General features: G+C 42.8%; 50 protein-coding genes and 7 tRNA genes (2 of these 57 only partly in view). 48 read left to right on the top strand and 9 right to left on the bottom strand.

Annotated features, from left to right (window positions below; genetic code table 11):
- From MHI37_RS23390 to MHI37_RS23380, 3 genes are all read left to right on the top strand, one after another.
- On the top strand, positions 1–1,286 hold the 3' portion of the coding sequence (locus MHI37_RS23390) for a sugar phosphate nucleotidyltransferase (protein WP_076337501.1). The gene continues 97 nt to the left of window position 1, outside the view; 1,286 of the gene's 1,383 nt are visible here — the last part of the coding sequence; its start codon lies beyond the left edge, outside the window; it ends in the stop codon at positions 1,284–1,286.
- A 595-nt stretch (positions 1,287–1,881) separates the two neighbouring features.
- Entirely contained in the window at positions 1,882–2,802 is a 921-nt protein-coding gene (locus MHI37_RS23385; RefSeq protein WP_076337499.1) for an ABC transporter ATP-binding protein, read from the top strand.
- Complete coding sequence (locus MHI37_RS23380; protein WP_076337498.1) at positions 2,795–3,589, top strand: DUF2705 family protein; 795 nt, start codon at positions 2,795–2,797, stop codon at positions 3,587–3,589. The genes MHI37_RS23385 and MHI37_RS23380 overlap by 8 nt, the downstream gene beginning before the upstream one ends.
- 177 nt (positions 3,590–3,766) lie before the next feature.
- On the opposite strand, the gene MHI37_RS23375 is transcribed toward MHI37_RS23380, so the two are convergent.
- The 3 genes from MHI37_RS23375 to MHI37_RS23365 all read right to left on the bottom strand — a co-directional run bounded on the left by MHI37_RS23375 (position 3,767) and on the right by MHI37_RS23365 (position 7,668).
- Positions 3,767–4,210, bottom strand: a complete 444-nt coding sequence (locus tag MHI37_RS23375) for a polymer-forming cytoskeletal protein (RefSeq protein WP_076337497.1) — start codon at positions 4,208–4,210, stop codon at positions 3,767–3,769.
- Positions 4,211–4,216: 6 nt separating this feature from the next.
- Positions 4,217–5,230: a M23 family metallopeptidase gene (locus MHI37_RS23370; protein ID WP_179090234.1), complete on the bottom strand. Its 1,014-nt coding sequence runs from the start codon at positions 5,228–5,230 to the stop codon at positions 4,217–4,219.
- Between the two features lie 176 nt (positions 5,231–5,406).
- Positions 5,407–7,668, bottom strand: coding sequence for an O-antigen ligase family protein (locus MHI37_RS23365; protein WP_076337495.1), 2,262 nt, complete (start codon positions 7,666–7,668; stop codon positions 5,407–5,409).
- A gap of 558 nt (positions 7,669–8,226) precedes the next feature.
- On the opposite strand from MHI37_RS23365, the gene MHI37_RS23360 reads away from it, so the two are divergent.
- From MHI37_RS23360 to MHI37_RS23285, 16 genes are all read left to right on the top strand, one after another.
- On the top strand, positions 8,227–9,051 hold the full coding sequence (locus MHI37_RS23360) for an ABC transporter permease (RefSeq protein ID WP_076337494.1): 825 nt from the start codon (positions 8,227–8,229) through the stop codon (positions 9,049–9,051).
- Entirely contained in the window at positions 9,041–10,318 is a 1,278-nt protein-coding gene (locus MHI37_RS23355; protein WP_076337493.1) for an ABC transporter ATP-binding protein, read from the top strand. Before MHI37_RS23360 ends, MHI37_RS23355 begins: the two co-directional genes overlap by 11 nt.
- Positions 10,319–10,331: 13 nt before the next feature.
- The gene (locus tag MHI37_RS23350; RefSeq protein WP_076337492.1) at positions 10,332–12,494 is read left to right on the top strand and encodes a methyltransferase domain-containing protein; all 2,163 of its coding nucleotides are present in this window, start codon (positions 10,332–10,334) and stop codon (positions 12,492–12,494) included.
- Between the two features lie 3 nt (positions 12,495–12,497).
- A complete protein-coding gene (locus MHI37_RS23345) occupies positions 12,498–14,531 on the top strand; it encodes a glycosyltransferase family 4 protein (protein ID WP_076337491.1) in 2,034 nt (677 codons plus the stop codon).
- Between the two features lie 31 nt (positions 14,532–14,562).
- A complete protein-coding gene (locus tag MHI37_RS23340) occupies positions 14,563–16,149 on the top strand; it encodes a glycosyltransferase family A protein (protein WP_076337490.1) in 1,587 nt (528 codons plus the stop codon).
- Positions 16,150–16,282: 133 nt separating this feature from the next.
- Entirely contained in the window at positions 16,283–18,328 is a 2,046-nt protein-coding gene (locus tag MHI37_RS23335; RefSeq protein WP_144023706.1) for a DUF6020 family protein, read from the top strand.
- A gap of 106 nt (positions 18,329–18,434) precedes the next feature.
- Entirely contained in the window at positions 18,435–19,178 is a 744-nt protein-coding gene (locus MHI37_RS23330) for a sugar phosphate nucleotidyltransferase (protein WP_076337488.1), read from the top strand.
- Positions 19,179–19,194: 16 nt separating this feature from the next.
- The gene (gene rfbC / locus MHI37_RS23325) at positions 19,195–19,752 is read left to right on the top strand and encodes a dTDP-4-dehydrorhamnose 3,5-epimerase (RefSeq protein ID WP_076337487.1); all 558 of its coding nucleotides are present in this window, start codon (positions 19,195–19,197) and stop codon (positions 19,750–19,752) included.
- Positions 19,753–19,761: 9 nt separating this feature from the next.
- Positions 19,762–20,784: a dTDP-glucose 4,6-dehydratase gene (gene rfbB / locus MHI37_RS23320; protein WP_076337486.1), complete on the top strand. Its 1,023-nt coding sequence runs from the start codon at positions 19,762–19,764 to the stop codon at positions 20,782–20,784.
- Position 20,785: 1 nt separating this feature from the next.
- On the top strand, positions 20,786–21,634 hold the full coding sequence (gene rfbD / locus MHI37_RS23315; RefSeq protein ID WP_076337485.1) for a dTDP-4-dehydrorhamnose reductase: 849 nt from the start codon (positions 20,786–20,788) through the stop codon (positions 21,632–21,634).
- 7 nt (positions 21,635–21,641) lie between these two features.
- Positions 21,642–22,574 carry a glycosyltransferase family 2 protein gene (locus MHI37_RS23310; RefSeq protein ID WP_076337484.1) on the top strand — a complete coding sequence of 311 codons (933 nt, stop codon included), beginning with the start codon at positions 21,642–21,644 and terminating at the stop codon, positions 22,572–22,574.
- A 109-nt stretch (positions 22,575–22,683) separates the two neighbouring features.
- Positions 22,684–24,090, top strand: coding sequence for an undecaprenyl-phosphate glucose phosphotransferase (locus MHI37_RS23305; RefSeq protein WP_076337483.1), 1,407 nt, complete (start codon positions 22,684–22,686; stop codon positions 24,088–24,090).
- Positions 24,080–25,057 carry a glycosyltransferase gene (locus MHI37_RS23300; RefSeq protein WP_076337482.1) on the top strand — a complete coding sequence of 326 codons (978 nt, stop codon included), beginning with the start codon at positions 24,080–24,082 and terminating at the stop codon, positions 25,055–25,057. Before MHI37_RS23305 ends, MHI37_RS23300 begins: the two co-directional genes overlap by 11 nt.
- Before the next feature lie 147 nt (positions 25,058–25,204).
- Positions 25,205–26,635 (top strand): cardiolipin synthase, encoded by a 1,431-nt coding sequence (gene cls, locus MHI37_RS23295; RefSeq protein ID WP_076337481.1) that lies wholly within the window; start codon positions 25,205–25,207, stop codon positions 26,633–26,635.
- A gap of 132 nt (positions 26,636–26,767) precedes the next feature.
- A complete protein-coding gene (locus tag MHI37_RS23290; protein ID WP_076337480.1) occupies positions 26,768–26,950 on the top strand; it encodes a hypothetical protein in 183 nt (60 codons plus the stop codon).
- 61 nt (positions 26,951–27,011) lie between these two features.
- On the top strand, positions 27,012–27,197 hold the full coding sequence (locus tag MHI37_RS23285) for an H-type small acid-soluble spore protein (RefSeq protein WP_076337479.1): 186 nt from the start codon (positions 27,012–27,014) through the stop codon (positions 27,195–27,197).
- 64 nt (positions 27,198–27,261) lie between these two features.
- Here MHI37_RS23285 and MHI37_RS23280 read toward each other — a convergent pair whose 3' ends face one another.
- The gene (locus MHI37_RS23280; protein ID WP_076337478.1) at positions 27,262–27,573 is read right to left on the bottom strand and encodes a dehydrogenase; all 312 of its coding nucleotides are present in this window, start codon (positions 27,571–27,573) and stop codon (positions 27,262–27,264) included.
- 82 nt (positions 27,574–27,655) lie between these two features.
- On the bottom strand, positions 27,656–28,102 hold the full coding sequence (locus MHI37_RS23275) for a cupredoxin domain-containing protein (RefSeq protein WP_076337477.1): 447 nt from the start codon (positions 28,100–28,102) through the stop codon (positions 27,656–27,658).
- Between the two features lie 166 nt (positions 28,103–28,268).
- Here MHI37_RS23275 and MHI37_RS23270 point away from each other — a divergent pair, with 166 nt between their 5' ends.
- The 6 genes from MHI37_RS23270 (at position 28,269) to MHI37_RS23245 (ending at position 33,851) form a co-directional block, all read left to right on the top strand.
- On the top strand, positions 28,269–28,877 hold the full coding sequence (locus tag MHI37_RS23270) for a DedA family protein (protein WP_076337524.1): 609 nt from the start codon (positions 28,269–28,271) through the stop codon (positions 28,875–28,877).
- Between the two features lie 62 nt (positions 28,878–28,939).
- Positions 28,940–29,506 carry a thioredoxin family protein gene (locus MHI37_RS23265; protein ID WP_076337476.1) on the top strand — a complete coding sequence of 189 codons (567 nt, stop codon included), beginning with the start codon at positions 28,940–28,942 and terminating at the stop codon, positions 29,504–29,506.
- A 12-nt stretch (positions 29,507–29,518) separates the two neighbouring features.
- Complete coding sequence (locus tag MHI37_RS23260) at positions 29,519–30,172, top strand: MBL fold metallo-hydrolase (protein WP_076337475.1); 654 nt, start codon at positions 29,519–29,521, stop codon at positions 30,170–30,172.
- 125 nt (positions 30,173–30,297) lie between these two features.
- On the top strand, positions 30,298–32,454 hold the full coding sequence (locus MHI37_RS23255; protein ID WP_144023708.1) for a Tex family protein: 2,157 nt from the start codon (positions 30,298–30,300) through the stop codon (positions 32,452–32,454).
- A gap of 99 nt (positions 32,455–32,553) precedes the next feature.
- On the top strand, positions 32,554–32,997 hold the full coding sequence (locus tag MHI37_RS23250; RefSeq protein ID WP_076337473.1) for an Rrf2 family transcriptional regulator: 444 nt from the start codon (positions 32,554–32,556) through the stop codon (positions 32,995–32,997).
- 215 nt (positions 32,998–33,212) lie between these two features.
- A complete protein-coding gene (locus tag MHI37_RS23245; protein ID WP_076337523.1) occupies positions 33,213–33,851 on the top strand; it encodes a nitroreductase family protein in 639 nt (212 codons plus the stop codon).
- A gap of 448 nt (positions 33,852–34,299) precedes the next feature.
- Here the strand turns inward: MHI37_RS23245 and cmpA are convergent, their stop codons facing one another.
- Together cmpA and MHI37_RS23235 are read right to left on the bottom strand one after the other, a co-directional pair.
- Positions 34,300–34,443, bottom strand: coding sequence for a cortex morphogenetic protein CmpA (gene cmpA / locus MHI37_RS23240; protein ID WP_144023705.1), 144 nt, complete (start codon positions 34,441–34,443; stop codon positions 34,300–34,302).
- 79 nt (positions 34,444–34,522) lie between these two features.
- Entirely contained in the window at positions 34,523–34,885 is a 363-nt protein-coding gene (locus MHI37_RS23235; protein WP_076337472.1) for a hydrolase/acyltransferase, read from the bottom strand.
- A 119-nt stretch (positions 34,886–35,004) separates the two neighbouring features.
- Here MHI37_RS23235 and MHI37_RS23230 point away from each other — a divergent pair, with 119 nt between their 5' ends.
- The 10 genes from MHI37_RS23230 to MHI37_RS23185 all read left to right on the top strand — a co-directional run bounded on the left by MHI37_RS23230 (position 35,005) and on the right by MHI37_RS23185 (position 37,275).
- Positions 35,005–35,484: a SprT family protein gene (locus tag MHI37_RS23230; protein WP_076337471.1), complete on the top strand. Its 480-nt coding sequence runs from the start codon at positions 35,005–35,007 to the stop codon at positions 35,482–35,484.
- Positions 35,485–35,511: 27 nt separating this feature from the next.
- A tRNA-Asn gene (locus MHI37_RS23225) sits at positions 35,512–35,587 on the top strand.
- Positions 35,588–35,592: 5 nt separating this feature from the next.
- Positions 35,593–35,683 (top strand) — tRNA-Ser (locus tag MHI37_RS23220).
- A gap of 105 nt (positions 35,684–35,788) precedes the next feature.
- A tRNA-Glu gene (locus MHI37_RS23215) sits at positions 35,789–35,863 on the top strand.
- Between the two features lie 50 nt (positions 35,864–35,913).
- Positions 35,914–35,989, top strand: a tRNA-Lys gene (locus tag MHI37_RS23210).
- A gap of 54 nt (positions 35,990–36,043) precedes the next feature.
- Positions 36,044–36,128, top strand: a tRNA-Leu gene (locus tag MHI37_RS23205).
- A 180-nt stretch (positions 36,129–36,308) separates the two neighbouring features.
- Positions 36,309–36,623, top strand: a complete 315-nt coding sequence (locus MHI37_RS23200) for a hypothetical protein (RefSeq protein ID WP_076337470.1) — start codon at positions 36,309–36,311, stop codon at positions 36,621–36,623.
- Between the two features lie 112 nt (positions 36,624–36,735).
- Positions 36,736–36,810: transfer RNA gene (locus MHI37_RS23195), tRNA-Glu, on the top strand.
- 33 nt (positions 36,811–36,843) lie between these two features.
- Positions 36,844–36,928 (top strand) — tRNA-Leu (locus tag MHI37_RS23190).
- A gap of 107 nt (positions 36,929–37,035) precedes the next feature.
- Positions 37,036–37,275, top strand: coding sequence for a helix-turn-helix transcriptional regulator (locus MHI37_RS23185; protein WP_076337469.1), 240 nt, complete (start codon positions 37,036–37,038; stop codon positions 37,273–37,275).
- Positions 37,276–37,329: 54 nt separating this feature from the next.
- On the opposite strand, the gene MHI37_RS23180 is transcribed toward MHI37_RS23185, so the two are convergent.
- Complete coding sequence (locus MHI37_RS23180; protein WP_083676318.1) at positions 37,330–37,905, bottom strand: 50S ribosomal protein L25; 576 nt, start codon at positions 37,903–37,905, stop codon at positions 37,330–37,332.
- A 366-nt stretch (positions 37,906–38,271) separates the two neighbouring features.
- Here MHI37_RS23180 and MHI37_RS23175 point away from each other — a divergent pair, with 366 nt between their 5' ends.
- Genes MHI37_RS23175 through MHI37_RS23160 form a run of 4 tightly spaced genes read left to right on the top strand, consistent with a single transcriptional unit; the run spans position 38,272 to position 42,574 of the window.
- Positions 38,272–39,453, top strand: coding sequence for a glycosyltransferase family 4 protein (locus MHI37_RS23175; protein WP_256710555.1), 1,182 nt, complete (start codon positions 38,272–38,274; stop codon positions 39,451–39,453).
- Positions 39,453–40,550 carry a glycosyltransferase gene (locus tag MHI37_RS23170; protein WP_083676317.1) on the top strand — a complete coding sequence of 366 codons (1,098 nt, stop codon included), beginning with the start codon at positions 39,453–39,455 and terminating at the stop codon, positions 40,548–40,550. Before MHI37_RS23175 ends, MHI37_RS23170 begins: the two co-directional genes overlap by 1 nt.
- Positions 40,543–41,622, top strand: a complete 1,080-nt coding sequence (locus MHI37_RS23165; protein WP_076337466.1) for a mannose-1-phosphate guanylyltransferase — start codon at positions 40,543–40,545, stop codon at positions 41,620–41,622. Before MHI37_RS23170 ends, MHI37_RS23165 begins: the two co-directional genes overlap by 8 nt.
- Positions 41,623–41,638: 16 nt before the next feature.
- Complete coding sequence (locus tag MHI37_RS23160; RefSeq protein ID WP_076337465.1) at positions 41,639–42,574, top strand: DUF1861 family protein; 936 nt, start codon at positions 41,639–41,641, stop codon at positions 42,572–42,574.
- Between the two features lie 1,270 nt (positions 42,575–43,844).
- On the opposite strand, the gene MHI37_RS23155 is transcribed toward MHI37_RS23160, so the two are convergent.
- Positions 43,845–44,885 (bottom strand): LacI family DNA-binding transcriptional regulator, encoded by a 1,041-nt coding sequence (locus tag MHI37_RS23155; protein ID WP_179090233.1) that lies wholly within the window; start codon positions 44,883–44,885, stop codon positions 43,845–43,847.
- A gap of 305 nt (positions 44,886–45,190) precedes the next feature.
- On the opposite strand from MHI37_RS23155, the gene MHI37_RS23150 reads away from it, so the two are divergent.
- From MHI37_RS23150 to MHI37_RS23110, 9 genes are all read left to right on the top strand, one after another.
- Complete coding sequence (locus MHI37_RS23150) at positions 45,191–46,621, top strand: L-fucose/L-arabinose isomerase family protein (RefSeq protein ID WP_076337463.1); 1,431 nt, start codon at positions 45,191–45,193, stop codon at positions 46,619–46,621.
- Between the two features lies 1 nt (position 46,622).
- Complete coding sequence (locus MHI37_RS23145) at positions 46,623–47,483, top strand: transketolase (RefSeq protein ID WP_076337462.1); 861 nt, start codon at positions 46,623–46,625, stop codon at positions 47,481–47,483.
- The gene (locus tag MHI37_RS23140) at positions 47,476–48,429 is read left to right on the top strand and encodes a transketolase C-terminal domain-containing protein (RefSeq protein WP_076337461.1); all 954 of its coding nucleotides are present in this window, start codon (positions 47,476–47,478) and stop codon (positions 48,427–48,429) included. Before MHI37_RS23145 ends, MHI37_RS23140 begins: the two co-directional genes overlap by 8 nt.
- Positions 48,426–49,970 (top strand): glycerol kinase GlpK, encoded by a 1,545-nt coding sequence (gene glpK / locus MHI37_RS23135; protein ID WP_256710552.1) that lies wholly within the window; start codon positions 48,426–48,428, stop codon positions 49,968–49,970. Before MHI37_RS23140 ends, glpK begins: the two co-directional genes overlap by 4 nt.
- 4 nt (positions 49,971–49,974) lie before the next feature.
- Positions 49,975–50,886 (top strand): nucleoside hydrolase, encoded by a 912-nt coding sequence (locus MHI37_RS23130; RefSeq protein WP_076337460.1) that lies wholly within the window; start codon positions 49,975–49,977, stop codon positions 50,884–50,886.
- A gap of 5 nt (positions 50,887–50,891) precedes the next feature.
- A complete protein-coding gene (locus MHI37_RS23125) occupies positions 50,892–53,573 on the top strand; it encodes a glycoside hydrolase family 78 protein (protein ID WP_076337459.1) in 2,682 nt (893 codons plus the stop codon).
- A 66-nt stretch (positions 53,574–53,639) separates the two neighbouring features.
- Positions 53,640–55,445 (top strand): sensor histidine kinase, encoded by a 1,806-nt coding sequence (locus MHI37_RS23120; protein ID WP_144023704.1) that lies wholly within the window; start codon positions 53,640–53,642, stop codon positions 55,443–55,445.
- Positions 55,446–55,548: 103 nt separating this feature from the next.
- Complete coding sequence (locus MHI37_RS23115) at positions 55,549–56,913, top strand: extracellular solute-binding protein (protein WP_076337457.1); 1,365 nt, start codon at positions 55,549–55,551, stop codon at positions 56,911–56,913.
- A gap of 96 nt (positions 56,914–57,009) precedes the next feature.
- Positions 57,010–57,671, top strand: partial view of a sugar ABC transporter permease gene (locus MHI37_RS23110; protein WP_076337520.1) — the 5' portion only. It continues 208 nt past the right edge of the window; only the first 662 of its 870 coding nucleotides appear in the window; its start codon is at positions 57,010–57,012; its stop codon lies beyond the right edge, outside the window.

Raw genomic sequence — 57,671 nt, 5'->3', positions numbered from 1 at the left:
CGAGCGGTGAGAAGGAATCGATGCTGCAGCGAATGTGGCGCCAGCTGGATGAAGCCGATTTACAGGAGCATACGCGAATTGCAACCTGCCGTCAGCAGGTAGAGCTCTTGCAGAGGCAAATAGGTGATAAAGCTCCTCTCATTATTGAGCCTGAGCAAAAAGACACCTTTCCGGCAGTAGCACTAGCTGCTGCTTATTTGTATTCTATCGCAGGAGCTTCTCTAAGTGAAACGGTCATTGTTATGCCGGTAGATGCATATGTTGAGAGCGATTTCTTCTCTTGCATACGAGGACTTCCGAAGCTCTCCAGAGAGAGCAGGTCAGAGCTGTTAATGGTTGGGACAAGACCGAGCTGCCCCTCTGAGCAGTATGGATATATTGTTCCTAAAGCGAGCTTGCTGCAGGATGATGAAGGGCTGTACGAACGTAAGGTGAATACATTTAAGGAAAAGCCATATGAAGCAGAAGCTAATAAGCTAATTCAGCAGGGTGGACTTTGGAACCTTGGCATTTATGCTTTTCAGCTTGATTTTATGATTACAATGCTTTTGGAACGCAGTCTTCCTATCCATTACGATGAGTTATATAAGCAGTACTCGAAACTGCCCAAAGCTAGTTTTGAAGCTGAGGTTACACAGAAAACAGCCTCTCGATCAGTCGTAGGTTACAATGGGGCATGGAAGGACCTTGGTACTTGGAAATCATTATCAGAGAATATTATTTTTGATCAGCTAGGAAAAGGTGAAGTTTCCGAGGATAGCGAGGAGTCTAAGCTAATAAATGAGCTGGATATTCCGATTTCCATAATCGGTCTAAGCAACATTATCGTAGCAGCAAGCCCAGATGGTATTTTGGTAACTAGTAAGAATGGAGGGGCTGCACTCGATGCAAAGCTGCAATCGATGAATGAGCAGCCAAAATATGAGGAACGGCGCTGGGGCCACTCAAAGATCATTGATTCAGTAGTATTGGCATCAGGCTTGCATAGTGTCACAAGAAGAGTTTTTATAGCGGAGGGGCAAAATCTGAGCTATCAGCTGCATTTTAAACGAAATGAGACGTGGACTATTTTAAGCGGAGAAGGAGTACTCATACTAGATGAGGTATATCGTGCCATAGGAGCAGGCGACGCCATAATGATACCTGAGCGCTCTCGGCATAGTATACGTGCAATTACAGATATAGAGCTTATTGAAGTGCAGACGGGAAAAATAATAAGCGAGGATGATATCATTCGATTAGCTGTAACTTGGGATGAAATAACGAATCAATCCAATATGGTGTAAGAGCAGCATAGTTTGCTAATAAAGGGATACAATCATTACGAAAGAGAGAGGAAGCGATCTATCGGATGATATGTTCTAAGGACCGTTTTTATTGTGTTAGTTGCGGAGAGTTGGTTTCTAATCCTGAGGCGGATATCGTGTTCAGAACAGGCTTTTTCCGAGTGGTACATCCAATGGGGTATTGCTTAACATGCAGCGAGGAGCAGGACAGGCTGGATGCTATAGTAGATTCACCGGGTAAGACCAGTAACTATGACTATAAAATGTTCCTTCGTGCAGATGCGAAAGTTGCTGAACATGCTGCGCGCCCATATCGAACGAATGATAATGAGAGCCTCTACCCTACAGTTTAGCTGTAGAGTAGAGGTGTCTTTTTTTGCGAAACATCTTCTCCTTAGAAAAGGGCGGCAACAGCCGTTTCACCTTGAAATATAGGAAAGTATATCCTCTCGCCATACTATCTCTATATTTCTCCGGAATGAAACGCGCAGCGCCGCCATAGGGCGGCAACAGCCGTTTCACCTTGCAACTACCAATTGTTTCCTGAATCGTTTATAATGAATAAGGTTTGGATTTTTGGAGGAGGGAAATAGACATGGAGCAACCTATAGTTAAATTGCAAAATGTTACGAAGAAAATCGGCAAAAGAACGATTATCGATCAGTTATCGTTAGATTTGCCGCTTGGAGAAGTATTTGGTTTTCTTGGCCCGAACGGTTCGGGAAAAACGACTACCATTCGGATGATGGTGGGCTTAATGTCGCTGACAGCAGGAGAAATAACGATAGGCGGATACAGCATCACAAAGCAGTACGAGAAGGCTATCCGTCAAGTAGGCGCTATTGTAGAAAACCCTGAAATGTATAAATATTTGAGCGGCTACGATAATTTAATTCATTATGCACGTATGATTTCAGGAATTACAGAGCACCGTGTGCATGAGGTAGTGAAGCTTGTTGGTCTTGAAGGCCGTATTCACGATAAGGTCAAAACCTACTCTCTCGGCATGCGTCAGCGCCTGGGTGTTGCACAGGCGATCTTACATAAGCCGCAGTTGTTGATTTTGGATGAGCCTACAAATGGTCTAGATCCAGCTGGCATACGTGAGCTTCGTGATTACTTGCGTTTGCTATCCAAGGAGGAAGGTATTGCGGTCTTTGTATCCAGTCACCTTTTATCTGAAATGGAGCTTATGTGCGACCGTGTTGCCATTATTCAAAACGGCAAGCTGATTGATGTCCGAAATATTCGTGGCGAGCATGCAGACAAAGTAAATAATCGTGTACTCATAGAGGTTGATCGCACGCACAATGCGCTGGATATATTATTCGCTGCGGGCGTTTCAGGAGTGCTTGCGGGTGAGAATTCGATCGCTGTAGACGCCGACAAGGAGAGCATAGCTGCTATTAATGCTTCTCTAGTAGCTGCAGGGATCAAAGTGTATGGTATTCGTGCACAGGTGAAAACGTTGGAAGATCAGTTTTTAGAAGTGACAGGAGGGGAACGAATTGGTTAATTTTTTACCGCTTATACAAAATGAGAATATGAAAATTTACCGTCGTCCTCGTACTTGGGTAATGTCGGGAATTTTATTGCTGCTCGTATTGGCGATATCGATTATGTGGCTTATCTTCGGAGGCAGAGATTCCTCTATGTGGGATGTCGCGTTTTTGGAATCCTCGATATTGTTTCTATTAGTTACGATATTTACAGTGGTCATCGCGGCTGGCGGTGTCGCAGAGGAATTCACAAGCGGGACGATCAAGCTGCTGCTTATACGTCCATGGTCGCGTTCGAAAATACTATTGTCCAAATATATTTCCATTATGCTGTTTGCAATTCTGCTCGCGATTTTATTATTTGGAAGTACAATTCTCGTCAACTGGATATGCTTTGGAATTAATGCAGATCCCGAGATAAAGCCAAGCTTCATTAGCGAGGAAATAACGAGTCCGGTCATGTATATGCTCAAATATTATGGCTTAACGTTAATTTCACTCGTAGTCACAGTTACACTGGCGTTTATGCTGTCTACCATTTTCCGCAGCAGTGGACTTGCCATTGGGATGGCACTGTTTCTCTTGCTTGGCGTTAACAGCTTTGTCGCTTTAATCGCGATGCTTGATTACAAGTGGATTGATTATTTATTGTTTATTCATTTGAATCTTACGCAATATTTAGATGGCTTCCCAATGCGGGAAGGGATGACTTTAGGCTTCTCTCTTGGTGTGTTAGCCGTTTATTATGTCATCTTCATCGCTTTGACGTGGTATATATTCAATAAACGCGACGTCGCTTCTTAAATAGCAATTTGCAGTAGAAAGCCGTTCGGGCTGCTGCTTCTTCGGAAGCTGGTCAGCAGCTGAACGGCTTTTTTATGAAAATATAGGAAAGTATATCATTTCGCCATACTTTCTCTATATTTCTGGAAATGAAACGCGCAGGCGCCGCCAAAGGACGGCGACAGCCGTTTCACCTTGTTACCCGGCTTGACGCGACTTCTCTTTCGTTTCCTTGTGGTTGATCTCCTTGCCTTGTAGACTAGGCTTATCTGTCTCTGTAAGCGTATGTTTTGCGATATCGGTTTGCTCCATATGACACATGCCATTAAAGGAGCCCCCATCTTGAATGATTAGAGAGCACGCTGTGAGAGTGCCTGTCAATTGCCCAGAGGAGGTAATGATGAGGCGGCCGCTCGTTACAATATCTCCAAATACTTTACCAGCCACAGTGACATTCCTTGCTTTAATATTTGAGAGCGCTATGCCGCATTCCCCGATAACAACATCTGACTTGCAATCAATATCGCCACGGTATTCTCCTTCAATTCGAAGACTTGCATCGCAGCTCATTTTTCCCTCGAAAACCGTGTCTTTTCCAATTAAGCTGTCCGTTACTGAGTGCCGTTTGTTTTCTTTAAACATTATGACTTAATCCTCCTTTATAAGCGCCAAAAATTTTAATGGCTGAGTAGGCTCGTTCTTTTGCATAATTTGAAAATGTAAATGTGGACCGGTGCTTCTACCGCTGGAGCCGAGTAGTCCTAATTTCTCTCCTCGGACAACAGTATCACCTTCTATAGCTTCTATCTGGCTCAAATGCATGTAGGCGCTCTGTAGGTCATTAGGGTGGTCTATGATGATATAGTTGCCATGTGAACGATTATAGCCAGTTTCAGCTACTAGCCCGTCGGCAGCGCTGAATACGGGGTCGTTGAGCTTGCCTGTGATGTCGATGCCGGCATGAAAGGTGGAGCGCCCGGTAAAGGGATCACTTCGATAGCCAAATCCAGAGGTGAGCATTCTGGAGCGTGTAGGCCAGAAAGACGGATAGCCATCTACAGAGGAACGAGTTGCTTTGGCCAGCTCCAGCGTAACCGTCATTGATTCCTCCATAGTCCGGATCATTCGCTGAAGAGAAGCTAGACTGAGGTTTGTTTTTTGTGCCATTTGAGCATACTGCTTGGAATCTATCTTGGCAGCGGTTAAGAAGCTTGGTATAGGTGCGATGTTTGGGAGTGCAGGCAGGGAAGGCTCCTTTTTCTGTCCCTCTATCTGATAGGCAGAGGGAGCTATTCTGCTTCCGTAGCTTTCAATAAATTGCTGGAGTTTTTGCTCGAGCTGCTGCAGGTCATTCACTCTTTGCTCCACATCGGCAGCCTGCTCAATGAGCTCAATGATTTCTTCCTGCAAGGAGAGGATTGCTTCATTTTTTGCAGCTACGGTTTGGGTGAACTGAGCGTCCTGTCTCGTTAATTGTTCTTCCAATTGGTGAAGCTCATAAGTGGACTTCAAGTGGAGTCCACCGAAACATCCCGTAACCGCAAGCAACGCTGCTGTAGGTGCTGCGAATACCGAGCGTTTTGAGACGTGAAACTGTTTTACGGTTTTGTCTGCGCCACGCAGCACGACAAAGGACCATTTTGGCTTCCGCTCTCGTTTCAATAGTCTACTCCTTCCGGCTATATTAGACATGATCGTTCAGAACGTTCTTATGCTATTTATTCCTGCAAACCATAAAACATGCCATAAAACGGAATGAAAAAAAGAAAGACTGCACGCTGGGCACGAAAAAAGTGCCTGCGAGCAGTCAATTGAAAATGGTAGTGAAATTAATATAATTATTTGGTCATTGCCAGCTCGAATTGAGCAATGGCTTCCTCTATATCTGGGGTGAAAGCAAAGTCACGCCCTTGCAGCTGCTCAGCCGGTAAGGCAGCAAGCTGCTCGATTCTTCTTGTAATCTCATCTGTCAGCTCATTAACACGCTGCTCATACTCATTTGCTTTTGCGACATTTTGTTCCGTAAGAGCCGTCTGATGAGCCTTAACATAGGACGTTACGGCAGCCTGATAAAGGTTGATATCCCAAGGGAATTTCTCAACGCCTTCATCAATAACGGAAAGAGATTCCTCAAAAAGTCCTGTTTCCTGTAAAAGGCGATATTGCGACATGAGAAGGCCTCGATTATAGGAATCAAATTTTCTAGCTTCGTTGACTGTGCTTATGGCTTGCTCAAGCCAATCGGCTGATGATGTTTGTGTATAGGCTTGCTCGAGCCAATTGGCCTTCGTTAAAGTGAAGGTGGAATTTTTAGGTGACACTTTGATCGCATCATCGAGTAAAGGAAGAAGCTTATCGAGTGATGTTTGCTGCTGTACGGCTAAATCATACACCTTATCGTATTTTTGAACTCCGCTGTTTCCTCGGATGGCAATGACGATTAGAACTAAAGATAGAAGTCCAAGAATAGCTGGGAATGCAGCCTTATCCCAGGTTAATTTGTTCTTATCTTTGAAGCGCTCAATGACAAGCTTGCTGCTGTAAGGAGCTAGCATGCAGCCAAGCGATATAAATAAGAGAGAGATAATATAAATGTAGCTCATATCGAAATCGATTGTGCTATGAAGCAGCAGTGACAAGGATAGTATAAAAAAGATGAAATGACTGCCTCTTAGTTCAGGGTGACGAATGTATAATCGAATGTACAATGCATATACAAAAGCAAGTAGAGCAATCAATGTAATTAATCCAATCCAGCCGCTTTCTACCAAAGTCTGAACAATGAAGCTATGAGCTTGCCTGCTCCAATAAGGATTGTTCTGATATTGCTCAAACATAGCCTGCCAAGCGCCGCCGCCGCCGCCAAGCAGAGGATAATCTGCAGCTACGTGAAGACCGTCTTTGTAAAAGGTTAATCGCTCTTGCACGCTGTGCTGTTGTAAATTAATATTTTCGAAGCGTACAGCAATCTTATCTGGGAGCAAGCCGCGAATAGCGCTGCTGCCAAGCAGGCTGCCTGCTGCTGCAGCTGCTAGAATAATAGCAATTACAGGTACGGCTGCGAAAGACCATTTGTTAGCAGAGAGCTTTGCAAGTTTACGCTCTAGAAACCCATCTGCCTTGGCATGATAGAGTAGAATCAGTCCAGTAGTGATCAACATACCGAGGAGCAGGAGGCCCCAGCCTTGCAGCGGCAAAGAGCTGAATAAGGAGATCGGTGTTTGAGCTTTCAATTCAGTCGGTTGTACCAGGGCGGCAATAGCATCAGCAATAGTTGTGAGCTTTCCTAAAATAGCCATGGATACGATGATGGATAACACCATAAATACCAGATATGCAATTTGTTTCGATAAGCGTAAAAAAGGCAGAATAATGAGTACAATAACAGGAATAAAGACAATAGCTCCGCGTGAGTAAGTAAACATAAATGAAATCCAAATTGGCACTAGCATAGCGGCATGGACAATTTTTGCAGATGGACGCACGCAATGGACCGCATAATAAAGGCTGACTAGAAAGATTCCGACTAAAAAGCCAGCATACGTATTTGAATATTGAAAGACAGAGGCAAGGCGATAACCATCATGGGCAAGCCATAGCGCGTCTCTGTAATACAGTTGTCCAAACAGATTAAGCAGGCCAAAAATAACGATTAAATAAGAGGAGAGCATAAGCGCGTATTCAATCGTTTTTCTGGAAAGCTTGGATTCAGCAAAATAAAGGCCACTGATAAAGAGAGTGGCGAGCAGGAAGAAGACAAGAACCATAAACTTGGCGTAGTAGCTCGATACGGCTTGAAAGGAAGAAAGCCAATAAATGAAAGGAAGGAGCATGACGAAAACTGTCAAAATACCACGATAGCTATGAAGCTGTGGGCCGCGAAAAATGTAGACAGCAGTTATGAGCAGCAAAAAAAGCCCAAAGATGACAGCACCATAAATGGGCCCTTCAAAGCTCAATTCAAAACCATTGAACAAGCCTCTCTCATAAGGGAAAATAACCAAAAATAGGGCGATACCGATCGTCCCTAGCCACCTCCAAAGCGATAAATCAGCGGAAACAGCCGTTGTACTGCTTTTTGATTTGTTTCTTGCACTCATTCGTATGTACCCCTTATCCATAGTTATGTATATATGAAACTTATTGCTTCTTTTTGTATTTTAGCAAATGAGAGAGTAGATTACTATATAAGAGAGGCGCGAATTGTATGTTGTTTACAAATTTGTCGGATATGCGGATTTGTCGAAATGGAGATAAAATCGGAATGATTCTACAAATTATTTGGTGGTAGGGTAGAATAAGGTATGAATATGGGAGGAATTTTGGTAATATAACTAGGGGCGACTACAGCTATGTTAAGTGATTCTCTGGTCATTTTCATCGGATAAGATCTATTTTAATATTTTAATATATATTAAAAACCATCATGAAGAAATGTGTGATTGAAACGAGGATTTTACATATGTGAATAAGCTTTTTTGTGGTCAGTAGTGCTAAAAAACATAACTAATGAATCATTCTAATTGAAAGAAGGGAAATTTAATTGCATAACTAAAATAGTTAACATATAAAAAGCTAAGTATTAAACGATTATAAATAGGAGTATATAGTTCATATGAATGTATTTTTAAAATCTATTTTAACACATGAGGTAGTATATGAAAACAAATCTAATTAATAAAGTAGTAAGATATTTATCTTCATTGTATAGTTCGAAAAACCTGCTTTTCGAGTTTACAAAAAGAGACTTTCAGCAAAGATATAAAGGATCTCTTTTAGGAGTGGTTTGGGCGTTTATTGCACCTTTACTAATGCTTGCTGTTTATAGTTTCATTTTTGTGATCGTGTTTAAGTCGAGATGGGGAAATGTAACAGAGAGTAGCGATATGCTATATACATTTATGATTTTTGCTGGATTAATTCCCTTTAATTTATTTGCAGAATCAGTAAATAGGTCAGTAGGTATATTAACTCAAAGCTCTAACTATATAAAGAAGGTAGTCATTAAATTAGAAATTTTACCAACGAGCATTGTATTGTCGACTGCTATAAACAGTTTGTTTTCCTTATTATTATTAGTGTTAGGGAAATTTTTGTTTCTAGACACGCCAAATGGAGTGTTGATCTTTGCTCCATTAGTATTAGTGCCAATTGTTATTTTATCTTTAGGGGTCTCATTATTAGTTGCAGCATTAGGGATTTATTTAAGGGATCTTGTATACATAGTAGGATTATTAGTAAACATACTATTCTATATGTCACCAATTTTTTACTCTGCTTCTGTTATTCCGGAGAAATTTAGGTTTATATTAGCATTTAATCCAATTAGCCCAATAATCACTTTATATAGAGATATATTTATTAATGGTCAGTTGTTTTCACTATCTTTATATTTCCAAACATGTTTTACTGCTCTAATTGTTTTAGTTATAGGTTTATTTGTTTTTAATTTTTTAAAGAAGGGATTTGCCGATGTCATCTAATAACATTGCTATAAATATAAAACAGATATGTAAATCTTATAAGATGTATAACTCACCGACTGATAGGCTAAGGGATTTTTTTGAGAGATCGAATAAAGGAAGATATCAAGAGTTTCATGCGTTGGATTCCATTTCATTTGAGGTAAAAAAAGGGGATACTGTTGGAATTGTAGGCAAAAATGGTTCAGGAAAATCGACGCTTTTGCAAATTATTGCGGGTACTGTTACTCCTACTTCAGGTTCTATAGAGATAAACGGAAAAGTTGTTGCGTTACTTGAATTGGGTTCTGGTTTTAATCCTGAATTTACAGGTAGAGAGAATGTTTATTTAAACGCAGCTATGTATAGTATAAGTAAAGCCGCCGTAGAGAAGAAATTCGCTGAAATCGAGTCTTTTGCTGACATAGGGGATCACATTGATCAACCCGTAAAGACTTATTCAAGTGGAATGTTTGCAAGACTTGCTTTTTCTGTAGCAATTAATATGGAACCTGACATATTAATAATTGATGAAATATTAGCTGTAGGTGATGTTGCATTTCAAGCTAAATGTGTTTCGAAAATGAGACAACTAAAAGATAAGGGAGTTACGTTGTTGTTTGTTAGTCATTCTGTTGATGCAATAAAATCAATGTGTAACTCTGCAGTTCTAATGAAGAATGGTAAATTGATAGAGCAAGATACAGCTGAAAAAATTACAAACTACTATTTAGCTATGGTAAGAGAAGAAATGAACGAAAGTGTGATAGAAGAAGATTCTCAAAATAATGACTCTTCGGATGATGTTATTAGTAAGAAAGAAAAAATAGGTTCTGATAGTTTTAGATATGGTGTAGGAGATGTTCGGTTTACTAACGTATACATGGAAAATGAAGACTCTGAACTAACTAGAGTTTACGAATTTGGAGAAATGGGAACATTAGTCTGCGAGATATCGTCTAATATCGATGTACAGAACATTAATATCTCTTTTTTAGTGAGAGATATTACTGGAGTTGATTTATTTGGTACTACGATGTTTGATGAGAAGATTCCTTTGATTACTATAAAAGCAAACGAAAAAAAATATGTTCGATTTACTTTTCCAATATCATTACGGCAGGGTAGTTATTCTATATCTGTAGCGGTAAATAAAGTTACAAGTCGAGATTATTCTGATGTATATCTATACGAACAAATTGATGGTGTAACTGCATTTGAAGTTTTTCGTAAACTTGATCGACCAGTCCATTATAAGGTTCATTATCCAATCGAAATAAAATTATAAGGGTGAAATAATAATGTCTTCTCACATATTTGAAAATGAAGCATGGTGGCAAGAAAATGGTTCGGTCTGGGTAGATGAAGTAGATAAAAGAAGAGCAATGCAACCACTATATGGCATTCAAGAAGTGGTGCTCTCAAGCATGTTTTCAAATATTGGTGAAAAAATAAAAATTCTTGAGTTCGGTGTTGGATTTGGAAGGCATGCTGAGTACTTGGATCAGATACCTAATGTTGAGTTTTATGGTGTCGATCAAAGCCCAACTATGTTGGAAAATTTAAAGGAAAGAATATCTAACGATAATGATATTCATAATAGAATAACACTTATTGAACCAAGGACGAAACTACCATTTCCTGACGATTTTTTTGATTTTGTTTATACTGTTTCAGTTTTAATTCATATACAACCAACACATTTAAGTGGAATTTTATCTGAATTGGTTCGTGTATCCAAGCACGGTGTGATTCATTTTGAGAATAATTACACCTTAAGTTCAGAATTACAATTTCCAGATCATAATGGTTGTTGGCAACATTCAATAATTAAAGAATATGAAAATATAGGTTTTTCTTGCGAGCTCATGGAAAAGGTGGCGGATGAGCAGGATCTGTATTACACAAAAATCTCTAATAGATGGAATAAAAGTGATTTAGAAAATAAGATAGTCTTTTCTAGGCTTCGTTTATTAGATCAGCGAATTCGGCCAAACATCTTGAAATTTGAAGGAGAGGTAGGTTGGCGAACTCAAGAATTAAAAGATCGGATAGAAAGAGAATTCCAAGCGAAAGAAGAAATAGATAGATTACAACAAAGTAATAAGAAACACTCTTTGGAAAAGAATTATATGAAAGAGAGATTGAATATTTACGAAGACAAGCATGATAAGTTAATAATAGAAATTAACGAAGAACGTGTACAAAAGGAACAATATATAAATGATTGCACTATGCTAAGATCCCAAGTTATTTATCTTGAATCCCGATTAAATGAAATTGAAACTTCACTTGCATGGAGAATAATTACAAAGATTAGAAACATGGAACTTTTGTATAATATGATGCAGCCAGCAAGAAAAATAGTAAATAGATTTCGTAAGATGAGACAACGCAAAGAAGTTTTATATTCTCATAGTCCAACCCCTCAAGCTAATCATGGGAATAATAATGAGAAAAAATTCAATGAATTATTTCAAAAGTTAAGCGAGATTCCGGAAAAATCACATATTTCAATTCATCAGCCAGAATGGTTAGGAGTAACATATTCTACTAAGGAATTGTTTGCATTCATAATATCTATAAAAGAATTGCATGACAATGCAGACATTAAATATATTGCTTCTCAGATTTCTAAGAAGAAAGTAAAAAGTATTACATTTAGCGGATTTGCTATTGGGTATTATCAACTAGCGAAATACTTAAAAGAATTAAATCCTGAATTATCACTTAAAGTTTTTTGGCATGGAAATACTACCCATATGTATGAGGATTATTCTTGGAATAGGTACCAGGAAATAATACATTTGATAAATGAAGGAACTTTAGACGGCTGGGGATTCGCTAAGGAAAGTATGGCTAAGTTATACTCAAAAAAAGGATATCCAAGCTTTTTCGTTCGAAATAAAGTGAATATAGGAAGAGATAGCATAGAAAAACAGAAATTCATAACAGGAAGTAGGATGAAAATTGGAGTATATGCATCCGGAGTGACGTGGAATAAAAATGCATTCACGCAAATAGCGGCTGTAGGTTTGATTGAAAATGCAGAAGTTAATGCAGTTCCCTATACAGCAAGGATGAAATTGTTTGCAGAACAATTAAATATTGAATTTAATGGAATAGAATCGGCAGTAAGCCGAGATGAACTACTTGAATTAATGGAGTGTAACGATATTAACCTATATGTAACTTTCTCTGAGTGTGCTCCAATCTTATTACTTGAAAGTTTAGAGATGGGCGTTCCATGTCTCTCAGGGCCAAACCATCATTATTTTGAGGGTACAAAACTTGCAGAGTATCTTGTCATTAACCAGCCGGATAACCCTGTCGAAATTGCTGAAAAAGCAGAGAATGCTCTTCGAAATAAAGAGGAAATAATAGCGTTATATAAAGAATGGAAGATTAAAAACAATGAATTGTCTGAGCAAAGTTTGAAGGTTTTTCTAGGTGGTGAGTTATAATTTATGATAAAAACATTTGTGTTTGTTTCCTATGAGTTAGCACCTATTAATGCAGGCGGATGTGGGGTTTTTATTCATAATGCATTACAAGAGTTATTAAAGGATTCGGATAATCATATTGTTTTATTGTTAGATATGCCTAAGTATGAATGTGAGCAATATGAGAATGAATACAAGCCACAGTTACCAAATAACAAAAACTTAAAAATAGTTTGCCTCTCAGAGATTCTTAAGGGAGATGTTGGTTGTGGTCAAGAATATGATAATATTTTCTTGCAAAAAAGCTATCGATTTTATAAAGGTTTGCTTTTATTGTGTGAACAACTTGCTATTAATTACATTGAGTTCTTTGATTATGTTGGAATTGGTTACTTTGCTATACGCGCAAAGCGGTTTGAAGGAGAATTTGAAAATATAATACTAAGTGTTAGAGCACATTGTACAATTGATTTAATGGATATTGAACAAATTCCAAATGAAATTAATTTATATAAGATCGAAATGTATCAGATGGAAAAGGATGCTATTCGGCATGCTGATTATGTAATGGCTCCATCTAACTCTTGGAGTCAAATATATATGCAGCGCTATGATGTTAAGCAGGAAAGTATTATTGTATCACCCCCCCCAGTGAAAAATTGGGATGACGTTGAATATATTCTAAATGAAAAACAACAAGATGTATTATTTTATGGACGTATATTTCAATTAAAAGGAGTAGATGTTTTTATTGATGCTGCGGTTTTGTTTATTTCTAAAAATTCCAGCAACAATTCTATTTTTTATTTAGTTGGTTATGATGGATTTGATATGAATGGAACTCCGTATAGAAACCAATTAATAGAGCGAATTCCTGAGGAATTTAGAAAAAGGTTTGTATTTACTGGACAGTTAGATCATAAAAAGCTAGAAAAAATACTTTGTTCAGTTAGGTTTGCTGTATTTCCAAACCTGGTTGAATCTTTCTGCTATAGTATTCATGAGCTTTATGGAATTGGAGTACCTATAATTTCAAATAACATTCCGGCATTTAATGATTATTTTCAAAATGAAAAGAATGCACTTGTGTATGATGGAACTTCTTATGATCTAGTTGCGAAAATGGAGAAAATGTTAAATAATGCTGATTTGAGGAAGCAGATTAGCTCCCCCTTTAAAGTTACAAACAATAAGTTATTCAATATTTCCTATACTAATGTATTTAAAAAGAAATCTATCGAGCATATTAATAATAATCTTAGTTGGAAATGTTCTCTAATCGTGTTGCAAGAAGAAGATTTTAGCACGCAATACTTATCGATACTGGAGCATACAGATTTAGATCTAGAAAAAAGCTATATCTTATCGAATTCATCACCGGGTGTTCCGGTGTCCTTTCTGGGTAAGATAAGGTACGCAAAGCGGCTCGATGGTGTTATTGATTATGAATTACCATTAATGCCTTATGTACTAACATGTTACGCAAGCGATATTATTGATCCCATTTATATAACTAAAGCTAAAAAGGTATTCTCACTATCACAAGATATTCATTATGTTGGTTGTTACTATCGAAATGAAGTTGGCTATACGCAATATGATCTGTACAAAAATCATATTTATAGGCCATATAATAACTTGTCAAGATCAATAGTATATGTTAACGCTAAATCCGCGAATATAAGAGACATATTTGATAATCGATTTGCTGAATTAGGTGAGTTAAACATTATAAATAAAGAAGGCTATGTTATTCCAGATGCATTATTGGCTATTTCTAAAACTAGAGTTGATGTTCATAGAGAACAGTTTGTTTACAGGTTACATAAAACAACTGAAAATACTGTATGGAATCCTTTTATTTTGTTTCCATATATTAATGAGCCTCTAATAGTGAAAAACTATAATGAAAACGAAGAAACTACAAAAAAACTGAAAAAAACTTACCATAAGATTAAAGTTAGGGTAGACAAATGGGATGGTAAAAAGGGTAAGTTTGCAGTGATGACACTAAGGTTACTACGAAATTTCTTAAGAAAACATAAAAAAAATAGTTGATTTGGATATTTTGTAATGGTGGTGTTTTTAAATGGAGGTCTGGTATGCAAAATCAGTATGTCATAAAGGAAGCAATGCAATTCCGTTATCATTTGCTAAATGGGTGGATAAAAATGTAACAAGAGTGTTTCTTCATTCTTCAACAATAGATGTTGAAAGCTACTTGGAAACTAAAGAGATTACGCGATATTTTGATAAAGAACTTCCGGATGGTTTGCAATTCGGGGATGCTTTCCTACATTCATATTTGTTGTCGAAAACTATATTGAATGTGTTGCCAGAAGTTCAAACAATCCCTAGTAATATAGTAATAATTATAGAGCAGGATGGTGTGCTTCCTTATTTTTTAATGCAGCAAAAATGGACACTACATTCAAAATTACGGGATATTCAAATAATAACAGTCCATAATGAGACTCATTTGAAAAGTTCTGAATATCGGTTTCCTCAATATTGGATAAAACAAATTGAACAACAATGTTTAGGATATTCTGATACTAGCTTGATTTGGGACAAGGAAGTTTGGGATGTTATTCAACAACAAAATGGCGTTAGAAATGCTAAATATATATCTCTCGATACACCTGGAAATTTTGATTGGAATAAAGAATTGAAAATAGGGGTCAATGAATTTGGTTCAGAGAATCAAATTGATTTCCCCTTTCACTTTGCAATACCTTTGAAAACTAGTTCTCATTTTGAAAATGAAAAAAAATCTTTATCAATTATCATCCCATACTATAATTTAGGTGACTTAATAATTGAGACGATTGAAAGTATATTACTTAGTACATATTCTGATATTGAAGTTATTGTAGTCAACGATGGAAGTAATGATGTTGAAAGTATTGATATCCTTCGAATTATTTCCAGTAAATATAATAATTTGAATATCGTAAATATTGAAAATCGAGGTTTAGCAAATGCTCGTAATATAGGAGCCAAAGTAGCAAAAGGGAAATACATTGCATTTTTAGACGCAGATGATAAAGTGGATCCAAACTACTATGAAAGATGTGTAAAGATTCTAGAGCGTTATAAAAATATTTCTTTTGTACACTCATGGGTACAATACTTTGGACTAAAAAATGATATATGGGTTACATATAATACTGCATTCCCATATTTACTGCTATCGAATATGTTAAGTGCTTTTGCTGTTATACGAAGAGAAGATTTTTTGAATTACGGATTGAATAGAATTGAAATGGAAAAAGGTATGGAGGATTATGACTCTTGGATTTCGTTATGTAGTAATGGTTGTGTAGGTGTAAGCATACCAGAGCCTTTGGTGTATTACCGAATTCGAATTGATTCGATGTCAAGGAAGTTTAATCGTAATATTGTTAATGATTTATACTTAAAAATAAGTGAATATCATAAACCCTTGTACGAAAAGCACGGTTTTGAAATTTTTAACTTACTATATGCAAATGGACCAGGATATTTATGGAATAATCCTACAATATCTTATCCTAGAGTTGGATTATTGACTGATGATGAATCTGGAGAGTTTAATAATAATAAGTATGAACTTTTAAGAATCGTTAACTCAAAAAGAGGTAGATTCATTATTAATATAATGTTAAAGCTAAAGATAAATAAATGGTTTAAATAAATCGAAGGCTTAGGTATAAAGACTGGGGGAATTGTAGTAAATGAAAGAAAAATGTTCCATAGTTACAAATATTATAATTGCATTTGTTTTTTCATTTTTTTTGTACAACCAGATATTTATTGGTGTATATAACATGAGCAATTATTTAATAAGTATAATGATTTTAATTGTGATATTTCTCGCAATATTATTAGTTAGCCACTATTTCTTAAGCAGTTTAGTTTTTAGTATTTTAAAAGATATGGAGAACAAAAAAAAATATATACTTCTATTCATTAGTATGGTTGTAAGTATTGGTACAATGATAACTTTTCCAATTGACAGTACACCTCCACAAAAAGCCACATTAAAAATCAAGGTGGTTGGAGATAAAAATATCAAATCTAATAATAATGAGGTTTGGGTTAATGGTGTTTATTCAGATAATAATAAAATAAATGTGGACAAGTTTAAATTAAGTGAAGGTTGGGAGATTAAGGATAACAAAGTACCTGTTTCTTTCGAAAAAGATTCTTTATTAGAGTGGGGTGGATTTATTAAGCAAAACATTAATGTTTTTTTACTAAATCATGAATGGTCAGGTATTGTAGAGATATCTATTAATGAACAATCAGAGATCGTTGATTTATATTCTTTAGAGGGCCACTCTCAAATGTATGAATATCAAGTGAGTTCCAGTTTAATTGTGAAAACATTTTTTACATTAATCAATTTTCTTGCATTATCATTTTTTTGTTTTTTATTTATAATACTAGTAAAATATCTTAAAATATATAACAATTCAATTGAAATAAGGAAAGTAAGGATTTTTGTATATTCATTAATTATATCAAGTGTTTACTCTTTGTATCTATTGGCATATTATCCAGGAACGATGAGTTCAGATTCAATAGACCAATGGAACCAGGTACTTACAGAATCATTTAATGACGCTCACCCAATCGTTCATACTTTATTCATTTGGTTATTTACGAGGTTATGGTTGTCACCTGCTATAATTGCAATTATTCAATTAATTTTAATGTCATTATTGATGGGATATAGTGTTTATTATTTAGAAAAGCTAGGTTTGAAAAAAATGTACAGAAACAGCCTTCTTGCTTTCTATTCTTTAAGTCCTACTTACGGGATTATGTCTATAACGATTTGGAAAGACATTCCTTTTTCGATTTCTATCGCGTTTCTCACTGTACTTTTGGTTAAAATATATGCTTCCAAGGGCCAATGGCTTTACAGTAAAACTAACCAATATCTATTAATAGCAATATTAATTTCCGTTTATTTTTTTAGACATAATGGAGTGCTTTCTGTAGTTGGATCTTTAATTGTATTAATAATATTTTATAGAAACTTAATAGGAAAGTTAATTAAAATTAGTTTTATAACTTTTGTGTTGATTTTTGGTATAAAGTTTATTTTATTTCAGGCCCTAGCTCTTAATTCAGCCCCTTCATATTTATCATTATCATTACCAATACATCAGATAGGCACATTTGTCCATGAAAATAAAGAGATCACAGAAGATGAAAAAAGAACATTAGAGAAAATTATGCCAATAAAATACTGGGATGGAGGAGATGATTATTCTAAATACACTATTAATTATTTGATTTTTAATGGAGTATTTAATGGGCAAATATTAGCAGAAAATAAATCTGATATAGTGAAGACTTGGCTAGGAATGCTTATTAGAGATCCTAAATTATCAATCTCTGATTTTTTCTCTATGACTTCAATATTGTGGCGTGTTCATCAACCAGACGATGGTTATACTAGTACAATTGTCACTAATATATATCAAAACAATTTAAATTTAGATCAACAGAATTTCACACCTAAACTTAAAGCGTTTTTGGATAGATATTTAAATATATCATTGAGTAACTATTTTTTGTGGTTTTTTTGGAGGCCAGCCTTTACTTTATATACTATTTTGTTTTTTACTATTTTGATTATAAGTAGAAACTCATGGAAGGCTTCTTTAATACTAATTCCTATTTTATCTCAAATAGCAGGAATATCACTTGTGATACCAGCACAAGATTCAAGATACCTTTTCTATGCATTTATTTTGGCACCATTTTTAATATTATTATCTTTACATGAATTCCCCAAAGATATAAATACTGAGAATATTCGATTACTAAAATATGATAGGCATGAACAAAAGGAAAATTGATATTGAATTTTTGAAATATTATTATTATGAGCTTTTTCTTTGAATGAAAATGTGTTCTATAATTGTTTTGTAGATTTGCAGTGAAATAAGATCGGAGACACTGAATATGAAAGGAATCATCCTAGCTGGTGGAACTGGATCACGACTATTTCCCTTAACGAAAGTCACTAACAAACATCTTCTTCCTGTTGGAAAATACCCTATGATCTTCCATGCCATTGCTAAGTTAAAAGAAGCAGCTATTGAAGATATCCTAATTGTCACAGGGAAAGAACATATGGGAGATGTTGTGAATCTATTAGGAAGTGGCAGAGATTTTGATCTCTCATTCACATATAAGGTTCAAGACGAAGCAGGCGGGATAGCACAGGCCTTAGGCATGGCAGAGCAATTTGTAAGCAATGATCGTATGGTTGTAATTTTAGGTGATAATGTATTTAGTAATTCTATTGTGACTTTTGTAAAAGAATTTGAGGAGCAACAAACGGGAGCGAAGCTCCTCCTCCAAGAAGTGCCTGACCCTCAGCGTTATGGTGTTCCGGAGCTAAATGGAGATAAAATAATTTCAATAGAAGAAAAACCTACGCAACCTAAAAGTACATATGCGGTGACCGGAATATATATGTATGACAACCGTGTATTTGATATTATTCGTTCCTTGAAGCCGTCGGAAAGAGGCGAATTAGAGATTACAGATGTAAATAATGTCTATATCAATTTAAATGAGTTGTCATGTGATGTATTGAATCAATGGTGGACGGATGCGGGAACACATAATTCATACAGCAAGGCAAATGAGCTAGCCAAGGATATCGTTTATGGCGATGAATTTGGTAAATTTAAATTGTAATAGGCGGTGATTGATAGTGAAAGTTAAAGAGACTAGTCTCCACGGTGTAAAGTTGATTGAACCAACCGTATTTGGTGATCACCGAGGATTCTTTATGGAGAGCTATACAAAAACTGCTTTTGAAAAGCATGCTCTCAACTTTGAATTTATTCAAGACAATCATTCCTTATCCATAGAAGCAAATGTTATAAGGGGCATGCATTACCAGTTGGAACCAAAGGCGCAAACAAAGCTGGTAAGAGTATCGGCAGGAGAAATCTATGATGTAATCATAGACCTTAGGCATGGCTCCCCTACTTTTGGTAAATGGGAAGGGTTTATTCTTTCAGCTTCAAATAAGCTGCAGCTTTTAGTCCCTCAAGGCTTTGCTCACGGCTTCTGTACTTTGGTTCCCAATTGCGAAGTACAATATAAAGTTGACGAGTACTATTCCCCCGCTCACGATCGCGGTATTGCCTGGAACGATCCGGCACTTGCAATCGATTGGCCGACTTCAAATCCGATCTTGTCGGATAAGGATGGGAAGCATCCGGTGCTGGCTGATGCAGAAATCAACTTTGTATATGAAGGGTGAGTTAGACTCGTGAAATTATTGATTACCGGCGGAGCCGGCTTTATTGGCAGCAACTTCGTGTTATATATGATCAAGAATTATCCAAGCTACGAAATTATCAATGTTGATGCTCTTACTTACGCAGGCAACCTTGAAAATCTGCGTTCGATCGAGCAGCATTCTAAATATACGTTCGTGAAGGCAGATATTGCTAAGCGTAATGAGCTTGAGTCTCTTTTCCAAGAGGGCCTGGATGAGGTTATTAACTTTGCAGCAGAGTCGCATGTCGATCGTAGCATTTTGCATCCGGAGATATTCGCGCAGACCAATATTATGGGTACGCAAACGCTGCTTGACCTGACGAGGCAATATAATGTAACCAAATTTGTTCAAGTGTCTACCGATGAGGTTTACGGTACGCTCGGCGAGACTGGTCTTTTTACTGAAGATACGCCTATTGCACCTAATAGTCCTTATTCGGCGAGCAAGGCTGGTGCGGATTTGCTTGTTCGAGCTTATCACGAAACGTTCGGTCTTAACGTCAATATTACACGCTGCTCGAACAACTATGGTCCGTATCAGTTTCCAGAGAAGCTAATCCCGCTTATGATCCAAAATGCGCTTCAGGATAAGTCACTGCCTGTATATGGCGACGGCCTAAATGTGCGCGATTGGTTGTATGTAGAAGATCACTGCAGCGCTATCGATTTGGTGCTGCACAAAGGCCGCTCTGGTGAAGTGTATAATGTGGGCGGACGTAACGAACGGAACAATTTGCAGGTGGTTGGTACGATTCTTGAAGAGCTTGGCAAGCCTGAATCGCTAATCTCTTATGTGAAGGATCGTCTAGGCCATGATCGCCGCTATGCCATCGATGCTGACAAAATCCGCAATGAATTAGGCTGGCAGCCTAAATTCAATTATGAGGATGGCATTAAAGAAACAATTCGGTGGTATCTCAGCAATACGGAATGGATGGAGCAGGTCGCTTCAGGCTCCTATCAGCAATATTACGATACGCAATATAAGGATCGCCTGGGGGCGAGCGAATAAGATGACTAAACTAAAAATCGTTATCACGGGTGCGAATGGGCAGCTTGGGCGTGAATTGACGCAGTGGAAGACGGAAACGGCTGAGATCATCGGCTTCGGTCGTCAAGAGCTGGATATTACGAGCCTGCCGGCATGCCGGAATCTATTTGCCAATCACCGCCCGGATGTCGTTATCCATTGCGCCGCGTATACAGCGGTAGATAAAGCCGAGTCCGAGCCGGACGAGGCTTTTCGTGTGAATGCGGCAGCCACTCGAAACGTAGCCTTGGCTGCGCGCGAGGTTGGCGCGAAGCTTTGCTATATTAGTACGGATTATGTGTTTGATGGTACAGCATCGGTGCCTTACAATGAATATGATCAGACTAATCCTCAAACGGTATACGGAAAGTCAAAGCTTGCCGGCGAGCAGGCGGTTCAGACGCTTCATGATCGTTTTTTCATCGTTCGGACATCGTGGGTCTATGGAAAGTATGGCAACAATTTTGTGAAGACAATGCTCAAAATGGCTGGCGAACGCGATCAATTAAAGGTGGTTTCCGACCAAGTCGGATCGCCTACCTATACTTATGATCTAGCAGCATTTCTTCTAGACCTGGTGCAAACAGACTTCTACGGAATATACCATGCATCAAATAGCGGCATATGCTCATGGTTTGACTTCGCACAAGCGATATTTGAAGACAGCAGCGTCAATATTCTAGTAGAGCCCTGCACGACGGCTGATTTTGAACGTCCCGCACCTAGGCCGGCTTACTCGGTCATGGATCATACAGCCATCCGCAGTAACGGGCTTAATCTGCTGCGGCCGTGGCGGGAAGCATTAAACCACTACCTCAAAGACAGTGAGTGATAAATAGATGGCTACAGCTAGTGTTTGTATCGTGACTTATAATAGCGCGGAAGATATTGCAGGCTGTTTGGACGCTGTGCTGCTGCAAAGCTTTCCGATTGAAAGCATTGTCGTCATCGACAATGCTTCAACGGACGGAACGGCAGAGCAAGTTCGGCCTTATGAGAAGCAGGTACAGTTTATAGCGAACGAAGTGAACAACGGGTTTGCCGGCGGCCAAAATCAGGCTATTCGGCAAACCCGTTCGGATTATGTGCTCGTTTTAAATCCGGATGTGACGCTTAGTCCTAACTACCTAGCTGAAATAATTAACTATATGGAGCAGAATAAAGCCGTTGGAAGTGCAACCGGACGACTAGTTTTGGCGTCTAATAAAGAGGTAATGGATAGTGCAGGCTTAGGAATGAAGCGCACTCGAAATGCCTACGATCTTGCTGCGGGGGAGCCTGCTGAGAATTGGAACGCTGTGCTTCAGGTTTTTGGCGTGTCGGGCGCTGCGGCAGTGTATCGAAAAACGATGATTAACGATATCGCCTATGATGATCAGTTTTTTGACGAGCATTTTTTTGCCTACAAAGAGGATGTTGATGCTGCGTGGCGCGCGCAGAAGCTTGGCTGGACATCGGCTTATATTCCTAGTGCGAATGCGATTCATCATCGAGGCTGGAAGAAGGGCGGTCGCAGCAGCGTGCCGTTGTTCGTGCGTCAGCATTCCTATCAGAACCGTTTCTTTACTCTATTAAAGAACGAGCCTATCGGCTGGCATTCTATTTTCATTGCGCCTCTTATATTTGCGACAGAAGCTGTGAAGCTTGGTTACATTGTTTTGAGAGAGCCTGGCTTGCTGCGCTGCTGGCCTGTCATTATTCGCAGCATTCCAAGCATGCTGGCAAAGCGCAAATGGCTGATGAGGAAGGCGAAAGGACGAAAACAGCAGTAATTGTAAAAGTGACATCATGTGTGGAAAAATATGGGGTTCACCTTATATTCTATTTTTGATACAATGCAGGTAGAGTCGAAATTTAAGAGAAAGCAGGTGATAACGGCGAATGTTAAGGCAAAATCAACGATTTTTGACGCAGCTGTATATGCTGGCTGATTTATTATGCACATTGGTCGTATTTTTAGCTGCGTATTGGCTTAAATTTTATAGCGGCCTGCTGCCTAGCTATAACTCTGTATCTTTCTCTACTTATTTATTATGGGGGACGATCTATTCTTTTTCGGCCGTTCTGATTGGCTTTTATTTTCAATTTTATTCACCCAAACGACGTAAAAATTATTCCTATGAAGTATTGAGAATTTTACAAATACAGACGATCAGTTTTCTAGGCCTGTTAAGCTTGTTCTTTATCACACGTGAGGTACATATATCTCGTGAATTTCTTGCCATTTTCTTTAGTATGAATTTTATCGCCATTACGTTATATCGTTATTGGGTGAAATCTGTGCTTGCTTCATTTCGTCGCAAAGGCTTTAATAAACGGTTTGTGCTTATCGTTGGCGCAGGCTCAGTCGGCCGCAGCTTTTACACGAATTTACAGCATCATCCGGATCTAGGCTATGAGGTAGTTGGTTTTCTTGACGACTATCATCAAGAGCATGCGACGGAGCACCAGCATATGAAGCCCATCATCGGCATGCTGGATGACCTGAAGCTGAAGCTCGAGAAGGAGCCCATCGATGAGGTTATTATCGCGTTGCCTTTGGAGGCACATGCCAAGTATCCGGAAATTATCGAAATTTGCGAGCGTACGGGTGTAAAGACACTGATTATTCCTGACTTTTTCGATATGCTGCCGGCTCGTCCGTTTTTTGATAATTTCGCTGGCATACCGCTTATTAATGTAAGAGACATTCCCCTTGATGAGCTGAGCAATCGTATTCTTAAGAGATGGTTTGATATCGCGTTTTCTGTTGCAGCTATTATGATTACTTCGCCGATTATGCTGTTTATTATCGTAGGCCTCAAGCTGACGTCGCCAGGTCCGATTTTATTTAAGCAGGAGCGAATGGGGCTCGATCGCAAAACGTTCCATATGTTTAAATTCCGTTCTATGCATGTATCGACGGGAACGGTGTCGGACACGCAATGGACGGTGGAAAATGATCCTCGCCGCACAAGGTTCGGCAGCTTCCTCCGTCGTACGAGTCTGGATGAGCTTCCGCAGTTTTTTAATGTACTGCTTGGGCATATGAGTGTCGTTGGCCCGCGGCCGGAGCGCCCTTATTTTGTTCACCAGTTCAAAGAAGAAATTCCGAAATATATGATTAAGCATCAGATCAGGCCAGGCATCACGGGCTGGGCGCAAACGAATGGACTGCGGGGAGATACCTCCATTCAAGATCGAATCCGATTTGATATTTTTTATATCGAGAATTGGACGTTTTTCTTTGATATCAAAATTATTTTGAGAACGGTACTGAAGGGCTTGATTAACAAAAATGCATACTAACAGCGAATCAGCATACAAGGTATCGGTTATTATTCCAACATTAAATGCCGGCACCGAACTGAAGGAACTCTTAGAGAGACTGCAGCGGCAGTCCGAGCCTCCCTTTGAGATTATCGTCATTGATTCCTGCTCAGTGGATGGAACGCCGGAGCTGGCGCGTGAGGCTGGCGCACAGGTTATGACGGTTGAGCGAGCAGAGTTTGATCATGGCGGCACTCGAAATAGAGCAGCGATGCAGGCGCACGGTGATATTTTACTCTTTATGACACAGGATGCGCTCCCATATGATGATCGACTTATAGAGGAGCTGACAAAACCTCTGATCGATGGAGAGAAGGTTGCCTACGCTTATGCAAGGCAGCTTGCTAAACCTGAAGCAAATGTACTGGAGCAGCTTGTACGCCAATATAACTACCCAAGCCAATCGGAATTAAAGAGCTATGAGCATATTGAGCAGTTGGGCATTAAGACGTTCTTTTGCTCCAATGTATGCTCGGCAATTTGGCGGGATACGTTTGAGCAGATGGGGCGCTTTCAAGAACCGGTCATATTTAATGAGGATTTGTTTATGTCTGCAAAATGTATCTTGTCCGGCTATACGGTTGCTTACAGCGCAGAGGCAGCTGTGTATCACTCGCATAACTACTCCATTATGCAGCAGCTCAAGCGTTATTTCGATAACGGAATCTCGATGCGCTGCAACACGTGGATCACGCCGTACAGCGCGGTTGGCAAGGCGGGCTCAAAGCTCGTTAAGCTGCAGCTGCGAGAGCTTCATCGTACCAGGAACTGGCTGCTCATCCCGAGACTAGTGGCAGAATCAGCTGCCAAGCTCATCGGCTATAAGCTTGGGATGCAATATCGGCTCTTGCCCTCCTTTGTTACTAGAAAATTAAGCATGCATCGGCTTATTCTGACGCATATTGAGAAAAGCAGCGCAGATGCCGGCGCTACATTAAAATCATAATTTATTTTATACATGTCTGCTGCCTGTCCGATTCGTAATCGGGCAGGTTTTTTTTATAGCGTAGTATACGTTTCCAAGCATGCGCTCAAACTAAAGAACACTTGTCGCTTGGCGCTAGCTGGCAGCGAGGGAGAAGAGGTGTTTTTTATGGGAGTATGGTGGATTTGGCTGGATGCAGTGCTGGTAGTTTATATCGCACAGCTGGCTGCAGTATTTTTCATGGAGCACCGCCGTCCTTCCCAGCTCACAGCATGGCTGCTTATCGTATTTGTCTGCCCATATATAGGCTTTATTGCTTATCTATTTCTTGCCAAAGATTTCGTAGGACGAAGGCGTGTTAAGCGTTTTAAAAATGATGCTACCGACTATGCTGATCAGATCTCAGAGACCGTCAGTGAATTATCAGACATCGGAAACAAGCAGCTGGAAAAGGAAGAGAAGCTGTACGCAATGTTAGTTGGACTTGCTCCATTTCCTATTACCCGCAACAATGAGGTGCTTGTACTGACGAACGGCCACGATACGTATGAGGCAATGCTGGGGCAGCTGGAGCAAGCTGTTCATCATATACATATGGACTACTACACGATTCGAGCAGACGAAATCGGGAGACGGTTTGCGGAGGTCCTTGCGCGAAAAGCGAGGGAGGGCGTGGAGGTTCGAATCGTATATGATGGCATAGGCAGCATGAAGCTAAGTGAGCCTTATCTTGCTGAGCTGCATCTTGCAGGTGTTCAGACGAGCTGCTTCCTTCCGCCTCGCATTGCGTTTTTCGACAGACGGTTGAACTATCGGAATCATCGGAAAATCGTTGTTGTGGACGGCAAGGTCGGTTTTGTTGGCGGCATTAATATTGGCGATGAATATATAGGCGGAGACCCGAAGCTTGGTTTTTGGCGCGATACTCATTTGTGTTTAAAAGGTGATTCTGTTTATTATTTGCAAGAGCTGTTCATGAACGATTGGTCTTTTGCTGCAAAAGAAGAGCTAGGCGGCAAGGCCTATATGCCAACGCATCAGTGCGAAGGGGACGAACGAGTTTTGATCGTCTCCAGCAAGCCAGGCCGGTATGATCAAAAAATAGCTGAGGTCATGTTCGCAGCGATAACCGCAGCGCGCAGCCGGATTTATTTGACAACCCCCTACTTTATACCTGATTCCTCCCTTTTGATGGGACTTAGGACAGCTGCGCTCAGCGGAGTTGATGTGAGGCTGATCATTCCAGGTATTGCGGATTCCAAGCTGGTACTGCTGGCTACGCTGTCTTATATACAAGAGCTGCTGGAAGCAGGCGTAAAGGTTTATCGTTATGAGAAAGGCTTTATCCACGCAAAGGTAATGATTATTGATCAAATGCTGGCAACAGTTGGGACAGCAAATGTGGATATGCGCAGCTTATACAGCAACTTCGAGCTGAATGCGGTGCTGTTCGATGAACACGCCATTAAGCGGCTGGAAGCAGATTTTATGGAGGATCTACGAGATAGCCGAGAGCTTGACTTCCGTTCGTTCCTGAATAGGCCGAAGCGGCAAAAGCTGAAAGAATCGCTGCTGCATATCCTCTCGCCACTATTGTAATCGATGCATGGCGGAGCGTGATTTCGGGCATATTTTTCATAATCGCTTAGCAGAACCAGCGGTCAAAGCGAGTGCAAAAGCATGGCTATAGCTTGCGGCCGAGCATTCGCAACACTTTTGGGAGGGTTTGTAGTGGCAGATACGAATAATGATGAGAAAAATGCGGCAGTTGAACCGAGTCATGAGGGACGAGATGATTATTTTATGGATATTGACCGAATGGTAAATGAAGGGCTTGGAGGCGGCAATGTCACGCTGCAAAATGGTCTTATTGATGAAACAACGACCGATACGATGGAGAAAGAGTCTACGTAAATAGGTGCAATAACGAAATAGGAGCGATTGCTCACTTTAAAGTGCGGGAGGAATAACCGATATGGATACAAAACGTGCCATGCAGATTTATGAGTCAGAACAAACCTTTAAGGTTGAACTGGATGAGCATTCGGTTTGGATTGAGAATGTCGATGAAGCAAACGGAATGGCAACCGTTATGATTGGGAATAATCCCGTCAATACCAAGACGGTTTCATGTGATCAATTGAAGGAAATTAGCAAATAAAACGAAAAGAGGCTGCATCGCTGTAAAATAGCGGGCTAGCCTCTTTTTGTTTTATTTGAGCTGCTCAGCCTCCATAAGCCTCGCGAAACGCCGCACATAGGTGAGCCCGATCGACATCCCACAGCTCGGCAATTTCAGCGCTAACATTTTCATCCCACCAATCAGCTTGAATTTTACGATTGTTCTTATTTTCGTAAATCCAAGTCAGTTGGAGAATAACTTTTTTGAAATAAATAGTTTCAGCCTGATCCATTTTATCCTTGGGAACCCATACCTTCATCCGTTTAACCGTACGGTAAAGCTCATTGCTGCAGGCTCTGCGGATTTTTCGCGCGGTTGGATAGCCGGCATTGTGCTTTGGCGCATTTGCTTTCATCGTAGACCGACTCCTCTCTGTTCCATAAATATGCATGGGGAGAGGAGTAGGTCACTGCCACGCCATCAGTTAGCAGGACGTATTATTGTACGACGATGTAACCAACCATAGGGCCGCCATGACGCATATCGGTATGTGTTAGGCATTGAATGGGATAAGTGCCTGCCTTGTCCGCTGTAAAGCGTACGACAGTGATCTTTCCTTTCGTTACCTCTCCCTCAATGCCGAGACCCTCGACGACAAAAGGGTGGCTGTTGCCATTAACGCCGTTAATTTGCAGCTCAATCAGCTCGCCTTTGTTCACAATAATCGTTCCAGGGTCCCAGCGATAAATATCCATCTCCTTGCCGTCAGCGGTTTGCATGGTATATTCGCCGGTAACTAACTGAATGATACGTGCTTCTCTAGGCTGTGCATTGACCTCCCGAGATTGGTTCCAGCTTAAGTAAACACCGGTCAAAACGATTAACGCTGCAACTAGAATGAACAGCTGAATCTGTCGTTTACTTACAATAAGTACCTTGGACATGAAACGCTCACCTCATCTATTCGTATGATTTAAGGCTAGTCTATGCAGAGGCTTGTCAGCACATGACAAAAGTGGAAGGTTGTCTATATCGTATGTTAGAATAGCCTCAGCGCAAGAAATGCAAGTGATAACTATTTTTAAGAAGGAAGGCGGATTGAGGGAAGTAATGGATTTTATTCATGAAATTTTGGCTGGCTTGTTGAAATGGGTAGAGAGTTTGGGGTATTTTGGTATTTTAATTGGACTATTAATTGAAGTCATCCCTAGTGAGATTGTGCTTGGCTTTGGTGGTTACCTTGTTTGGAAAGGCGATATATCCTTCTGGGGAGCGGTTGCTTTCGGTACGATAGGCGCTGTTGGGCAAAACTGGATACTCTATGCGATTGGCAGATACGGTGGACGTCCTATTGTTGAGAAATATGGGAAGTACATAAAGATTAAACAAAAGCATGTCGACATTTCTGAGAATTGGTTCAATAAGTACGGTGTTGGCATTGTGTTTACAGCGCGCTTCGTTCCAGTCATGAGACAGGTGATTTCAATTCCTGCGGGTATGGCACGTATGAATTTTGGGTTATTTACATTGCTTACAGCGTTAGCTTCATTGCCATGGTCTATTTTATTCGTATATTTGGGCATGTCACTCGGGGAAAACTGGGATAAAATTGATGAAAAGGCCGCGCCTTATGTGCAGCCAGCTATACTCATCGCACTCGCTTTGCTTATTGTATATGTGTTATTCAAATTTGTACGCTCACGCGGCAAATCGGTATAATAGAATAGTGAACTCTGCATAACGTGAAGGATTGACCACTAATAGACGAAAGAGGGATTCATATGAGCAAAAGTATAGCAAACAAGCTTGGCAAAGGGATTAGCCCGCAGCAATTTATTGATGGCATGACAAAAAATAAAGAAACATTTATCGATTGGTCTGAGAAATTCGTCTGGACGGATGAGAGCGATAAGGAATATTTTGAATCGCTGAATAACCGAGATGATCTTCGTGTATTGATCTTGATGGCAGATTGGTGCGGCGATGTAGTCCGCAATATCCCTGTTGTGTTCAAGGCACTGGAGGACAGCGGCATCGAGACTGAGGTGCTTATTATGGAAGAAAACCTCGATACGATGGATGAGTTTTTGACGATGGGCGGACGATCGGTACCTGTTGTTATTATTGCAGATACAGGCGGAGCCGTACTTGGTAAGTGGGGCCCGCGCCCTGCTCATGTACAGGAAGCGATGATTGCATTTAAGAAAGAAAACCCCGACCGTGAGGCAGCTGATTATCAAGATAATCTTGCGGTTACAAGAAAAGAAATGGGTCGTCGCTATGGTGAGGGTACGGCCTATCAGTCCGTTATCGTGAAAGAGCTTCGTACGTTACTGGAGTCGATATAAGAGGCTATGACGATGAAAATTGAGACATTTACATTAGGCCCCTTGCAGACGAATGCGTATTTAATTACGGTGACAGAGCCAGCTGCGGCAGAGGGCGAGAAGCCTAAGGAGCGGGCAATCGTCATTGATCCAGGCATGAATCCAAAAAAACTGCTGGAGCGGCTGGAAGGTGTAAAGGTAGAGGCTATATTGCTGACCCATGCACATTTTGACCATATGGCTGGTGTGGATGAGGTGCGCAAAGCAGCTGACTGTCCTGTATATATTCATGATTTAGAAGCGGATTGGTTGACTGATCCCCGCAAAAATGGCTCCATGAGATGGCAGGATGTTACGGAGCCGCTATCCACGGATGCAGCTGAATATGCGCTGGCGGAGGGTCAAACCTTAAAGCTGCTTGGCTTATCCTTTCGTGTCATGCACACGCCAGGTCATTCACCCGGAAGCGTGAGCTTCCTAAGCGGCAACCATCTGTTCTCCGGTGATGTGCTGTTCAAAATGTCAGTCGGAAGAACAGATTTGCCTGGCGGGCGTGAGCGGGACCTGTACGATTCAATCAGGCTCAAGCTATACAAGCTAAGCCCGGATGTTATTGTATATCCAGGACACGGCGGACGGACTACCATCGGTTACGAAATGGCAAACAACCCGTATACGGGAGCATGAGGCACAAGGAAGGGGCATGACGTTTGGCGGATACGAAGGTACAGCATTTTATTGAGGAATCTGATGAAGGCACTGGGAAGTCAAAGCTGACCACCGAGCAGAAAGCAGCCGAGAGCCTGCGAATAATGAATGGGATTGCTGCTCAGCTGACGATTCCGATTTCGAAGGTCAAATCAGCAGTGAGCTTGCTTGATGAAGGCAATACGATTCCGTTTATCGCCCGATACCGCAAAGAGATGACAGGCGAGCTTGATGAGAATGATCTGAGATCCATTGAAGAGAAGCTGCAATATATGCGAAACCTGGAGGAGCGCAAGCGCGAGGTTATTCGCCTGATTGATGAGCAAGGGAAGCTGACGGACGTTCTTCGTGCAGATATTAATAAATCGGTGAAGCTGCAAGAGATCGAGGATTTGTACCGTCCTTACCGGCAAAAGCGCAAAACGCGTGCCAGCGTGGCAAAGGAAAGAGGTCTAGAACCGCTTTCGGTATGGCTGTGGTCGCAGCCGCGCATTGGTGATCCCCTTGCGGAGGCATCCCGTTATGTGAATGAGGAGAAGGGTGTGCCAACTGCTCAGGATGCGTTGAACGGTGCGATGGACATTATAGCTGAAAATATTGCGGATGACGCTTCTATACGCGCGTGGGTTCGTAAATTTACATTTGATCAAGCTCTTATCAAAACAGAAGCTAAAAATGCTGCTGAAGAAACGGTTTACGAAATGTATTACAGCTACCAGGAGCCCGTTCGAAGATTGCCTCCTCATCGGGTGCTGGCGATTAACCGAGGCGAGCGTGAGGATATTTTGCGCGTTGCCTTTGATGTTCCTGTCGAGCGTATTCACGAGCATATTCAGCGCAAGCTGCTTAAGAATGGTACGGCTCAGCCCATACGAGATATTCTTGTTGCGGTTACGGAGGATTCATATAAGCGCCTGATTTCGCCCTCTATTGAGCGCGAGGTGCGAGGAGAGCTGACGGAGAAGGCAGAAGAGCATGCGATCTCGATATTTTCGGAAAATCTGCGAAACCTTCTGCTGCAGCCACCGGTTAGAGGGAACATCGTGCTCGGCGTCGATCCTGCGTTCCGTACAGGCTGTAAGCTTGCCGTTATTGATGATATCGGCAAGCTGCTGGAGGTAGCGGTCTCCTATCCAACACCGCCGAACAATAAAGTGGCTGAAGCAGAGAAGCTGATTAATGGCTTGATTGATCAATATAAAGTCGAATTGATTGTTATCGGCAACGGAACGGCCTCGCGTGAAACAGAGCAGTTTATTGCTACCCTAATAGGGAAGCGCAAAGCGGCCTCACAAACGGGACCCGAGCTAAAGTATATTATCGTCAATGAAGCGGGCGCCAGCGTCTATTCAGCGTCTAAGCTTGCTCAGGAGGAGTTTCCAGAGCTTGATGTTGCAGAGCGCAGCGCGGTGTCGATTGCACGCAGACTCCAGGATCCGCTTGCTGAGCTCGTCAAGATTGAACCAAAAGCAATTGGTGTCGGCCAATATCAGCATGATGTAAGCCAGAAGCGTCTGGACGAAACACTTGGCGGTGTAGTGGAATCAGCGGTTAACCACGTCGGAGTCGATGTGAATACCGCTTCGGCATCCCTGCTCTCCTATGTAGCGGGCATCAATGGCACGATCGCCAAAAACATCGTGAAATACCGCGATGAGAACGGTCGATTTGTAAAGCGTACGCAGCTTCAGAAGGTACCTCGCCTTGGTGCGAAGTCTTATGAGCAATGTATCGGTTTTCTACGTATTGTCGAGCCGGTTAATCCGCTAGACAGCACACCGATTCATCCAGAGTCCTATGAGGTCGTAGACAAGCTGTTTAAGGAGCTGGGGCTTACGCTGAAGCAGCTGGGCTCTGAGGAGCTAAAGGATAAGCTGGCACAGCTTAATGCAGAGAGTACCGCTGCTGCGCTCGGTGTAGGTGTTCCTACACTACGTGATATTATGGACAGCCTGCTTAGGCCTGGCCGTGATCCGCGCGAGGAGCTTCCACCGCCTATTTTTCATACGGATGTCCTGAATATAGAGGATTTAAAGCCTGGGATGGAGCTGCACGGAACGGTTCGCAACGTGATCGATTTTGGTGCTTTTGTCGATATCGGCATCAAAAATGACGGTCTTGTGCATATCTCTCAATTGAGCGATAAATTCGTTAAACGTCCGATGGATGTTGTATCGGTTGGTGACACGGTGACGGTATGGGTGCTCGGCGTGGATGAGAAGAAAGGCCGTGTAAGCCTGACGATGCGTAGACCTGATTGATATGATCGTACAAAGGGCTTGCCTATTCCAAGGCAAGCCCTTTACACTTGATGAAGAGCATGGCATCGCTTACTACCCTACAAAAGGAGTGAGATGACTATGAAATTAGACAAACCAATGAGCATGTCGCATTCAAAATGGTTCGGTCATGCGCTGCAAGCACTCGTCTTTCTTTCGCATAAGTCGGAGGTTTGCTCAAGTGCAGCGATTGCTGGCTGCTTGAAGTCAGAAGCAACGCAGCTGCGCAGAGTGCTGGCGAAGCTAGCTGCTGCACAAATCATTACAACTAGAGAAGGGCGCGACGGAGGCTATCGTTTAATGCGGTCGCCAGAGAGCATTACTCTCGCTGAAGTGTACATTGCCTTGAAGGTAGGAGAACCGCTCTGCAGCGGTATGCTGGATACGGTTGGCATCCATGCAGCTGCTCCACATATGAAGTCGGCATTTGTTGCTATTGCAAATGAGATCGAGCAAAAAACGATTGAAACTTTGCAGCAGCACACGATCGCACAATTGGCCGAAAGAACGTTAGTGAGCCCTTAATGAAAAAAGTGAATTTTTACAATTTCAATGGATTGACAAAATGAAATGATCGACCTATACTGTGTATATAAAATGTACAGTTAAGTAAATGTTAGCTGTGTTTGAATAGACACATTTTTTTGAAAGTAACTGAGCAAAATAATGCACAGATAAAATTTTTCCTTGGAGGGAAACCCATGTCAACAACTCAAATTGATTCACAAGTAAATGTTCAAATGAATGAAGGAGCTGAAGCTTCTTTTTTCACCGTTTTAAATGGTCGTCGTTCCGTTCGTAAATACGATAAGGATGTCGCTATTTCAGAAGCAGAGCTTCGTGAAATATTAGAAATTGCAACGAAGTCACCTTCATCCTCTAACATGCAGCCTTGGCGTTTTCTAGTTGTGACTGATCCTGAATTGAAACAAAAGCTGCTTCCGATCGCATTCAATCAACAGCAGGTTGTTGAGGCAGCTGCAGTTATTATTGTACTGGGCGATTTGGAAATGTATAATTTATCAGAAAATATCTATGCAGAAGCTGTTGCTGCTGGATATATGACAGAGGAAGTGGCAAGCAACTTTATTGCCAAATCAACGAAGATGTATGCTGAGCTGCCAGCAGAGCGTTTGAAAGAAATCGTCGTATTTGATACAGGTCTTGTGGCGATGCAAATTATGCTGACAGCGCGTGCCAAGGGCTATGATACCGTTCCTATGGGCGGCTATAACCGTGATCAAGTAAAAGAGCTGTTCAACATCTCTGATCGTTATTTGCCGACCTTGCTGCTGCCCATCGGCAAAGCTGCCGCTGAAGGACATCCAACGACTCGCTTGCCAATCGATGAGGTAACCTTTTTTAACGGCCTAAAATAAGGGATATAAATATAAAACCGGCCTTTCAATTTGAAAGGCCGGTTTTGTCGTGCGGATATAAGTAGTTATTATATAAGTTGAACTAAAGTTTTAGAAACCAGGTGAAACGGCTGTCGCCGTCTTTATGGCGATGGCGCGTTTCATTCCGGAGAAATATAGAGAAGCTATAGCGAAAGGATATCTTTTCCTATATTTTAGAAAAATGAAGGTTTAACGAAGCGAGAAGATCGTTTCTCTAGAAACGAAGTGTTCGCCTTTGCAGCCGGATTCTTACCTTTAAATGTCTTAGGGAACCAAAGAATCTGGCTGCAACAGCGACCCTTCAGAATGATCTACTCGCGCAGCGCCCAAAACGTAAATGTTTAGTTCATCTTATATAGATTAACATAAAAAGCTTTGTTCATGTTTACCGGGAGATACTCGCGGTTATAGAATTCAAATGGAAGCTTTATTGAAACTCAGTGCCGTTGCTTTGTTCCTTCGGGCTTTGTTTGTTGCGGTAAAAATACCAGCACTCGTTCAGCAGCTTAATTTGCCTGCGATCTTTCTTCTGAAATGCGCGCATAAGTTGATTGCACAGCCACTGTGGCATACGCATCGTCCTCCTCCAAGGGGCTAACCTGTTGTAATACTACAATATGGGAGAGGGCGATTGACCGTGCATGTCCGCATTAAATGGTCTGTTCTTCTTCGTATTCCTCGTACCATTGCTCGAGTTGTGCTTGCAGCGCCCGAATTTCTGTCAATAATGAAATAAGCGGATAGGAGTTCTCTTGTACACGGACGAAATCCTGCTCCAAGCTGTTAATATAGTCAAGTCCATTGATGATCTCAAGAGATGAATCATGAAGCTCAACATCGTTGCATTCCGCTACTGCGTAGGGCAAGCTTGGAATATGCTCTGCGGTCAATTTATCGATTTCTTTATGAAGCCGCAAATTAAGCGCGCTTAGCTGATAAGCGTGCGAAGAGGGCATTTCGACGAAAAAGATGCTCTCATTCTGTTTGAGTAAAACGTAGCGCATTGTAGCCATAATATTTTTTGGTCTCCCCTCGGTATGTTACCGTACTTCAACTGTCTTTTTTTTAATTCCTACTTGACAGTGTAGCGTATCGTGGCTTTAAAATTCAAGTAGGTGGGGGAGAATAATCAATGGATAATGAAGCATTGCAGCAATGGGTGGAGCAAATTTCAATGAATTATTTTAAACGGCCGTTTCTACACCAAGCAACATTTAATGCGCGTCTGAAGGCGACGGGCGGGCGTTATTTTACACATACGCACCATATTGAAATCAGTCCGCATCAGCTGACTGCATTTGGGCCGGGCGAAACGGAGAAAATTATTAAGCACGAGCTTTGTCATTATCATTTGCATATTATGAAGCGGGGATATAAGCATCGGGATGCTGATTTCAAAAATTTGCTGGCTCACGTTGGCGGATCACGCTTTTGCCAATCGCTGCCAGAGCGTGCGGAGCGTAAGCAGCAGCCGTTTCGGTACAAGCTTATTTGCCGTAATTGCGGCACGGAATATTTACGCAAGCGGAAGGTAGACCCCGCAAAGTACGTTTGTGGCAAATGTCGCGGAAAATTATTGTTGATTATGATTGACAAAGGAAAAGCTACATGATATATTATTAATTGTCGCTTTTACTTTTCCCTGATAGCTCAGTTGGTAGAGCACTCGACTGTTAATCGAGTTGTCACAGGTTCGAGTCCTGTTCGGGGAGCCAGATTTGGAGAGATACCCAAGTGGCTCAAGGGGACCCTCTGCTAAGGGGTTAGACTGCGTAAGTGGTGCGAGGGTTCGAATCCCTCTCTCTCCGCCACATTTTTTCACGAATGTTTGTAACGGGAAGACCGTTCATCCGGTCTTTTTTATTTGCCACTCAAGGTTGCAGAATTCGCGAAGACAAGCTTAAAGCAACATATAGGGCCCGTTGGTCAAGTGGTTAAGACACCTCCCTTTCACGGAGGTAACAGGGGTTCGAGTCCCCTACGGGTCACCACTTTCACTTAAGTGTTTCAGCTCTTTAGAGCTCGATTATAATTACACCGAGAGCCATTAGCTCAGTTGGTAGAGCACCTGACTTTTAATCAGGGTGTCGAAGGTTCGAATCCTTCATGGCTCACCATTTGCTTCATCAATCGAAGCGAATGCCAGTGAAGGATATTCAACTCATAAATGTGCGGTAGTGGTGGAACGGCAGACACGCTATCTTGAGGGGGTAGTGTCCAATGGACGTGCAGGTTCAAATCCTGTCTACCGCACCATAACTTAATCTTTACCGATGTATATAGGTGAACTTAGAAGGTGTCATTTGTTTACACTTTTCTGATAGATGATGCCACTTTATATTCAGATCATAAATCTGATTAGAGAGTGGTTTTTTCGTTATAGGTTACTCGATCCGTCTGAACAGAAGCATCATTAGAGAAGAGGAGCTGTTAATTATGAAAGTAAACTTAAACTTTACGAACAAAGGACAAGCGGCGATTAAAAATTTCAATAATGAGGAATTGATTGAGATTTTTGGCCGTTACAGCAACACTTTGATGAAAAAATATTCGATCGAGGTAACTGTACCAGCAGAAGGAAATGAAGCGATTATTGACAGAAGCGTATTATCTGTTTATGTAGACAAAATTGAGTGTGATGTTGAAACCTTCTTCAAAGAATTGGGCAGAGATGTTAAGGTTCCTTTGAAGAAAAGACTTACACCTGAGGACAAGCTTGACAACGTATTTAAAGCGGAAATTTTTGAATAAGCAAGCTGATTTACTGCTTGAATTGTTTTTTGAAAATAATGCTTGTACTCCTGCTGATAAGCTGGTATAATCATTTTTGTTGTCGCAAGAAATTATATTTCTTGTATGAAACGGCCCGTTGGTCAAGTGGTTAAGACACCTCCCTTTCACGGAGGTAACAGGGGTTCGAGTCCCCTACGGGTCACCATCTTTCCTCAATGTGTACCGGCTCTAAAAATGTGCGGTAGTGGTGGAACGGCAGACACGCTATCTTGAGGGGGTAGTGTCCCATGGACGTGCAGGTTCAAATCCTGTCTACCGCACCATATCTATTAAATTTCCAAACTCTTACTTCGTAAGGGTTTTTTTGATTTTCTTGCATAGTTGATTAAATTTTGTCGACGTTATATATTAATGAAATGGAGGTGTACGCATGTCGGGGGTTCACAGCAATTTGAAGGAAATGATGAGAGAGAAAGATCCTACCCTATCGATTCGCCAGCTCGCAAAGGATATAGATTACCATTTTGATTCTGTGCGAAAAATGTATAAGGATGAGATGGTTCAATATCCGCGTGATCTTATATGGAGGTTATGTAAATATTTTGACGTAAGCCCAGGTCAGTTTATTATTGTTAAGCATGATGACGAAACAGAAGAGAATGATAAATAAAAGGGAACCCTGTACATGGTGTATAGGGTTCCCTTTAATCTATTTATATGAAATTTAAGCAGAAACGACAGCTTCTTCAGCGTTTGCTTGTGTGATTTTAATAAGCATGGAGCTAGCATCAGACAATACCTCAATGCCCTCGTGGAAAGAAAGATCAGATACATGCAGCTGATCGCCAATTTTGAGACCGCTAATGTCTACCTCGTATGCGCTAAGCAGATTATCAGGCATGCAGCGAACCTCTACCTCGTACATTTCCACTTGAAGCGTACCGCCTTCTTTGACGCCAATTGGGTCGCCGGTGAAGTTAATGGTTACTTTCGAATCCATGCTCACATTCATATTCAGTTGATGGAAATCCACATGGACAATTTTATTGCTCAAGGAATCTCTTTGTATATTTTGAATTAAGACAGGCTTATTGCCCTGGTTAGGTATGGATGCATTCAAGATAGCGCGCGGGTTATGCTTAATGATCGAAGAAATTTCTTTTTCACCAATGATAACCGAGATGCTGCCGATGTCTTTGCCGTAAACGATGGCAGGAACCTGTCCTTGCTTTCTTAGTACGTTAATTTGAGATTTTGTAAGATTGACCCGTTCGTTTAACTGGATAGATTTGTTCATCATTTGTTGCCTCCTAATCGAATGGGGTACTCTTAATTTGGCAATAAAAAAGACTAATTAGCATAGGTTGTCTAATTAGTCTGCTATTGACCATATTTTCTTGTCGTAAGTTAATTTTATCACAAGTTCGCTATTTGTCAAATTTGAGATCGTGTGAGCTTCATTGACAAGAAAATATGGTCGTGTTAAGCTTTAAACAGCAGACAGGAGCGGGATGGCAAGAATGGTGGAAGATAACGGCTGCCAATCTTTTAAATTGAAGTAGCATAAATTCAATCACATACAAATGACGACGTAGAAATAAAGACCTCTTTATTTCTTTTTTTTATGGACAGCTGTAAGAAAATACAAAAAATAGGAGTGATTTCTTTGAGGAAAGTAATAAAAAAACGCAATGTTGCATTTTTAGGAACGAGCCTGCCAAGGGAATGTGGCTTAGCAACTTTTTCCCAGGATCTTATGGATGAGCTCGGACGGCTGCATGACTTTAACGCTCCTCGGATGATCGCGGTTAATAATAGCAAGTCGTATGCTTATGGGAATCAGGTTATGACACAAATCGACCAATTTAATCGTGCGGATTACACCAAGGCTGCAATAGAAATCAATCATTCAAATATCGATTTGGTCGTTATCCAGCATGAGTTTGGTATTTATGGAGGCGAGAGCGGCGATTTTGTTTTGGACTTAGCGGAGAAGCTGTCTGTGCCGTTTATCGTGATTTTTCACACTATATTAGCGGAGCCTAGTCCGAAGCAGCGCTTGATCATGAAGCAGCTTTCTGATTTGAGCTTTAAGATAATCACAATGTCACAAAGCAAAGTACAGGATTTACTTGAAATCTATAACATCGACGAAGAGAAAATTCAAGTTTTTCATCACGGTGTTCCTATGGTGGAAACGAAATCAAGAAACGAGCTGAAGGAGCGCTACGGTTATAGCAATCGGCCGATTCTCTCAACATTTGGTTTTTTAAGCCCAGGGAAAGGAATTGAATACGCAATTGAAGCAATGAGCGGTGTTGCTGCAAAGCACCCGGAAGCATTATATATCGTTTGGGGTAAAACTCATCCGGTCGTCAAGGAAGAGGTTGGGGAGGTTTATCGGAATAAGCTGATGGATCTGGTGTCGAGCCTAGGTCTCGGGCATAATGTGGCTTTTGTCGATAAGCATTTGACGCAGGAGGAGGTTGTCGAGTCTCTTGTACTATCAGATATTTATATGACACCGTATTTGGGGAAGGACCAGGCGGTAAGCGGGACGCTAGCGTATGGAATCGGATATGGCAGAGTTATTATTTCGACCCCCTATCGCTATGCTGTAGAGATGCTGGCTGACGGACGAGGACTGCTGGCGGATTTCCATAATTCAGCTTCTTTGGAGCAGCATATATTAAACGTGCTGGATCATCCCGAATTGAAGGAAGAGATGGAGAGAAAGACACAGGAGCTTGGAAGCACGATGATGTGGAATGAAATAGCGAAGTCTTATGCAGAGCTCTTTCGTGAAACGATGTCTGCCAGTTACGTGTTAAAAGGGAGTGCGATTTAATGTATAAAACGATAGCTATGCCGCTTGTAACCGATTATTTGTATAGCCTGACTGATGATACTGGAATTTTTCAGCATACAAAATTCGGCATACCCGATCGAACAAAGGGTTATACGTCAGACGATAATGCAAGAGCACTCATTGCAGCGGTTATGCTGTACAAAAATAGGAGAGATGCTGAGAGCCTGAAGCTTATCCATACTTACTTGTCATTCCTCCATCACGCTCAAAATGAAGATGGCAGCTTTCGCAATTTTATGGATTATAACCGTACATTTATGGAACAGTTAGGCTCAGAGGATTGTCTAGGCCGATGCTTATGGGCGCTTGGATTCACGTTGTCGGAAGCGTCTGTACCTGATAATTTGCAAAATACATGTCGGTATATGATCAATCAGGCTCTTCCGCATGTGAAAGGTTTAGGCTCGCCTAGAGCGATGGCCTACACGGTTATCGGTTTGACTTATATGCTGGAAACGCCGCAGTCTTTAGCTTATAAGTTTCCTTATGCAAGCAAGGAAGTAAAGGACCCGGATTTCCTGCCCAAAACTGTGATCGTTTCGCTAGTTGATGAGCTTGCGATGAGGCTGCATACGCAGTATCAAGGCAATAAAGGAGAAGGATGGAACTGGTTCGAGGACAGTATCACTTATGGTAACGCAATGCTGCCATGGGCGCTGTTCAAAGCTTCGCGTATCGCACATTCTGATTTATTTCTGGAAACAGCCAAAGAAAGTTTGGATTTTCTAGCATCCATTACTTTTGCGAAGGAGGGCTACTTCAAACCAGTTGGCAGTGATGGCTGGCTTGTGCGTGGCGGGGAAGCAGCTTTGTATGATGAACAACCAATTGAAGCTTGTGAAATGCTGCTTGCTTGCATGGAGGCATACGAAACGCTCGGAGTAAATCGATATCTGGACATGGCCTCCTCCTGCTATGCATGGTTTCACGGTCGAAATTCACTCTATGAATCGTTAATTGATCCGCAAACGGGCGGCTGCTATGACGGCATACATGCCTCTGGCTTAAATTTAAATCAAGGCTCTGAGAATATTGTGTCTTATTGCATGTCTCATATGGTGCTGCATCATGAATAAATTTGCGACGATTCTTGCAGGCGGCGGCGGAACCCGTTTCTGGCCCTTGTCTCGGCAAGAGCTGCCGAAGCAGCTGATTAATATAAGCGGAAACGATATTATGCTCAATGATACGATTGAACGGTTTAACGGTGTTATTCCGATGGAGAATACGATTGTAGTCACCAATCGTACTCAAGCAGTGCTGCTGGAGAGCATTATGCATAAGAGTGTGCAGCATGCAAACATTTTAGTAGAGCCTGTTGCCAAGAATACGGCGGCGAGCATTTTGCTGGCTGCGCTCTTTATTGAGAAAAACCACGGCGATTCATTGATGGTCGTATTTCCATCCGATCATCATATTACGGAAGAAGAGAAGTTTAAGAAAACGTTAGACGATGCCTGCCGCATTGCCATGGAAACGAACAAAATTGTGACAATTGGCATCAAGCCGACTTTCCCTTCCACAGGCTATGGCTATATTTCGTGCAAAAGCGATGCTTTTTTAGCGAAGCCCTGTCCGGTCTATGAGGTAGCTGAATTTGTAGAGAAGCCAAACTTCATTAAGGCGCAGTCCTATCTGGCCTCGGGTCATTATTTATGGAACAGCGGCATGTTCATCTGGAAAACCTCTTGCATTATAGAAAATTTCAAGAGATTTCTGCCAAGGTTGTATAAAACGATGCTCCCATTAATTGAGTATATCGGTACGGATGCGGAAGAAGAGATGATTAATGAAATTTATCCTTTGCTGCAGAACATATCGATCGATTATGGCATTTTAGAGCGTTGTGATGAGGTTGTAGTCATTGAAGGCGATTTTGGCTGGAATGATATTGGGAGCTGGGATGCGCTTGGCGCAATTTTTCCTCCGGATGAATTCGGCAATATCGTCAAAGCTAATTATCTCGGTATCGAGACGCGTAATTCTATCATTTATGGAGAAGAGCGTTTAATAACGACCATTGGGATTGACGGTCTTATTATAGCGGATACTAAGGATGCGCTGCTCATTTGCGCTAAGGATAAAGCGCAAGAGGTAAAGGAAATCGTCAAGATGCTCAAGGATAAGGGAATGCAGGAATACGCATAAGAGAGGCTTTTACCCCATGATGAAATTAGAATGGATTACGAAAACATGCAAAGAGCTGCTGCTAGAATATCAACCTGCTGCAGTTAAAGGAAAAAAGCTTCATTTTGCCGGAGTTGGTGATCGAGATGTTTATAATATTACGGCACCGTTTTTCAACGAAGGCGAGCTGTATATAGCCGGGCGGGTAGAAGAGAGAAATTCGGAGGAGTCCGAAATTGTTTTTTTTACGTGCAAGGATGAGGTTTGGACTCCAAAGTGGGATTTGCCGAAGTTTCAGCTGCAGGACCCTTTTATAACGAGAATTAATGGGGAATGGATATTGGGCGGGGTTGCTCTATATTTTGATGAGGAGCCTGTGCGGTCAATTATTGGCTGGAAAACGGTGCTGTACCGAGGAAGAAATCTGCATGAGCTGGTGCATGTTGCATCGGGGCCTTGGAATATGAAAGATATTCGATTAACGGAGCTATCGGATGGTTCTATAGGTATTTTCTCGCGGCCCTTTGGCGTTGAAGGCACAAGAGCGGTTATTGGCTTTAGCATATTGGACTCGTTCGAGGAGCTGTCTGAAACTGCGATTATTAAAGCCCCCTTGTTTCGGGATCAATTTCTGAAGGATGAATGGGGAGGCGCTAACGAAATTCATTTGCTCAAAAATGGATTCCTTGGCGTATTAGGACATATTTCGTATACGGATGAGGAAGATCAGCTGCATTACCATGCAATGTCCTTTGTACTTAATCCTAAGACGAGAGAAAAGTCGGCTGTCAAAATCATCGCAACACGCAGCGACTTTCCCGAAGGCCCAGCGAAACGGCCGGATCTTGTGGATGTGATCTTTAGCGGCGGCTTAATTCGTGAGCCGGGTAACCGTGCTGTGCTGTACGTAGGGGCCAGCGATACAGAAGCTCACTACATTAATATTGAGGACCCATTTTCAGAATTCGAATAATACGAAGAAGCCTTGCTGAGTGTAGCGGGGCTTCTTTTTTTTGAAATATAGGAAAGTAGATCCTTTCGTCCTACTTTCTCTATATTTCTCCGGAATGAAACGCGCTGGCGCCGCCAAGGGACGGCGATAGCCGTTTCACCTTGAAATATAGGAAAGTAGATCCTTTCGTCCTACTTTCTCTATATTTCTCCGGAATGAAACTCGCCGCGTCGCCAAGGGACGGCGACAGCCGTTTCACCTTGCTACGCTTACGGGACGGTTCAGGCACTCGCGCAATTATCGCACGATGATGATGAGAAATGCAGGGTAGGATATTGGAAGTTGAAAGTAGTGTACTTTGTGCAATAGAAACTGGAGAATAGAGCGACCTGAAGAGCTACGTTGTACAAAATACAGTAGATTCGCGTGTTATTGGACTATTTTGCTTTCATAGGTGTGCATCTGTTGTAAAAACTACATTGTACGCCGCTTGAAGCTGCATTTTAGTTGATTTGATTGTAGAAAGTGCAATGTCAGGTCTGTTGATTATCCAAGTATTGGGATAAGGGAAATGTGCCCATTTGTTGGGAATGTGTGTGAATAGATCTATTTATTAGATCTATTTTAGCGTTTTAAGCTCATTTGGCGGATATAGATCTAAAAATTAGACCTATTTCATCGCAGAGCGGGCATAATGTGCCCATTTGTTGGGAATGTATGTGAATAGATCTATTTATTAGATCTATTTTAGCGTTTTAAGCTCATTTGGCGGATATAGATCTAAAAATTAGACCTATTTCATCGCAGAGCGGGCATAATGTGCCCATTTGTTGGGAATGTGTGTGAATAGGTTAATGACCGCGGCTGGGCAAACGTATCCAAACGCTCGATCCTTCCGTAAATGCGATCCTTGACCATCAAAAAATCGGGATTGTCTACGAAAGGGATGACCTCTTTTCAAATCACATTCCCTGTTACTGGATAACCAACAGGTTTGGTGCAATGTAGAGGTGCAGGAATGTACTATATAACTTGAACTTAAAAAAATGATGATTTAGCGAAACGAGAAGATCGTTTCTCCAGAAACGAAGTGTTCGCCTTTGCAGCTTTATTCTGACCTTTAAAGGTTTTAGGAAATCAAAGCATCTGGCTGAAACCGCGACCCTTCAGAAAGATCTGCTCGCGCAGCGCTCAAACCATAAATGTTTAGTTCGACTCATAGAGTTAGCCCAAAAAGGATAAAGCATCAGAAAATTTCTGATTGCTCTATCCTTTTTGTAGTTTTTATCTACTATGGATTGCTAGGAGCCGCACAGGAAAGACGCTCGATAAACTTCGTATCAATGCTGATTTTCACCTTCATATCGCTCTCCTGCGCAAGCTGAGAGATGATTAGGTCAACAGCGACCTGCGCGATTTTATCCTTGTCCACATGAATGGTTGTGAGCTCCGGCGTAATAATTCTTGCTTCGGATATGTTGTCGAAGCCGATGACAGAGATATCCTCCGGTATGCGGAAGCCTAATTCGGTTAAGGTCTTGACGGCACTAATAGCGATATAGTCGCACTCGCAAAAAATTGCGCTGGGCATAGGCTCACCGCTGCTAATATAAGCCTCAAGCTGCTTCTTCATCTCCGGCTGCGACGAAAGAATAGTGGGAGCAACATGGAAGACATGCTCCTCTGCTATAGCCAGTCCATATTCCTTAAGCGCTAGTCGGAAGCCTCTCTTGCGAGCATTAAAATTATGAATGCGGACGTCTGAGGCCATATAGCCAATTGTCCGATGGCCTTTTTCATATAAATACTTGCCGGCTTGATAGGCGCCCATTTCATTGTTGATTTGAACAAAGTTGATAGGCAGCGTGTCGAAGCAGGTATCTAGAACAACGAGATGAGGCAGCTGATCCGCGATGAATTCGATTTGCTGCCGATCTAAATTTGTGCCAAGCAGGATAACGCCATTATCTTTATTTTCCTCCTTGACCGTCTGCATATTGTTCTCCAGATCGTTGATATCAGCAGCAGAAAACCGAAGGGAGTAGCCATTCAAGCGGCAATGCTCCTCAATGAAATGGATAAGCTCTCGGAAGAAAGGCTGCTGATAATAGTTTTCCAGCACAATGCCTGAGTTGTTTAATACGAGAAACAGCAGCGTTTTTACCGGTTTATCCGGAAGTGAAGCTTTAGGCTTAAATTGATAGCCGTTCTCTTCAGCGATTCTAATGATCTTCTCACGGGTTTCAGCGCCAATTCCTGGCTTATTGTTAAGCGCGAGGGATACAGCTGACTTCGATACTTCAGCCAGTCTTGCGATATCATCCATTTTCACGGCTAGTTCTCCATTCATAATTTATAATCATCAAATTCAGTTTGTGGTTTAGTTAGTTTAGTTTACTATGAACGGCTAGTGTTTCGCAACAAATAACTAAACGAAACTAAAGTTTAGGTATAAATCACCGCTAAATCGGAGTTTATGAACTAAATATTTAGTGTTGACTGAACTAAACTACGGTGATAGGATGATTAATAAGATCTAATCGCTATTATAATAAATTGAATCTGATATTTGTTTAGTTTTATTTTAGTTTTTTTATCTAAAATTAGTTTAGTGGTATTTTAATGGGGGCGAACATAATGAAAAAGCTGAAGCTGGGATATGCACCAACGCGTCGTTTTGTATTTAGTGAAGAGGATGCTTTTAAGTACAAGGTCATGATTCGAGAGAAGCTGGATTCATTCGGCATGGACATCGATATCGTCGACCTGGAAGGATTAAATGAAGAGGGTCTCCTATATAACGATAATATTGGCGCAGATAAAATTATTGAAAGGTTTCAGCGCGAGAAGGTAGATGCGGTGTTCTTCCCTCACTGCAACTTCGGTACGGAGGATACGGTTGCACGGGTGGCTAAGGCTTTAGGAAAGCCAACCTTGTTATGGGGACCGCGGGATGAAGCTCCGCTAGAGGATGGCATGCGTCTTCGTGATACGCAGTGTGGCTTGTTCGCTACAGGGAAAATTTTGCGCAGATTCAACGTTCCCTTCACCTATGTAACGAACAGTAGAGTAAACGATCCAGTGTTTGAAAGGGGCTTCAAAAACTTCATTTCTGCAGCGAATGTTGTGAGTAAGTTCCGTACGCTGCGAATTTTGCAAATTGCACCGCGTCCGGCCTCCTTCTGGACGATGATGGTAAATGAAGGCGAGCTGCTGGAGCGGTTCGGTATCGAGGTATATCCCATAACGCTGATCGATATTCAGAGAACTACAGAACGGATTGAGAAGCAGAACGGCTCTGAACTGCAAGAGGCGATTATTTATATAAGGGCGATGCTTGATGTTTCTGAAGTTACGGAGGCTGCTGTCAAGCGTGTTGCAGCACTTAAGGTAGCGATGAAGAAATATGCGATAGATACAGGCAGCAGCGCGATTGCGATTCAGTGCTGGTCCTCGCTTCAAGATGCAATGGGCATCATGCCTTGCCTCGCTAATGCACTGCTTACAGATGAGCAGATTCCGGTTACATGTGAAACTGATATTCACGGAGCCATTACTTCGGTGATGGTGCAGGCTGCGGCGATGAATCAAGCACCTACTTTCTTTGCAGATTTGACGGTGCGCCATCCTGAAAATCCAAACGGCGAGCTGTTGTTCCACTGCGGCAACTTCCCAGTCTCCTTATCTGTAGAGGATAAGCCCAAGCTGCGCCATCACTTTTTATTTGATGATCATGCACCGGGCACGCATGAAGGTGAAATTAGAGGCGGCGATATGACGCTGGCGCGCTTCGACGGCGATCACGGCGAATATTCATTGTTTCTAGGTAAAGCGCGTGGGATTCAAGGTCCGTATACTAGAGGCTCCTATGTTTGGGTAGAGGTTAACGATTGGCCGCTATGGGAAGAAAAACTCGTTAAAGGCCCTTATGTCCATCATTCTGTAGGCATTCATGCCAATGTGATTCCTTCCCTTTATGAGGCTTGCAATTATATTCCTGGACTGACACCAGATCCAGTCGATCCAACGGAAGCTGAAATTAGAGCATGGCTGAGAGGAAGTGTTTAAGATGAGTACCGTAACAGAGCTTAAGCTAAAATCATTACAAATTCGCGCAGATCTTCTACGTTTAATTCATAGCGCCAAAATGGGCCATACAGGCGGCTCGCTTAGCAATACCGATATTTTAACGACATTATATTATGAAATTATGAAGCATGATCCGTCACGTCCGAAATGGGCGGAGCGGGATCGCTTTATCGCAAGCAAAGGACATTCGGTTGAATCATTATGGTGTATACTTGCTGATCTCGGTTATTTTCCGAAGGAGGAGCTTGCTACGTATTGCCAGTTCGGAACGAGATTAATCGGCCATCCGAACAATAAGGTGCCAGGCATAGAGATGAATACGGGGGCGCTTGGACATGGCCTCGCGATTTCTGTAGGGATGGCGCTGGCGGCCAAAAAAGACAGCAAGGCATATCGCGTGTTCTGTTTAATGGGCGACGGCGAGCAGGCAGAGGGCTCCGTGTGGGAAGCAGCGATGGCGGGCGCACATTACAAGCTTGATCATTTGATCGGCTTTGTCGATCGCAACCGGCTGCAAATTAGCGGAAATACGGAGGATGTCATGGGCATCGATCCGCTTGACCGCAAATGGGAGGCATTCGGCTGGCATGTGAAGCAGGTGAATGGGCATGATTTCGACGAGCTGTTGGAGACGCTGCGGGCAGTTCCTGAGCAGACCGGCAAGCCGACGCTCATTATTTTAAATACAACTAAGGGCAAGGGCGTATCCTTTGCTGAAAATCAACCAGAGTGGCATCATCATGTACCGAATGACGAGCAGCTAAGGCTAGCAATAGGGGAGCTGGAGGCAGCGAGCGCTGCAATTGCAGAAGCTGAAGAGGAGCGTGGCATGAATGGCTAACAACATACCTAACCGTCAAGCAATGTGCGAGGCTCTAATCGAGCTCGCTCAGGAGGACAGAGATATTATGGTGCTGGCGAGTGATTCGAGAGGCTCGGCGGCTATGGCGCCATTTGTTAAACAGTTTCCAGAGCAGTTCGTTGAGACTGGCATCGCGGAGCAAAATATTGTCGGCATCGCAGCAGGTCTTGCCCACAGCGGCAAAAAGCCGTTCGTTACTTCACCGGCTTGTTTTCTAAGCATGAGAAGCATCGAGCAGGTTAAGGTAGACGTTGCCTACTCAGCTACAAATGTGAAATTAGTCGGCATTAGCGGCGGGGTTAGCTATGGCGCGCTTGGCATGTCGCATCATTCCTTGCAGGATATTGCGGTAACAAGGGCGATTCCTGGCTTAACGATTATTTTGCCGGCTGATCGTCACGAGACTCGCAAGATGACGCAGGCGTTAGCTAAGCACGAAGGCGGCACTTATGTTCGGATCGGGCGAAATCCGGTTGAAGACGTGTATGAGTCAGACGATTATGATTTCCAAATCGGCAAGGCGGTCGTCATGAAGCAGGGCAGCGATGTAACGCTAATTGGAACGGGAGAGACGGTGCGCATCGCGCTTGATGCCGCCAAGCTGCTGGAAGAAGCGGGCATCGGTGCGCGCGTCCTTAATATGCATACGATTAAGCCGCTTGATGAAGAGGCGATAATAGCTGCTGCTAGGGAAACGAAAGCTATCGTTACGCTTGAGGAGCATAGCATATTCGGAGGACTTGGGGCGGCGGTAGCGGAAGTTATTTCGACGAATCATCCTGTGCCGCTTCGTATTCTTGGCATTCCGGATGAGCCGGCGATTGCAGGGAAAACAGCCGAAATATTTGCCCATTACGGGCTGACCGCAGCGAATGTCCTGCAGCTTGCAACCGAGCTGGTCAAAGCCAAGGCGGAGCAGAAATGATGAAGGAGCAGCCTTCGCAAACGGCAAAGCAAGACTCGAATGCTGCAAAGTATTTGTTAACAATCGATCAAAGTACGACCGCAACCAAAGCGATGCTGGTTGATGAAAACGGCAGTATCACTCAGCAGCTAGCCATTTCTCATCGTCAATATTATCCGCAGGATGGTTGGGTTGAGCATGATCCTGTTGAAATCTATCAAAACGTAAAATCAGTAATTCGTGGTGTTATAGCACAGGCAGGCCTTGCTCAAGAAGCGATTGTCGGCATAACATTCACGAATCAACGAGAAACGGCTTTAATATGGGATCGTGAAACAGGAATCCCGATCGCAAACGCAATTGTATGGCAATGCCGCCGGACTGCTAATTATTGCGAGCAGTTGAAAGCCGAGGGCTTAGAGCAGCAGATTCAGCATAAGACCGGGCTGCTGCTCGATCCCTATTTCTCTGCGACAAAATGGCGCTGGCTGCTCGATCATGCTGGCAGTGAGCTTCCGCTGGAGAGGCTGATGGCAGGGACGATGGACAGCTGGCTCATTTGGAACCTGAGTGGACGCCAGATTCATGCTACCGATTATAGCAATGCAAGCAGGACTCAGCTCTTTAATATTGAAACTTTACAATGGGACGAGGAGCTAGCGAGCTGGTTTGGCGTACCGCTGCAACTTCTTCCCACAGTATATGGCAGCGATTACATTTATGGATATATCGATGATCCAGAACTATTTTCAGCTAAAATACCGATTACAGGAGTTATAGGGGATTCACAGGGTGCCTTGTTTGGACAGCAGTGCACTAGTACGGGCATGGCGAAGGGGACCTACGGAACAGGAACCTCTGTGCTCATGCATGTTGGCTCCGATATTGTACGCGCAAAGGGCGGCTTAGTGTCCGCTATCGCTTGGGGGCTTGAAGGCAAGGTAGAATACGCACTGGAGGCGATCATTCATTGCTCGGGCGATTGTCTCAACTGGGCGCGTGACCAGCTTGGGCTTTACAGTACTTTCGAGGAGCTTGAGGAGAGCGTAAATAAGGCTGGAGACAGCGGAGGCGTATATTTAGTCCCAGCCTTCGTTGGCTTAGGCGCGCCACATTGGCATCCGCGGGCTAGAGCAGCTATCGTCGGCTTGAATCGCTCGTCTGACCGCCATCATATTTTGCTGGCTGCGCTGGAGAGCATTGCCTATCAGGTGGATGATGCCGTCAAGCTGCTGGAGCAGCAAACCGGCATTCCACTGCTGGAGCTGCGGGTGGATGGCGGCGCTACTGCCAACAGCAGGCTGATGCAATTCCAAGCTGATTTACTCGCTGCAAGGGTCGTTTGCCCGCAAGCTGCCCAGCTGTCTGCGCTTGGTTCAGCTTATATAGGTGGAATGGCTTTGGGACTTTGGAGCCGCGAGATGATCGCAGGTTTCTATAGAAGAAATCGTGAATACGAATCCAATATGAAGAAGCAGGAAAGAAAGCGACGCGTTGCAGGCTGGCAAGCTGCTGTAAATGCTGTTCTTGCTAACGAAGCAGCGCTTCAAGAAAAGGGGTAAATAAATGAATTTTCCATATCAAGTGCCAGAATCCAAAAAAATCCGTCTTATTATCAATACCGATGCCAAAAATGAAGCGGATGATCAGTATGCGATAGCCCATGCGCTTCTTACTCCTAGATTTAATATCACGGGCATTATTGCAGCTCATTTTGGAACGAGAATCGATACCTCTATGGAGGAGTCGTTCAAGGAAATCAAAAAAGTGCTGCAGCTTATGGACATGGACAATGACATTAGCGTATATGAAGGTGCCAAGGCAGCGATGACAGATGAGCTGACTCCAACGTCATCCGCCGGTTCAGATCTTATTGTGCGTGAAGCGATGAAGGATGGCGAGCTGCCGCTATATGTCATTTTCCTCGGTCCACTGACCGATCTGGCTGCCGCTTATTTGCAGGAGCCGCGTATTGCGGACCGTATGACAGCCGTATGGATCGGAGGAGGCCCTTATCCGGAAGGCGCGGGGGAATTCAACTTGGAAAATGACATCGCTGCTGCCAACGTCGTGTTTCGCTCTCCGATCCCGCTTTGGCAGGTACCGCAAAATGTATATAAAATGCTGCGAGTAAGTCTTGCGGAGTTAGCGGTAAGAGTACGGCCGCATGGAGAAATTGGACGTTATTTGTTCGAGCAGCTGGTGGAATTTAATATGCATCCTGACCATTCGCCGAGATGGCCGAAGGGCGAAATGTGGATGCTGGGTGATTCACCGGCAGTCTCGCTGCTCATTGATGATCAGGAATTTGATTATGATATGGTAACTGCGCCACATATTACCTCCGACATGCTTTACGAGCCGCAAGAAATCGATCGGAAAATTCGGGTGTATCGCTCCGTCGATGCAAGGTTCACGCTGGAGGACATGTACGCCAAGCTTGAATTATTTAACGCCAGCTCCAAAAAAGGGGGTTAACTAAAATGACCTTGTCAATTGTGGAATGCAAAACAGAATACTCGATAAATCCGATTGGCATAGAGGCGATCAAGCCAAGATTGTTTTGGAGGATAGAAGCGAACGAGCGCTCAGCGGTGCAGACGGCGTATCAAGTTCTGGTTGCCAGCTCTAGTGAGCGTTTGGCTGCGGATCATGGTGATGTCTGGGACAGCGGAAGAGTGGAGTCGAGTGAATCGATTCAGATCGAGTACGCAGGCAATCCGCTTCTGGCTGAAGGGAAATATTATTGGAAGGTTCGGGTTTGGGGCAAGCAGCAGCAGCCTTCCGAGTGGAGTGCGCCTTCTTACTGGACGATGGGCCTCTTAAGCAGAGAAGGCTATAAGGGGAAATGGATTGGCCGCAAGCTGGACCCAGCCCACAAGATGCAGCATTCTCCGCATTTGCGCAAATCATTTACGCTTAAAGGCAAGGTGCGCCGCGCATATGCCTACGCGACTGCGCTTGGCTTGTTCGAGCTTCATGTGAACGGGAAGAGGATTGGGGATTACTTTGCCCCGGGCTTTACTGACTACAACGTCCGTACACAGGTGCAGGCGTATGATATTTCCGAGCTTCTTACCACGGGTGACAATGCTTTTGGCGTAATCGTAGGCGATGGCTGGTATGCGGGAACTGTTGGTTTTCTAGGAGATAAGGTATATGGCGAGCGTCCTTTCTTCATGATGCAGGTCAATGTAGAGTACGAGGATGGCAGCAAGGAAAGCGTCGTAACGGACCATACATGGAAGGCTAATAAAGGCCCGATTTTGTATTCCGACTTTATTATGGGTGAGGCCTATGATGCGCGCCTTGAAATCAATGGCTGGGATACAGCTGGTTACGACGATGCTGACTGGGAAACCCCGGATGTTCGTTCGGGCTATAACGGCAATCTAGTTGCGACGAATGAGCCGCCAATTGTTATAGCAAAAACATTAAAGCCGGTTAGTTTGAAAAAGTCGGCCGCAGGAACTTATATTTATGATATGGGTCAAAATATGGTTGGCTGGACGGAGCTTAAGGTATCTGGTGAGCGTGGCACGACGGTTACGATAAGCCATGCGGAAATGCTTAATCCGGACGGCTCCCTCTATCTGGACAACTTGCGTGTTGCCGTTCAGCAGGAGCATTATACACTGAAAGGCGATGGAGAAGAGCGCTACGAGCCTCATTTTACATTCCACGGCTTCCGCTACGTAGAGCTGATCGGATATCCAGGCGAGCCGGATTTGGAGACGATCATCGGCAAGGTCGTTCATTCGGATACGCCGGAGACCGGTTATTTGGAAACGTCCAATGCGATGGTCAATCAATTGTATTCGAATATTACTTGGGGACAGCGCGGCAATTTCTTATCGGTGCCAACAGATTGTCCGCAGCGTGATGAGCGTCTTGGCTGGACCGGGGATGCGCAAATCTTCGCTCGTACAGCATCGTACAATATGGATGTGGCTCGATTCTTCAACAAGTTCGTATGGGATATGATCGATTGCCAGCAGCCTTCGGGCGCATTCACCGATGTTGCACCAGATGCGGGCTGGATTCGCCACAAAAACTGGAATACGCGGCTAAATTGGTTTGCACCGGACAATGCGGGCTGGGGAGATGCCGGCGTTGTTATTCCTTGGACGCTTTATCTGATGTATGGAGATACAAAAATATTGGAAACGCATTATGAGGCGATGGCCAAATGGGTCGAATATTTGCGGATCAACACCGATAATCTCGTTCGGCCAGCTTATGCAAACTACGGAGATTGGTTGTCCATAGACGCGGATACGCCAAATGAAGTGCTGGCAACGGCTTACTTTGCTTACAGCACGAAGCTGCTTGGCCTCATTTCGGGAGTTCTTGGCAAGGATGTGGAGGCTGGTAAATACGCGGAGCTGTTCGAGAGTATTGCAGCAGCTTTCCGTACTGCTTTCGTAAGGGAAGACGGCGTTATTCATGGAGAGACACAAACGGTTTATGTGCTTGCGCTGCAATTCGGCTTGTTGACCGAGGAGCTTCGCTTGAAGGCGATTGAGCATTTGACGGCGGATATTACGAGTCGCGGCAATCGCTTAACGACTGGATTCCTTGGCGTCGGTTATTTATTGCCGGCATTGTCCGACAATGGCCAGCTTGACTTAGCCTACAAGCTGCTTACTCAAGAGGCATTCCCTTCCTGGATGTATTCCATTAAGCATGGAGCGACGACCATATGGGAACGCTGGGATGGCTGGACCGAAGATAAAGGATTCCAAACGCCGCAAATGAATTCCTTCAATCACTATTCGCTGGGCTCCGTCGGCGAGTGGATGTTCCGTTATATGGCTGGTATTGATGCGGATGCATCAGCGCCTGGTTTCCGCCATGCGATCATCCGTCCACAGCCAGGTGGAAACTTAACCAGCGTGAAGGCGAGTTATAATTCGCTGTATGGAATAGTAGACGTTGCTTGGAGCTTGGAGCCTGATGGCGCCTTTAAGCTTTCGGTTGCTATTCCGGCCAATACAACAGCAACGGTGCATATCCCGGGTCAGGTGACACATCTGGATGATGCGGCATATGAAGCAGATCAAATGAGCAGCGGCATTCAGTCTCTAGTGCGTGAGAGCAGCGAATCCGTCGTTCAAATCGGGTCTGGGACGTACACGTTCCTTAGCCAAATCACCAAGGTGTAATTATAAAAGCAACATTAATCAGATAGCTGACCACCCAAGCTCCGCCTCCTTCAAGGTAGAGCTTGGGTGGTTTTGGCTATAGGAGGGCTCATTATCCCTATTCGCACCGTACTCTTGTTCAGTTACTTTATCATCATTTTGGTGTGTATCACCTTGGTCGGCTCGGTTTCCTTCTATATCTCCTACAAAACGATGGGACGTCAAGCCGAGTCCACAAGCTCTCAGCTCGTACAGCAAATCGAGAAAAATATGGATAATGATTTCCACAGCAAGCGGAATTTGTTGCTTGCTTCGTATAACGATCCGAGCTATGTAGATGGTATTAATCGATATCAGGATATGAGCAATAAGGAGCGTTTTGAGTTTCGCCAGCGAATCGGAGATTTGTATTTAAAAAGCTTCTATGTAACGCCAATTCGTGATTTTATCCGGTTCCATATTTATTACAGCACGGGTGAGCTTCTTAGTGCATCCGATGAAAGTGGAATGAGGAATGCCTCGCAGGTTCGCAATTCGGAGTGGTTTCGTTCTGCTGTAGCCCAAAATGGTGAAGTGTTCTTTAGCAGCCTCATACCAGAGACGGAACGCTCAGAAACGGAAGAAGCGGCCTATTTCTCGGCTATTATGATTCGCGATTTCTCCAATCCTGATTTATTTATTATCGTCAGAGCGGAGTACCGATCGGAGCTGTTTAACAGCATTGGCCGCAATGATGCACTCTCTGCTAAAAGCAGCATTCTTATACTCGATGAGGGCAATCGACTCGTCTATGCTTCAGGTGATACCAATGTGGCAGAGTTAAATCTAACCAGCAAGGTAAGCGGCAGCAAGGGCAAGCTTTGGCTTGAAATAGATGGTGAGGAGCGGTTGGTTTCCTATACGGCCTCCAGCTATTCGAATTGGAAGGCTGTGCTTGTCGTTCCCAAAAGTGATATATTCGGCTCTTTGGACATTATTAAAACGACTGTAATTTTCACTGCATGTATCGCATTTGTTATTACGCTGCTCATTTCAATCCTGTTTGGCCAACGCATTACAAAGCCAATCCTTCATTTGTACAAATCGGTAAATCGGATGAAACGCGGAGATTTCTCCGCAAGGGTAGAGGTGAAGCGAAACGATGAAATCGGTAGAATCGGCATGAATTTTAACGCGATGCAAGAGGAATTGCAAAATCTGATCGAAACGAAATACGTGAATCAGATCAAGCTGCAGGAAGTCGAGCTGGCGATGCTTTATTCTCAAATCAATCCTCATTTTCTCTATAACACTCTAGACAGCATTCGGGCAATGGCTGATTATTACCGCGTGCAGGAAATTGGTCAAATGGCAGAATCGCTTGCGGATATTTTTCGCTACAACACAAGGAACAAAGACGAGGTCGTTACCCTTCAGGAGGAGCTGGTGCAAATTGATGCTTATATGAGCATTCAGCGCATCCGCTTCGAGGAGAAAATAGAGTATGAACAGCTGATTGAGGAGGAGCTGTACAGCTTCCCACTGCTCAAAATGACGCTTCAGCCGCTAGTAGAAAATGCTGTATTCCATGGCATTGAACGCAAGCGCGGCAAAGGAAAAATTACGGTTGCGGTCAAGCGTGAAGGCGACAAAGTAGCGCTGTCCGTTTTGGACGACGGGGTCGGCATGTCGGAGAAGCATCTAGCAGAAATTCGAAATACACTGAGGCCGCCGCTACAGCAGGATCACATGGTGTCAAACTCAGCTCGGATGGGCATCGGTATTCAAAATGTGTTTTCCAGATATAAAATTCGGTTTGGTGAACAATTTGAGTTTGAAATCAACAGCAAAAAAGGCGAGGGAACCGAGATTAAACTGCTTTATCCAAGCGAGTCGGGACCCATGATCGAATAAGTAAGAATATTAAACATAACAAGTCATTATTATGAATTTGTTCATCGGAAGCGCTTCCATATAATGAGGATGTAAGTGATTACTAATGAGAGGGTGTCGATGAATGAGAAACATGAAAGCGGTTTATCTGATGATGGTATTGGTACTAGCAGCACTGACTCTGGCAGCATGCGGAGGCAATAACGGAAATAATAACAATCAGGCTGCTGCGACGGATGCACCTAAAAACACAGCTGCAGCAGAACCGACTAAAGAGCCGGTGAAAGACCCCGTAACCTTGACCTTCCTTATTCCCAATACGGATGATGTTACGCCATACACGCAAATTTTTAAAGATTTTGAAGCAAAGACAGGCAATAAGGTAGAGGTTCAAGCGCTGCCTGGCGGCGATTACGACAATATGTTGAAAACACGCTTCTCGACCGGCGACTTTCCTGATGTTTTCCTAATGCAGCCGGGAACGAAGCAGTATGTAAAGCTAAGAGCTGACGAAACGCTGTATGAATGGTCAGGCGAGGCTGGCGTTTGGGATAACGTTATTGAATCAATTACAGAGTTCCAAAAGGATGCAAACGGCAAAGCCTTCGGCGTACCATTTGGCAAAACGGGCATGATGGGTGTGTTCTACAATAAGGATGTCTTTGCGAGTGCAGGCGTAGAGCCGCCGACCAATTACGCAAATCTTATTGAAATTGCGAAGAAGCTGAAGGATGCGGGCGTTACTCCATTCTATGAGGGCGTAAAGGATGGCTGGCCGACGCAGGTGTTTTATTTGACGGGCTGGGTGAGCCAGGTGGATCAAGAGGTTGGAGATGAGGGAGTTCAGCAGCTTAATGTCAACGGATTGAAGCTTTCTGAAATCGCAGCACTTAAGGATTTGTTCGTCAAATCGAAGGAAGTTAAGGACCTAGGCTTATTCCAAAAAAATACACTTTCAGGAACCTTTGATGAATTGCAAAACGAGCTCGGGGAGGGCAAGGTTGCTATGGCTTTCATGCTTGATGGCATTCTGCCTCAGCTGGAGAAAAAGTTTGGCAATGATTTCGTCAAAGAAAAAATCGGATTTTTCCCATTCCCATCTACTACGGATACGGGTACGGCAATGATTACGCCACCTAATCAGCTGATGGTTCCGTCGAAAGCCAAAAATCTAGAGGCAGCGAAGGAACTTGTGAAATTTATGATTTCGAGCGAGAGTGTCAATTCCTTCTACAAGATGCATCCAGGTATTCCGATCTTCAAGGGAGCAACAAGCGAGCTTTATCCGAGTCAGATTACGGTACAGGAATATATTGATGCGGGCAAATCTAAAGTCAATGTGCAAAATCGTCTGACTGCATCATTCCTGGATCTCGGTAAAATCCTGCAAACGTTCCATATCAGCGGAGACGTAGATGCTGCGATCAAAGAAATGGATACGAACTACGTCAAGGATGGCAAATCGAAACTTCTAGAAGGCTTTGAATAAGATTGCTTAACATTTAGATGGATGGAGAATCGCTTCGCGTCAAAGCTGTCAGGGCGCGAAGCGGCCCTCTTCCTTATCGGAGCAGAGGTGAGTCTGATGGAGAAAAGTAAATACCCGCTTTATTTTTCCTTCCCAGCAATAATCGTTTTTCTAGTTTTCTTTATAACGCCTACGGTCATTGGGTTCTATTACAGCTTTACGGATTGGAATATTAATGCAAGCTCAATCAAGTTTAATGGATTGGATAATTACAAGGAGCTGTTTAACGAGCCGCGTTTGAAGCAGGCGTTTACGAATACGCTTATTTTTGCCGCCGCGGTAACGGTTCTGCAAAACGTTGCTGGTCTTGGGCTAGCACTGATCTTGAATGAAAAGCTGAAGCTTCGCAATTTGCTTCGCATGATCTTTTTTATGCCCTATGTCATTGCTCCATTAGTTATTGGATATATTTTCCGGGCTATTTATCATCCTGAGCACGGAATCGTAAATAAATTTTTTGATACTATCGGTCTTGATTTTATGATGCAGGATTGGCTCAATGATCCGAAGTTCGCTCTATTTACAATCATTATTACCGACATCTGGCGGGTAGCCGGCTTTTCCATGGTCGTTTATTTGGCGGGCTTGCAGTTCATTCCGAAGGATCTGATCGAGAGCGCTTCGATTGACGGTGCCCATTATTGGACGCGGTTCAAGCATGTCGTATTCCCGCTGCTCGCTCCTGCTTTTACGGTGAATATACTGCTGGCTATGATTGG

The sequence above is a fragment of the Paenibacillus sp. FSL H8-0548 genome (assembly GCF_038630985.1).
GTDB lineage: Bacteria > Bacillota > Bacilli > Paenibacillales > Paenibacillaceae > Pristimantibacillus.
Note: the sequence above shows the minus strand (reverse complement) of the source record. Positions and strands in the feature narration are given on the sequence as shown.

What these genes read in the sequence shown, in the direction of transcription:
- MHI37_RS23385 (WP_076337499.1), top strand. Translation starts at nt 1,882, where the DNA reads ATGGAGCAACCTATAGTTAAATTGCAAAATGTTACGAAGAAAATCGGC.
- MHI37_RS23375 (WP_076337497.1), bottom strand. Translation starts at nt 4,210, where the DNA reads ATGTTTAAAGAAAACAAACGGCACTCAGTAACGGACAGCTTAATTGGA.
- MHI37_RS23365 (WP_076337495.1), bottom strand. Translation starts at nt 7,668, where the DNA reads ATGAGTGCAAGAAACAAATCAAAAAGCAGTACAACGGCTGTTTCCGCT.
- MHI37_RS23360 (WP_076337494.1), top strand. Translation starts at nt 8,227, where the DNA reads ATGAAAACAAATCTAATTAATAAAGTAGTAAGATATTTATCTTCATTG.
- MHI37_RS23355 (WP_076337493.1), top strand. Translation starts at nt 9,041, where the DNA reads ATGTCATCTAATAACATTGCTATAAATATAAAACAGATATGTAAATCT.
- MHI37_RS23350 (WP_076337492.1), top strand. Translation starts at nt 10,332, where the DNA reads ATGTCTTCTCACATATTTGAAAATGAAGCATGGTGGCAAGAAAATGGT.
- MHI37_RS23345 (WP_076337491.1), top strand. Translation starts at nt 12,498, where the DNA reads ATGATAAAAACATTTGTGTTTGTTTCCTATGAGTTAGCACCTATTAAT.
- MHI37_RS23340 (WP_076337490.1), top strand. Translation starts at nt 14,563, where the DNA reads ATGGAGGTCTGGTATGCAAAATCAGTATGTCATAAAGGAAGCAATGCA.
- MHI37_RS23335 (WP_144023706.1), top strand. Translation starts at nt 16,283, where the DNA reads ATGAGCAATTATTTAATAAGTATAATGATTTTAATTGTGATATTTCTC.
- MHI37_RS23330 (WP_076337488.1), top strand. Translation starts at nt 18,435, where the DNA reads ATGAAAGGAATCATCCTAGCTGGTGGAACTGGATCACGACTATTTCCC.
- rfbD (WP_076337485.1), top strand. Translation starts at nt 20,786, where the DNA reads ATGACTAAACTAAAAATCGTTATCACGGGTGCGAATGGGCAGCTTGGG.
- MHI37_RS23310 (WP_076337484.1), top strand. Translation starts at nt 21,642, where the DNA reads ATGGCTACAGCTAGTGTTTGTATCGTGACTTATAATAGCGCGGAAGAT.
- MHI37_RS23305 (WP_076337483.1), top strand. Translation starts at nt 22,684, where the DNA reads ATGTTAAGGCAAAATCAACGATTTTTGACGCAGCTGTATATGCTGGCT.
- MHI37_RS23300 (WP_076337482.1), top strand. Translation starts at nt 24,080, where the DNA reads ATGCATACTAACAGCGAATCAGCATACAAGGTATCGGTTATTATTCCA.
- cls (WP_076337481.1), top strand. Translation starts at nt 25,205, where the DNA reads ATGGGAGTATGGTGGATTTGGCTGGATGCAGTGCTGGTAGTTTATATC.
- MHI37_RS23285 (WP_076337479.1), top strand. Translation starts at nt 27,012, where the DNA reads ATGGATACAAAACGTGCCATGCAGATTTATGAGTCAGAACAAACCTTT.
- MHI37_RS23280 (WP_076337478.1), bottom strand. Translation starts at nt 27,573, where the DNA reads ATGAAAGCAAATGCGCCAAAGCACAATGCCGGCTATCCAACCGCGCGA.
- MHI37_RS23275 (WP_076337477.1), bottom strand. Translation starts at nt 28,102, where the DNA reads ATGTCCAAGGTACTTATTGTAAGTAAACGACAGATTCAGCTGTTCATT.
- MHI37_RS23270 (WP_076337524.1), top strand. Translation starts at nt 28,269, where the DNA reads ATGGATTTTATTCATGAAATTTTGGCTGGCTTGTTGAAATGGGTAGAG.
- MHI37_RS23265 (WP_076337476.1), top strand. Translation starts at nt 28,940, where the DNA reads ATGAGCAAAAGTATAGCAAACAAGCTTGGCAAAGGGATTAGCCCGCAG.
- MHI37_RS23260 (WP_076337475.1), top strand. Translation starts at nt 29,519, where the DNA reads ATGAAAATTGAGACATTTACATTAGGCCCCTTGCAGACGAATGCGTAT.
- MHI37_RS23255 (WP_144023708.1), top strand. Translation starts at nt 30,298, where the DNA reads ATGAATGGGATTGCTGCTCAGCTGACGATTCCGATTTCGAAGGTCAAA.
- MHI37_RS23250 (WP_076337473.1), top strand. Translation starts at nt 32,554, where the DNA reads ATGAAATTAGACAAACCAATGAGCATGTCGCATTCAAAATGGTTCGGT.
- MHI37_RS23245 (WP_076337523.1), top strand. Translation starts at nt 33,213, where the DNA reads ATGAATGAAGGAGCTGAAGCTTCTTTTTTCACCGTTTTAAATGGTCGT.
- cmpA (WP_144023705.1), bottom strand. Translation starts at nt 34,443, where the DNA reads ATGCCACAGTGGCTGTGCAATCAACTTATGCGCGCATTTCAGAAGAAA.
- MHI37_RS23235 (WP_076337472.1), bottom strand. Translation starts at nt 34,885, where the DNA reads ATGGCTACAATGCGCTACGTTTTACTCAAACAGAATGAGAGCATCTTT.
- MHI37_RS23230 (WP_076337471.1), top strand. Translation starts at nt 35,005, where the DNA reads ATGGATAATGAAGCATTGCAGCAATGGGTGGAGCAAATTTCAATGAAT.
- MHI37_RS23200 (WP_076337470.1), top strand. Translation starts at nt 36,309, where the DNA reads ATGAAAGTAAACTTAAACTTTACGAACAAAGGACAAGCGGCGATTAAA.
- MHI37_RS23185 (WP_076337469.1), top strand. Translation starts at nt 37,036, where the DNA reads ATGTCGGGGGTTCACAGCAATTTGAAGGAAATGATGAGAGAGAAAGAT.
- MHI37_RS23180 (WP_083676318.1), bottom strand. Translation starts at nt 37,905, where the DNA reads ATGATGAACAAATCTATCCAGTTAAACGAACGGGTCAATCTTACAAAA.
- MHI37_RS23170 (WP_083676317.1), top strand. Translation starts at nt 39,453, where the DNA reads ATGTATAAAACGATAGCTATGCCGCTTGTAACCGATTATTTGTATAGC.
- MHI37_RS23165 (WP_076337466.1), top strand. Translation starts at nt 40,543, where the DNA reads ATGAATAAATTTGCGACGATTCTTGCAGGCGGCGGCGGAACCCGTTTC.
- MHI37_RS23160 (WP_076337465.1), top strand. Translation starts at nt 41,639, where the DNA reads ATGATGAAATTAGAATGGATTACGAAAACATGCAAAGAGCTGCTGCTA.
- MHI37_RS23150 (WP_076337463.1), top strand. Translation starts at nt 45,191, where the DNA reads ATGAAAAAGCTGAAGCTGGGATATGCACCAACGCGTCGTTTTGTATTT.
- MHI37_RS23145 (WP_076337462.1), top strand. Translation starts at nt 46,623, where the DNA reads ATGAGTACCGTAACAGAGCTTAAGCTAAAATCATTACAAATTCGCGCA.
- MHI37_RS23140 (WP_076337461.1), top strand. Translation starts at nt 47,476, where the DNA reads ATGGCTAACAACATACCTAACCGTCAAGCAATGTGCGAGGCTCTAATC.
- glpK (WP_256710552.1), top strand. Translation starts at nt 48,426, where the DNA reads ATGATGAAGGAGCAGCCTTCGCAAACGGCAAAGCAAGACTCGAATGCT.
- MHI37_RS23130 (WP_076337460.1), top strand. Translation starts at nt 49,975, where the DNA reads ATGAATTTTCCATATCAAGTGCCAGAATCCAAAAAAATCCGTCTTATT.
- MHI37_RS23125 (WP_076337459.1), top strand. Translation starts at nt 50,892, where the DNA reads ATGACCTTGTCAATTGTGGAATGCAAAACAGAATACTCGATAAATCCG.
- MHI37_RS23115 (WP_076337457.1), top strand. Translation starts at nt 55,549, where the DNA reads ATGAGAAACATGAAAGCGGTTTATCTGATGATGGTATTGGTACTAGCA.